The following is a 57,671-nucleotide window of genomic DNA, read 5'->3' as shown; positions in this document are numbered from 1 at the left end:
GTCCCAGCGATGGTACACTTCGATCCCGGCCGGATTCTCGGTCAACAACCGGAAACGCCATGTAGCGTCCCACGGGAACACGGCAAGTCCCGTCGCGCTGGCTTCCCAAGCGGAAAGCACATCCGCGGCAGCCGTTCCGAACGGCTCGGCCAACTCCGCCAACGCCTGTTCGTTCGGCACAGCCAAGTCATGCAGTTTGATCCCGGCCATCAACTGATTCGGATCGTAACGGTCGGGAGTAAGTCCGAAATACTCTTTTACGCCCTGGATATTCGGGACATTTCCCACGGCATCCAACTCTTCGGCGACCAGACGCGGCGCGGCGATATGCGTCAGCGGCTGCAACTCCTCGTTAGCGCTGGCCATAAAAATTTCACCGACTACCGGAATGCCGCGTTCGGCGCAAAGCTGCACCGTATTTTTAAACCAGACATCCACCGGCCGGCTCAGTTGTACTTCCGCTATGTTGGAATGCAGAAACATCCCGAAGTTCCGAGTCGGAAGCGACGGAATGCAGGCATAGATCTGTCCCGCGGAAATTTCCCACGGTTCCCACCAGACCATCCCGTCCGGACTCACTTCGGCCCAGGCTCCGGTCAAAGCTTGTAGAAAGGCGGGAATACGTTCGTGCAACGGGATATCCCGGTCGGTCGGGCCGTTTCCGAACTCGTTGGCGACCCATGCGTCCTGATCGAACGTATAAACTTCGATATCGTCCAGCTCGGGAACCTCTTGCTTCAGCCTTTTCAACAACGAAACGTATTTGTCGACGATCTCTTTTTTCTGAATGCTGTTTTTTTCGGTGGCGATGTCAATCAGATCCGGCGTCAGGATCTTATACAGCGAATCGACTCTCGGGGCGCCGAAATGGAACAACGTCCGGAATCCCCATTTTTTGGCGATCCGAGCCCGTTCTTTGATAGCCTGCAAACGCTGATCGGCTTTTTCCCGGCTGCCGATTCCGTCGACATAAAGGATATCCTCCAGATTCAGCGGTTCGTCGGCCGGACGGGCTCCCCAGGCGATGTTCAACTGCAACGTATTATACCCCAAATTCTTGAGAGCCTGCATCTGGGACTCGTCGTACCGGATATCGGGATTCGACGGATTGCCGATGATCGCGACCTTGTACCGAAACGGGTCCTTTTGCTGTTGTTTACAGCAGGACACGCCCAGCAGACACAAAACCGACAATACCGCCCAATACAGCCAAGGTCGAGGTTTATTCATAGAGTCGCGTTAATCGTTAAATCAATAGTTTTCAGGTTATTCCGTTCCGTTCACCAAATGCCGCATATCCCTCGCGGCCAATACGTAATCCCACGGGTTTCCAAAATCGCCAAGGAAAATATCCGTCTCCGCCCCGCTTTCTCCATCGCCTCTTCTTCACCGGAAGACGCACTTCACCCATCCTATTTTCCAGTCCTCTACACCTTAATTTATAGATAACTGGCTGTAAAACGCGTGTAGATACGTAACAAAGATAATAATTCAGTCATAAATAAAAAATTTTTTCCGAGTTTATTTTTACAATTTCAAACATTATTTTTCACGACCATTTTACCAGTCCCGTTAAAAAACGATAGTTTTGACACCGCGCGCGATTGAAAGTTTGCTTTTTCGAAAACAAAAAATCGACTTATAATGTCAAAAATAGCACCTTCGACCCGTTTTTATCCGTTTATTTTGCATTATCCTAAAAATACGATCTTATGAGAACCTTTCGTCTGAGCCTATTGTGCCTGTTTTTTTGCGTTACGGCCGTGGCGCAGGAGCCGTCCGAATTCAAAACTCCCCCTACGAAATTCCGTCCCGATCCGCTATGGTTCTGGAACAATACCGACATTACCAAAGAAGGTATCGACGCCCAAATGCCCGGCTTTCTGGAAAAATGCGGCTACGGAGGATTGGCGATTTTGCCGTTCGGCCCCAATCTGACGCCCAAGTACCTGACCGAAGAGTATTTCGAACGTTATAAATACGCCGTCGAAAAGGCCGCCGAACTGGGGCTGACTCTCTCGCTGTACGACGAATACGGATTCCCGAGCGGCAGCGGCGGAGCGATCAACGCGGACGGAGTTCCCCGGTTTCGGAACCGCTTCCCGAACCTCACGATGAAGCGGCTCGACAAAATCGAAGAAGAAACCCGGGGCGGGGCCACCTACGTCAGCCCGGTCAGTAAAACGGGTCAACTGATGGCCGCCGTGGCCATGAACGCCGACACGAAAGAACGGATCGACCTGTCAGGCAACATCACCGAGGAAACCATCGTCTGGAAAGTACCCGAAGGGAACTGGAAAATCATGCAGTTCGTCTGCGTCGCGGACGACGATCCGAACATGGATTATCTGAGCGAAGAGGCGGCCAAAGCCTACATTTCGATGACGCACGAGGCTTACTACAAACGGATGCCCGAATATTTCGGAAAGACGATCACTTCGACCTTTTTCGACGAACCGACGCTGTACCGCGCGCAGGCCCGTTGCTGGACGCCGACATTCAACGAGACCTACATAAAAAAATACGGCTCCAGCCCGGCGCTGTACTATCCGGCACTCTGGTACGACATCGGCCCGGAAACGCAGGCCGCGCGGAACGCCCTGTTCGGTCTGCGGGCCGAGCTTTACGCAGCGGCTTATCCGAAAGCGGTCAGCGAGTGGAGCAAAGCGCACGGCATCGTTGCGACCGGACATCAGGATAACGAAGAGATCGAAAACCCGGTCGGAACTTCCGCCGACCTGATGAAATGCTTCAAATACCAGGATGTTCCGGGAATCGACAAAATCGGAGGCGACCGGCCGGCCGAGAAATTCTACAAAATAGTCAGCTCGGCGGCCTACAACTGGGATCATTCGCTGGTCATGTCGGAAACCTACGGAGCGATGGGTAACATCCCGTGGGACACCCTCTACAACGTAGCGATGGATCAATACTCAAAGGGGATCAACATGCTGATCCCGCACGCGGTATGGTTCAACGACCGGGACGTTACGTTCGAGCCCGAGCTGTCCCACCGAAACAGGCTGTACAACCAGGGACTGTACGAATTCAACACTTTCCTGGCGCGGCTGAACATGCTGCTGCGCAACGACGACCGCTTCGTCACCGACGTCGCGATGCTGTATCCGATCGAAACGATGCAGGGGGAGCACTACTTCGACGGACCGCTGGGAGCTTACGCGGGAGGCGTGAAGATCCCCGACATGGATTACGTGCAGATCAGCCAGCGGCTGACCAACGAACTCGGCCGCGATTTCCAGTTTCTGCACCCGGAAGTGCTGCAGGACGCCTGCCGAGTCGACAAGAACGGTCTGACACTGGCCAACACGAAACAATACAACACGTTCCGCACGCTGATCGTTCCGTCGTCGAAGACGATCAGCGTCGCGAATCTAGCCAAAATATTGACCTTCTTCGAAGCCGGCGGCCAGGTGATCTTCACAACGCAATTGCCGGTCAAGTCGACCGAGCCGAATGCAGACGCGCAGGTCGTAGCCCTGATGGACAAACTGCTGCCGGAAAAGCTGCGCAGCAGCGGCGAGCCCCATACGAATCCGGCGGGAGGCCGCGTCGTTTTCCTCGCCAAGCCCGGTGCCGATGCATTGCGCAACGCGCTGGCCCGTCCGTCGGAAACGTTCGACGTGGAATTTCCCGAAGGCATCGTACCGATGCGCTACATCCATAAAGAGCGCGCCGGAAAAGACATTTATTATTTTGCGAACCTCAACGGGAAAGCGTTCGATTCCGCCGTCGCGCTGCGCGGCAAAAAACGCTACGAACTCTGGAATCCGCATACCGGCGAAGTCACCGCTTTACAGCCGGAATACGCCAAAAAAGGAAAAGACCGGGTCAGCCTGGTAAGACTCCGCGTGGAGCCTTCGCAATCGGTATTCCTGGTCGAAACGAAATAAACCCAACTTCACTTAACCCAAACTTAACCTTTTTCGGGGAACCGCAGGGATCGTTTACAGCGATCCCTGCGGCCTTTTACGGACACGAGAAAAATCCTGATTCCACCCAGGTACAAAAAAAGGAAGCCCTGAAAAGAGCTTCCTTTCTGTTGACCCACCTGGATTCGAACCAAGAAAGGCAGAACCAGAATCTGCAGTGTTACCATTACACCATGGGTCAATGATTATTTTTACGGTGCAAATGTAATCAAAATATTTTTTTCGACGAACAATTTACGACAAAATTTTTCAGATAAAATGGTTCGAAGTAGGCCGTATCTTCGAATTTCTTCGCCGCAAAGGCCTTGAAAGCCGGTTTGACCAGTCCGCGAGCCGAAGGAGTGACCTCCGCAAAATGTACGCCCGGCTCGGTAAACAGCTCCCGGCTCTTCGCCGCGCCATTCCCGAACACCAGCAATCCGCCCTTTTCGGTACGTTGTTCCAGAAAACTTTCGGGCGTGACGATATGCGCCGTCACTTCCGAGAGCGGCTTCGCCGCCGCATCGAACAACTGGCAGTACACCTCCATCCGGCGGGCGTCGATCATCGGCAGCAACTTCATGTTCCGCATATCGTCCACGCCGAGAATCCCCGCATCGAAATCTTCCAGAGCAACGTGAACCAGCGCCTCGAGGCTGTTCACGGCGATCAGCGGAATCCCGGCGCCGTAACAGATTCCCTTAGCCAGCGAGACGGCGATCCGCAGCCCCGTATACGAACCCGGCCCCTTGCCGACCGCCACCGCATCCAGATCTCCCGCATCCAGGTCATGTTCCTGCAATACTTCCTGCACGTAAACGGCCAGGTTCTGCGCATGCTGTCTTCCTTCGAGATTCTCAAGCAGCGAAAGCAATTCGCCGTTTTTGGCCAGCGCCACCGAACCTACGTCCGTCCCCGCTTCTATACATAAAATAAGTGCCATTTTTCTGCCGTTTGGAAATGCAAAGTAAATGAATTTCGATCAAAAGCGCACCGCTCTTCCGTAAATAAAAACATGCGTTGCGCACCGGACTCCTACGGATTCGGCCGTTTATCGAAAAAGCCGTGACTGCGGAAACTGTAACAAGGCCCCGCCGTAACGATGATATGATCGAGCAGCGTAATGTCGAACAGCGAAGCCGCCAGATCGACCCGACCGGTCAGGGCTTTGTCTTCGTCGCTCGGCAGTTCGTTTCCCGACGGATGATTGTGCACCAGCACCAGCGCATTCGCCAGTTTTTCGACGGCCCGCTTGACGATCAGCCGGTGATCCACGACGGTAGCAGAAACGCCCCCCTGGCTGACCCGCATCCGGTCGATCACCCGGTTCGAAGCATTGAGATAAACCGCCCAGAACTCTTCGTAAGGCAACGCGCCGAGCTGCGGCTGGAACATCGCGACGATATCCTGATCGGTACGCACCGAATCGATCTGTTGTCCCTCTTCGATCCGAAGCCTGCGCCCCAGTTCCAGCGCGGCGGCAACCGTGGCGGCTCTGCGGATACCGAGCCCTCCCACCATGCGCAGGGCCGGCAAATCGCAACGTTCCATCCGGGCAAGGCTTCCGCCGAAGTGCGCCAGCAATCGCTCCGCCAGCCCGACGGCCGAATCCCCGGCATCGCCGTCCCGAAGCAGAATGCTCAGCAATTCGGCATCCGACAGCGCAGACGGTCCTTGCGCAACCAGTTTTTCGCGCACCTGTTTGTCCGTAACCGATGAAATATCCCGCATCATTCCGTTTATAACGTCATTCGCCGTCCGAACCTCCGGCTGCCTCGGAAAGCACCGATTCCCCCAGCCGTTCCAGCCGACGGATCGCCTCCTGACACGCCCGCTGTTCAGACTCCTTTTTACTGTCTCCCTCCCCGTCGCCGGACGGTCGGCCGTCTACCAGAACGGTCGTCCGGAAATGAGGCGATTTGGCCGTATACGACGCGCTGGGCGCCGAATCGAACTGCAAGCGTTTCCGGTTTTTCTGGCTCCATTCGATCAAACGGCTCTTAAAATCGGTCTCCTGCTCGGACATATCGTCCAGATCGACGTATTTCCGCAGAATCCCGTTGATAAAAAGCCGGTTCGAAAAATCGTATCCCTTGTCGAGGTAAACCGCTCCCATCATTGCTTCGAGCGTATCCCCGTACAGGTGTTTCTGGGCAAAGCCGTTGCCGCCCTGGGCGATCACGTACCGGTCGAGCCCGATCTCGATCGCCAGCCGGTTCAGCGACGAACGCCGGACGATCCGCGAACGCAACCGGGACAGAAACCCCTCATCCGCCTCGGGAAACTCGATGAACAGGAAATCCGATACGATCGACTCGATCACCGCGTCGCCGAGGAATTCGAGCCGTTCGTTATTGATCGGGGCCCCGTCGTCCAGAAACAAGGAAGCTGACCTGTGAATCAAGGCCAGCTTATAGAGTTCTATATTATTCGGACGAAGCCCGAAAATAGTTTTCAGCATTCGATAATACGCCTTATCCCTGCCGTAACGCAGCCTGAAATAAGACTGTATCGTTCCAAACATTACATCTTTTTGAGTACGACCGTCGAGTTGTGTCCGCCGAAACCGAACGTGTTGCTCAGCGCGCACTTCACATCGCGTTTCTGGGCGACGTTGAGCGTCAGGTTGAGCTTCGGATCGATATTCGGATCGAGGTTTTCGTTGTTGATCGTCGGAGGCACGATCCCTTTGGTCAGGGCCATCACGCAAGCCAGCGCTTCGATCGAACCGGCGGCGCCCAGCAGGTGCCCGGTCATCGACTTCGTGGAGCTGATGTTCAGGTTGTAAATGTGGTCTCCGAACGCGGCGAACAATCCTTTGATCTCGGCTATGTCGCCTACCGGAGTGGACGTTCCGTGCACATTCACGTAATCGATGTCCTCAACTTTCAGCCCCGCATCCGCAACGGCGTCGAGCATGGACTTTTTCGCGCCTTTCCCTTCCGGATCGGGAGCGGTCAGGTGGTAAGCATCGGCGCTCATGCCGCCGCCGGCTACCTCGGCATAGATTTTGGCCCCGCGGGCAACGGCATGCTCGTACTCTTCGAGCAGCAACGCTCCGGCGCCTTCTCCGATCACGAACCCGTCGCGATCGGCATCGAACGGCCGCGAAGCTTTCTGCGGGTCGTCGTTGCGGGTCGAGAGGGCCTGCATCGAATTGAAACCTCCGACTCCCGGAGGGTTGATCGCGGCCTCGGAACCTCCCGTGAGAATCATGTCCGCCTTGCCCCAGCGAATGTAATTCAACGAATCGATCATCGCATGGTTCGACGAAGCGCAGGCCGAAACCGTACAATAGTTCGGGCCCCGGAAACCGTATTTCATCGAAATGTGGCCGGCAGCCAGATCCGCAATCATCTTAGGTATGAAGAAAGGGCTATATCGCGGAATGAAACCTCCCTCGACATAGCTCTTTACCTCTTGGTAGAATGTTTCCAATCCACCTATACCCGATCCCCAGATAACTCCCACGCGTTCGAGGTCGAGCTTTTCGGGCTCGATCCCCGAGTCCTGCACCGCCTGTTCGGCGGCGATCAACGCATACTGCGAATAGAGGTCGTATTTACGCACCTCCTTGCGATCGAAGAAGTTATTCGGTTCGTAACCTTTGAGTTCGCAGGCAAATTTTGTCTTGAAGTTAGAAGGGTCAAAATGAGTAATAGGTCCTGCTCCGCTTACACCTTTTTCAAGATTAGTGAAGTACTCCTCAATGCTGTTACCTAAGGGGTTAATGGTACCTATCCCCGTAATCACAACTCTTCTCTGTTTCATAAAATACAACAAATTCGTTTGACAAACGCCCTGTCTCAAAGGCTCTTAATTATTTCTTGGCAGAAATGTAGTTAATAGCATCACCTACGGTGGTGATCTTTTCAGCATCTTCGTCCGGAATCGAAATCTCGAATTCCTTTTCGAATTCCATGATCAATTCCACGGTGTCCAGCGAATCCGCGCCCAGGTCATTGGTAAAGCTTGCGGCGGGAACAACTTCAGCAGCATCAACGCCGAGCTTGTCAACGATGATCTCAACCACTTTTGATGAAACGTCTGACATAATCAAATTAGTTTAAGTTTAACAATTGTGTTTATTCCAAAAATAACTTTATATTTCAAAGCCAAATTTTTGCAAAAGTAACACTTTTTCGATTATTTTTGATAATTCTTTCTTTTTTTTACGGATACGACACGTTAACTATCGCATAAAAATCTAAAAATGAAGAAAATAGCCATTTTCGCATCCGGGTCGGGTTCCAACGCGGAAAACATCGCCGGCTACTTCGCCGCCGGAAATACGGCCCGCGTCGAACTGATATTGACCAACAGACCGGATGCCAAAGTGCTCCGCCGCGCCGAGAAACTGCAGATCGAATCGGTCGTATTCGACCGGGACACCTTCTATAATAGCGACCGGATCGTCGTGCTGATGCGCCGGCGGCAGATCGATTACGTCGTATTGGCCGGATTCTTGTGGCTGGTACCCGAAAACCTGCTGACCGCTTACCCGAACCGGATCGTGAACATCCATCCGGCCCTGCTGCCGCGCCACGGCGGCAAGGGTATGTACGGAGACCGGGTGCACCGCGCGGTCGTGGAGGCCGGAGACCGGGAAACAGGAATCACGATCCACCGCGTCAACGAGCGCTACGACAGCGGCGACATCCTGGCTCAGTACCGCGTGCCGGTAACCGAAACCGATACGCCGGAGACGGTAGCGGCCAAAGTCCACGCGCTGGAATACGAGCACTTTCCGGCAGAAATAGAAAAAGAGATCGCCCGATTGTAAAGGCGTCTCGTAAAACACAGTATATCATGCGTCTACTGCTTATCAGTAATTCGACCAATGCCGGCGAAGGGTTTCTCGAATATCCGGTCGGACAGATCCGGGAGTTCCTGGGCCCTGTCCGGGAAGTGCTGTTCATCCCTTACGCCGCCGTTACGTTCTCTTACGACGACTACCAGAGCAAAGTACAGGCACGATTTTCGGAACTGGGCGTCGAGGTGCGTTCCGTACACCGCGAAAGCAACCCGGCCCGCGCCGTGCGTGCGGCCGAAGCGGTCGTCGTCGGCGGCGGTAACACGTTCGCGCTGATCCGGGCCATGCAGCAACAGGGTCTCGTGCAGGCGATCCGCGAACGGGCCTTCGACGGTATGCCCTATATCGGATGGAGCGCCGGCAGCAACGTGGCCTGTCCGACAATCTGCACCACGAACGACATGCCGATCGTCGAACCGGCGTCGTTCATCGCCGCCGGACTAGTGAAATTCCAGATCAATCCGCATTATACGGACGCCCATCCCGACGGTCATGCCGGCGAAACCCGCGAACAGCGCATTCTGGAATACATCGCTGCGAATCCGGAAACTTACGTCGCCGGACTGCGCGAAGGGTGCATGTTGCGGGTCGAAGGCGACCGGCTGTCGTTGATCGGCAACCGCCCGATGCGGATCTTCCGTTGCGGGACGCAGCCGTTCGAGGTGCATCCGGACGAAGACCTGAGTTTTCTGATGTAACTTCGCGGCATGTCGTCGATACGTATCGGACAACGCGGCGAGGAGATCGCCGCCCGCTTTCTCCTTTCGGAAGGTTTCGACCTGCTGCACCGCAACTGGCGCAGCGGCCGCTACGAGCTGGACATCGTCGCCCGCAAAGAGGGCGTGTTGCACATCGTGGAAGTGAAATCCCGGAAGGCGGACGGACTGACCGCGCCCGAAGAGGCCATGACCCGGAAAAAATTCAACGCGCTGTTCCGGGCCGCACAGCAATACGTCGCCCTGTACCGGATCGACGCGGATACGCAGTTCGACCTAATCGCCGTCGACCTGCTGCCCGATTCCACGCACCGGCTGCGCTACATTCCGAACGCGATGGTTCCGCGCTGGTAACCGCCGATCTGCCGAAACCGCTTGGCGGAATGAAGAAAAAGTAGTAACTTCACGCATTATTAGAGAACCTTTTAAATCTGTGAAGGATATGTATGCGATATTGGCTCAGTGCCCGCTGTTCAGAGGTCTGACGGCGGAACAGATCAGGGAAACGATCGGTGAAAGGGGCGAATTCTCCCTGACCGAATACAAGGATAAAGACTGCATCGCCCACCGGGATACCGCCTATTCGGGCCTGATGATCATCCTGAAAGGACGGGTGCACGGAGAGATGGTTTCGGGCGGCAAAACGATCGTGGTAGACCCGATCGAGGCCCCGCAGCTGATCGCCCCCGCTTTCCTGTTCGGCGGTTACAACAAACTGCCGATCGACGTGATCGCCGACGGCGACGTAACGATCATGACGCTGCACCGGGGCTATATTTTCGAATTGATGCAGGCCAACGTGCTGATTATGTCGAACTTTATCGACATCATTTCGAACCGCGCCAACGTCTGGTCGAAAAAAATCTTTTTCCTGTCGTTCCGGTCGCTGAAAGAGAAAGTCGCCACTTACCTGCTGGAACACACTTCCGAAGAATCCGGCTCGGTACCGGTACCCGACATCCGCGAAATCGCCGAATATTTCGACGCCACGCGCAGCGCGCTGCAAACCGTACTCATGGAACTGGAAAAGAAACACCTGATCCGATCCGAAGCGTCGTCGATTGCCGTACTGAACCGCAAAGGGCTGCGGGATATTCTCAAATAACGACCGATGCGGCTGCTCTACAACTCTGGCATCTATTTGACAAACGCCGCGATACGGCTTGCCGCCCTGTTCAACCCCAAAGCGCGACTCTGGGTGCGGGGACGGAAGGGCATTTTCGACAAACTGGCCCGGACGGTGGACTCCGGGGCCGACATCGCATGGTTCCATGCCGCTTCGCTCGGCGAATTCGAACAGGGACGGCCGGTGATCGAAGCGTTCCGCAAAGCATGTCCGGGTTACAAGATACTGGTCACCTTCTTTTCTCCGTCCGGCTACGAGATCCGCAAAAACTACCCCGGAGCCGACTACATCTTTTACCTGCCGCCCGACACCCCGCGCAACGTGCGCCGTTTCATGGCGATCGTGCGGCCTAAAATCGCCGTTTTCGTCAAATACGAATTCTGGGTCAACTACCTGCTGGCGATGAAACGGGCGGGCACGAAACTCTACTTGATCTCGTCGATATTCCGCGACGGACAGATTTTCTTCCGTCCTTACGGCGGACTTTTCCGCAGCGCGCTGAGAGCTTTCCGGCATATCTTCGTCCAAAACGACTCTTCGCGAAATTTGCTGAAAAGCATCGGCATCGAGCAGGTCAGTGTGGCGGGCGACACCCGCTTCGACCGGGTATACGAAATCGCGCAGCAAGCGAAACGGCTACCCGAAATCGAACGGTTCGCGGCAGACGCTCCGGTATTTATCGCCGGCAGCACATGGCCGCCCGACGAAGAATTGTTAGTGGGATTGATCGAACGGTATCCGGACGTGAAATTCATCGTCGCGCCGCACGAAATCGATCCCGCACGGATCGAAAAGTTCTGCGAGCGTATTTCCCGCCCGGCGCTGCGCTACACGCAGTTGACTCCGCAAAGCGATCTCGCCGCAGCGGGCGTCTTGTTCGTCGATACGATCGGGATCCTGTCGTCCGTCTACCGCTACGGCCGCTGGGGATACATCGGCGGAGGTTTCGGCGCCGGGATACACAATACGCTGGAAGCGGCCACCTTTGGACTGCCGCTGGCTTTCGGACCCCGTTACGGGAAATTCAGGGAGGCACGCGATCTGGTGACGCTGCGCGGTGCGGCGAGTATCGCCTCGGCGGAAGAACTGGAACGATGGTTCGCAGGCCTGCACGACGATCCGGACGCCACGGGACGCAGCGGAACGATTTGCAAGGAGTATGTATTGCAGCACAAAGGAGCTACCGCCCGGATCATGGACGAAATTTGCAGATAAAAATTTCTTGCACTATATTTGTCGCTCAAATCCGGTTCTGAAATAAGTTTGACCCATGGTGTAATGGTAACACAGCAGATTTTGGTTCTGTCGTTCCAGGTTCGAATCCTGGTGGGTCAACAAGACTATGTCGTAAACGCTTAACTTTTAACGAGTTGAGCGTTTGTTTTTTTAACGGGTACAACATAGGTAAAACATTGCTTTTTTGCGTCTTTTTAAAGATATTTATATGTATATCAACCGAATATGTTTATAAATATATAGAATTAGTTTCATAACTTCTGCCTACTATTTTATGCAAACCATGTGTCCCGTCGTACTCCGGTACCGACCGGCCGCAAGGTCAACTTCGGGCGTCCGCCCCGCGACAGGTTATCCCGTTTCTGTTTTTATTTGCCGTTTCGTATACTCGGGAATTAAAATTTTGTATCTTTGCTCTTGCGAATCATATATTTATTAATTGTTACTATGGTGCTCGATAAAGCAATCAATTTAAAAAGGTATGCGCAGAGCTGTTGGGGTTTAGCGACCCGCGAATGGCACTTTATTGAGCCTGTAACAAGGGGATATATGGTTCGCAACTGCGCATTTTTTATTTTATGCGAACCATGTATCCCGTCCGTACTCCGGTACCGACCAGCCGCAAGGCCAACTCCGGGCATCCGCCCCGTGACAGGTTATCCCGTTTCCGTTTTTATCTGTTGATCTGACAAATGCCTGTCGGTCAAAACTTTATTCGCTTTGCCGCAGTCCGTGCGCGGCAAAGCCGGAACCTTTATTCCCTAAACTTTTAAAATTGATAAAAATGGAAACGATACCGAATTTTTTACAGAAACAGGATTTTTTGCAGGAAAATTTATTCCGGGATGCGGACGAACAATCCGCCGAACAAGCGGTCGGACAACCTGCGGTCGCTGCGAGTTACGATTCCGGCGAGCTCGGCCGGATCGTCCGGGCGATCCCGAACGGGTCGTTCTGTTCGGCTCGCTGGCCGGTGCGATGCCGTTCAGCGAAATGGCGGCTTACGACCTGCTGGTCGTTACCCCGATGCATCCCACGATGGAATGGCTCGACCTGCACGGTTACCTCAAATTTAAATATCCTACCAGGAGTCGGGCGATCTCTTTTATCAACCTGCACCTGTATTCGGCAGCCGAGGCCGCCGGCAAAATGAAATGGTTTTACCGCATGGCGTTGTCCGAAGGGAAGGTGCTGTACAGCCGGGAAACGGTCGTCCGGAATCCCTGCAATTACGAGAAATTTTATTTCGCGGCGCTCGACCGTTACGAGTTGTTTTCGGGGCAGGCCGGGGGATTCCTTACGGCCGCCGGGCGGAGCCTTGTAGCCGGGGATTTCCGGCAGACGGCGTTCCTGACCGCCTGCGCGGCCGAAATGCTGCTGCATGCGCTCTACGGCGTTTATTACGCCGCAGATACCGACCTGCACACGCTGACGACGCTGCTGCTGCGTATGCGGACGATCTCGCCCGAGTTGTACCTGCTGCTCGATCCCGAACAGACCTCCAACAGCCGGATGCTGAGCCGGCTGGACGTATACCGCAGGGATGCGCTTTTCCTGTTCCGGTGCGACCCGTGCCGGGCCGAGATCGGCGGATACGTCGAACGGACGCAGAAAATGAAGGAACTGATCGAACGGCTGTGTAAAGCGCGTCTCGCGCTTTACAATGAACGCCGCTGACCGTGAAGTTTGAATAGAAGCGGGGCCTCTGGGAAATCTTCACGATTCCCGGAGGCCCCGCCCGTTAAACGGGATATGGAAATCAGAGCTCCTCTTCCTTGACGGCGGAGATCAGATCCAGATCGGCCAGCGTCGAACTTTCGATGTAGCGTGCCGCCGCGCTGTTCTGAGCCTCTGCGTATTTCACGTAGAGTTCCGCGGAGTTGCGGTAGTCTTCCACTTCGCCGGCCTGGCGCATCAGCAGGTAGCTGATGATGATGTGCGCGGCCATCTCCACCATGCGGCGGGCATGGAAGTCGATAAACTCGTTGTTCTCGGCCGAAACGACCTTCTGGACGCTCTGTTCGTACTCTTCGCGCAGGGCGACCAGCTTTTCGTGCAGGTGTTTCTGTTCGTAGGTCTGGGCCTCGTATTCCTTGATCTGGGCGAGGTAGGTGCCCGTGGTGACGTGGCGGATCGCCGCAACGACCTGCAACTGCGAAGTGCCCTCGTAAATGTTCGTGATACGCGCGTCGCGGTAAATGCGCTCGATCGGGTAGTCTTTCATGTAGCCCGAGCCGCCGAAAATCTGGATCGCATCGTAGGCTAGCGAGTTGCAGTATTCGCTGCTCATCAGCTTCAGCATCGGCGTGAAGGCGTCCGCAAGCCGGGTGTAGGCTTTCATCTCGGCGCGTTCTTCCGGCGTGAGCTTGCGGTCGTGGCTGATGTGGGTGAGGTCTTTGTAGATCTCTACGAAACGGGTCGTCTCGTACAGCATCGCGCGCGATCCCTGCAGTTTGGCCTTCATGTTCGCCAGCAGTTCGCGGATTGCCGGAAATTCGATGATCGCCTTGCCGAACTGCTGGCGTTCGCGGGCGTATTTCAACGCTTCGCGGTAAGCGGCTTCCGACAGGCCGGTCGATTGCGCGCCGATGCCCAGACGGGCTGCGTTCATCAGCGACATCACGTATTTGATCAGCCCCATCTTCCGGTCGCCGACCAGTTCGGCCGGGGCGTTCGTGAAGACCAGCTCGCAGGTCGGCGAACCTTTGATACCGAGTTTATTCTCGATGCGGCGCACCTTTACGGCCATGTGGTTGCGGTCGTAAACGAACATCGACAGTCCGCGCGCGTCGGCCGTTCCCTCTTCCGAACGGGCCAGCACCAGCGAGATGTGTCCGTCGCCGTTGGTGATGAACCGTTTCACGCCGTTCAGCAACCAAGTCCCTTTCGCTTCGTCCCAGTGGGCCTTCAGCATTACGGCCTGCAGGTCGCTGCCGGCGTCGGGCTCGGTCAGGTCCATCGCGCAGGTTTCGCCCCGCGATACGCGCGGCAGGTATTTCGCTTTGATCTCTTCCGAAGCAAACTCGTTCAGCGTTTCGGCGCAGTCCTGCAAACCCCAGATGTTTTCGAATCCGGCGTCGGCGCGGGCTACCATTTCGTTCGCCATCACGAAGTAGATCAGCGGAAAGTTCAGTCCTTCGTACTTGCGCGGCAGCGTCAGGCCGAACAGACCGGCTTTGTTCAGCGCCTCGATGTTTCGGGCCGTTCCCGGGGCATAGACCACATGGTCGTCCACCACCTTCGGGCCTTCGTGGTCGACGCCTTCGGCATTCGGGGCGATCACGTCGCCGCAGACCTCGCCGATGATCTCCATCACGCGGCGGTAGCTGTCCTGCGCGTCCTCGAAATCGGTCGGCGCATAATCGTATAAATCTTTGTCGGCATAGCCTTTCTCCTTGAGTTCCACGATCCGCTTCATCAACGGATGGTTCATGTGGTACTGGAGGTCTTTATTGTCTAAAAAGAAATTAGCCATCGTTTATTGTGAATTAGGCACGTCGTGCGTTATTTCGAGTTCTGTTTGTAGTATTTGATCATTTTCGGGATCACTTCCGTCACGTCGCCCGTGATCGCGTAATCCGCGATTTTGTTGATCGGCGCGTCCGGATCGGTATTGATCGAGATGATCATCGACGATTGATCCATACCGGCCGTATGCTGGATCTGGCCCGAGATACCGCAGGCGATGTACAGTTTCGGACGCACCGTAACGCCGGTTTGTCCGACCTGCCGGCCGTGTTCGGCCATTCCCGCGTCGACCGCCGCGCGCGAAGCGCCTACCTCGGCGCCCAGCACGTCGGCCAGTTCGAACAGCAAGTCGAAATTCTCTTTCGATCCCATGCCGTAACCGCCGGCTACGATCACCGGAGCGCCCTTGATATTGATCTTGCGCTCTTCGATCTGCCGGTCGATGATCCGTACGACGAAATCCGCGTCGTTCACGTATTTCTTCGGATCGACTTTTTTAACGATGCCTTTACCCGGCGTTTTGGCCTTTTCTTTCTTCATCACGCCTTCGCGGACGGTGGCCATCTGCGGACGATGATCCGGATTGATGATCGTCGCGATGATGTTGCCGCCGAATGCAGGACGGATCTGGTAAAGCAGGTCTTTATACTCTTTGCCGCTTTTCACGTCGGTGTGCGAGCCGATTTCGAGGCTCGTGCAGTCGGCCGTCAGGCCGCTGTGCAGCGTCGACGATACGCGCGGGCCGAGGTCGCGTCCGACCGGCGTGGCGCCGAACAGCGCGATCTGCGGTTGCTCTTCCTTGAAAATCCCGCAGACGACCGCCGCATGCGGCAGCGTGCGGTACGGGGCGAGGCATTCGCAGTCGGCAACGTGCACCCTGTCGGCGCCGTATTCGGCCAGTTCTTTTTCAATTCCGGCGAGGTTGTGTCCCAGCGCCAGCGCTTCGAGTTCGCACCCGAGCGTGTCGGCCAGCACGCGGCCTTTGGTCAGTAGTTCCAGCGACACGTCGGCCACCTTGCCGTCCTCGATTTCGCAATATACAAATATGTTGTTCATCAATATGCGTTTTATCAGTTTACGATTCGGGTTATCCTAAGGTATGACTGGCGATCAGTTCCTGCATCAGGGAGTCGATGTCCTGGTCGGAAGCGGTCAGCTTCTTGGCTTCCTTGGCGGCGAACACCACGTTCTCGATCTTTTTAACCTTGGTCGGAGAGCCGGAGAGGCCCAGTTGCCGGTCGTCGGCATCGACGTCGGCTACGTTCCATTCGGTAATATTCAGGTACGGGCGCTGTGCGCGCAGGTCGGCGTAGCAGCCCACTTCGTCCTGCTGGCATTCGCTCGGCGTAATCGCATATTTGTATTTCATCACCAGTTTGGCGTGGCGCGGACGGCATTCAGCGGCCGAGCCGTTGACCGTCATTACCAGCGGCATACGGCAAGCTACCGTTTCGATGCCGTGTTCGAGCCGGCGACGGATCACCAGTTCGTCGCCTTCCACGCCGACGATCTCTTCGGCGTAGGTTACCTGCGGCAGGTTCATCTTCTCGGCGACCTGCGGGCCTACCTGGGCGGTGTCGCCGTCGATGGCCTGACGTCCGGCGATGATGATGTCCGGGTTCATTTTGGCTGCGGCGCGGGACAGAGCGTAGGAAGTGGCCAGCGTATCCGATCCGGCGAATTTGCGGTCGGTCAGCAGTACGCCGCCGTCGGCTCCGCGGAACATGCCTTCGCGGATAATTTCCGCCGCCCGTCCGGGGCCCATCGTCAGGATGTCGACGCGGCTGCCGGGAAACATGTCCTTCAGGACGAGGGCCTGTTCGAGCGCGTTGAGGTCTTCCGGGTTGAAAATGGCCGGCAAGGCTGCGCGATTCACCGTTCCGTCGGCTTTCATGGCGTCTTTGCCGACGTTGCGGGTGTCGGGAACCTGTTTGGCCAGAACAACTATTTTCAACGTTTTTTTCATTGTTGAGTTTGTTTATTTAGTGATTAGTTTTGCTCGGAAAAATCAGTCATAGCCTTGCAAAATTAAGACTTTTTTGCGAATATCAAACCATTCGGTTTTAAAACCGCCGGAGAGCGTTCGCCGTCCATTTGCAACGGATATCCCGGCTTCGGCACGGAGCGTCGGGGAAAGGCTATTCGGCAGCTCCGTTCAGCACTTCCAGCAGAATCTCGCAGGATTCGCGGATCTCCGCGTCGGTGATTGTCAGCGGCGGGGCGATCCGCATTGCCGTGTCGTGAAACAGGAACCATTCGGTCATCAGCCCCCGGTCGATCGCCCGCAGCACGATCCGCGCGGTCAGTTCGCTGTCGCCGAATTCGACGCCCAGCAGCAGACCCGTCCGCCGGATTTCGCGGACGAGCGGATGTCCGGCGAGTAGGCTTTCGTACAACGCTCCTTTTGCGTCGGCTAGCTCCGTCAGTCGTTCGGACAGGATGTATTCCAGGGCGGCGAGCCCGGCGGCGCAGCAGACCGGGTGTCCGCCGAACGTGGTGATGTGGCCCAGTACCGGGTTGGTTTTCAGCACCGACATGATTCGATTCGACGCGATGAACGCGCCCAGCGGCATACCGCCGCCGAAAGCTTTCGCCGTGCACAAGATGTCCGGGACGATGCCGTACTGCTGGAAAAAGTAGAGGGTGCCGGTACGTCCGAGTCCGGTCTGGATTTCGTCGTAGATCAGTAGCGTTCCGGTCTGGTCGCACCGGTCGCGTAGCGCCTGCAGGTAGTCCCGGTCGGCCGGGAAAATACCGCCTTCGCCCTGTACCGGTTCGATGATGACGCAGGCCGTGCGCGGAGTGACGTATCGCAGGTCTGCGGGTTCGTTGAACCGGATTTGCCGGGTGTCCGGCAGTAGCGGGCGGTATGCGTTGCGGTACTCCTCTCCGCCCATCACGCTGAGCGAGCCGTGCGTACTGCCGTGGTAAGCGTTCTTGTAATAGATGATTTCGGTTCGTCCGGTATAGCGTTTGGCCAGTTTCAACGCCCCTTCGACCGCTTCGCTGCCCGAATTGACGAAATAAACCGTGTCGAGCGGATCGGGCAGCAGCGATGCGATGCGCTGTGCGTAGCGTACCTGAGGCGATTCGACCGCTTCGCCGTAGACCATCAGGTGCAGGTAGTCCTGCGCCTGCGAGCAGATCGCGTCGATTACCTGCCGGTTGCCGTGCCCTACGGCGCTGACCGAGACGCCGGAGATCAGGTCGATCCACCGTTTCCCGTCTCGCCCGTACAGGTAGATTCCTTCGGCGCGCTCCACTTCGAGCATCATCGGGTTATCGGATGTCTGTCCGACGTGTTCGAGGAACAGTTGTCTGAGATTTGTCGTCATGTCCGCATGATTTTACCGGCAAAGATACGAAAATCATCGGCCCGCCGGTTCGCTCCGGGGCAATCAGTCCGGCGGGATGCGTTTCCGGACGTTTTTGTTGAAAAAGCGCCAGATGTTGAATTTGGAACTTACTTCGACCGCGTCCAACGCCTAATCGGGCTGCATTCGAGCGTACATTCGGATTCGCCGGCCAATTCTTTTGTGTAGACCGCGAAAGCGGGCCGGGCTCCGACATAACTTGCCGGAATCGTATCGCCGATGTGCAATTTGCTATGGGGAATATTGAACGCGCCGTCCTGATCGGCGATCCCGCACACCCTGCCGTTGAGATAAATGTAGGCATAGCTGAGTTTCTTTTCTCCTGAAACGGCTTGAACCTGAAAGTTCTGTGCTTGCAGCGCGACCGTCCAGCCCAGTGCGACGAGCGATAGTATAAAGGCTTTCGTAATCAATATTTTCAAAGTACATGGCTGTGCGCTTCTCAAAGTTAAGAAAATATTGTTTTTAATACGAAGACTGTTCGTTTTTTGAAAATAGGGTGTGTATTGTTGAAATGTGATTGTTTGTCGCGGGGCTTGCCGGCCGGTGTACGGATGATGCTGTTTTGACCGGATATGCGGCGGATATTTAATAAAAGACTGTCGGAAAAACAGGCGGTTTCAAAATTGAGAAAGGAAGTTTCGCGCCGTTGCGTAACCGACGGATTTATTTTTTCTTCGGAGAGGACAGGTGGCTCTGCTGGTTGCTTTTACGTTCGAGGGCGTTGATCAGCGATACGGTCAGGTCGACGCCCGTCTGGTTGGCGACGTTCACCAACGCCCACAGGATATCGCCGATCTCGTCCGAAACCTCGTACCGGAAATTCGGCTCATTGGCGTGATCGTTGAAACGGCGCACCATCACGCGGGTCAGTTTGCCGATCTCTTCGGTCAGCAGCGCCATGTTGGTCAGTTCGTTGTTGCGGACGTTGTTTTTCGCCGTCCAGGTTTCGATCAGTTCCTGAGCCTCTTTGATAGTCATAGTTTTCGCGTATTAACTTATTCCCGGTTTTTGGAGTCGATCCAGATGGTTACCGGACCGTCGTTGACCAGTTCCACCTGCATATCGGCGCCGAAGACTCCCGTTTCGATCCGGTGTCCCATCGCCCGTTCGACCGATTCGACGAACCGTTCGTACAGCGGGATCGCCGTTTCGGGACGTGCAGCCCGTATGTACGACGGCCGGTTTCCTTTTTTGGTCTGTGCATACAGCGTAAACTGGCTGACGATCAGTATGTCGGCCCCGGTTGCCTCTGCCGACCGGTTCATCGCGCCGGATTCGTCGGCAAATATACGAAGTTTTGTCAATTTTCCGGTCAGCCATGCGATATCTTCGTCGTTGTCGGCCTCTTCGATGCCGACCAGGACGAGCAGCCCGTTGCCGATAGCGCAATGGGTTTGTTCCCCGATCGTTACCGAGGCGCGTCGTACTCGCTGGATCAGAATACGCATAATTTGTCGTTATTAAAAACAACCGGAAACAGGTAGGCCGGTTTGCCGAAGGCTCCCTGTTTCCGGCTGCGGTTTACGTTTTCGTGTCTTAAGCGGGAATATTGGCTTCCTGCATAAAGCCCGACCAGTCTTTCCATACCGGTTCGAACCCTTTGGCCCGGACCGCGTCGAACACCTCGGTCGGCGTGCGATCGTCGTTGATGGCCCACTGTTCGAGCTCCTGCGTCGGGTGCGCATAACCGCCCGGCGTGGTTTTCGAACCGGCGCTGATGACCGTCACGCCGAACGGCAGCACCGTGTCGCGGCAGGCGGCGCTTTCGCGCGTCGAGATCGACAGTTCGACGTCTTCGCTCAGCAACCGGTAGGCGCAGATCAGTTGCAGCAGGTTGCGTTCGGTGGTCGGGTGTTCGGGATTGAACCCGTCCTCGCCGAAATAAGGGCGCAGCCGCGGGAAGGCGATCGAGTATTTCTGCCTCCAGTAACGGTTTTCGAGGTAACGGACGTGCAATGCCGTGAAGAACGCTTCGGTGCGCCAGTCCTCGAGGCCGATCAGGTTGCCGACGCCGACCTTGTACACCCCGGCTTCGCACAACCGGTCGGGCGTTTCGAGCCGGTAGCGGTAGTCGGCTTTGCGGCCGCGCAGGTGGTAGACCGGATAGCGTTCGCGGTTGTAGGTCTCCTGATAGACGTAGACCGAATGCAGGCCGTGGTCCATCAGCATCCGGTATTCGTCCGTTTCGAGCGGCTGCACTTCGAGCGAGATCTGCTGGAAATACTGTTTGACGATCTCCATCGAATCGGCCATGTATTGTACGCTCGATGAGCGCGGCGCTTCGCCCGTCACCAGCAAGATGTGTTCGAACGGATCTTTTTTGATGGCCTGGCATTCGGCGTGGATTTCGTCCGGCGTGAGGATCGCGCGGTGGATCTTGTTCGTGCAGTTGAAACCGCAGTAAACGCAGTGGTTCTGGCAAATATTCGCGAGGTAGAGCGGGATGTACAGTTGCATCGTGTTGCCGAAACGGCGGCGAGTGATGCGGTAGCTTTTGGCGGCCATTTCGTTCAGGTACTTGTCCGCCGCGGGGGAAACGAGCGCCGCGAAGTCGTCCATCGACGGGCGGTCGTGACTCAGGGCGCGTTCTACGTCGGCCTCGGTCGAGGCGTAGATCTTACGCCGCGTGGTTTCCCAGTCGTACTGGAGAATGATGTCGTAATAACTCATTGTTGCAGACCTTTAATGCCTTCCAAAAACGGGTTTAACGGGCTGGTGGCCGATGCGGCGGTCGTTTGCGGCGCGAGCTGCGCCTCGTATGCCATGCGTCCGGCTTCGACGGCCATTTTGAAAGCGACGGCCATTTGTACCGGGTCCTGCGCTACGGCGATTGCGGTGTTGACCAGTACGGCCGACGCGCCCATCTCCATCGCTTCGGCGGCGTGCGACGGAGCGCCGATTCCGGCGTCGACGACGACCGGGACGTTGCTCTGTTCGATGATGATTCTCAGCAGGTCGCGGGTTTTCAGTCCCCGGTTCGATCCGATCGGGGCGCCCAGAGGCATGACGCAGGCCGTGCCTACCTCTTCGAGCCGTTTGCACAGTACCGGGTCGGCGTTGATGTACGGCATCACGATGAAGCCGTCTTTTACGAGCTGTTCGGCCGCGGCCAGCGTTTCGATCGGGTCGGGCAGCAGGTAGCGAGGATCGGGATGGATTTCGAGTTTGATCCAGTTCGTCCCGAGCGCTTCGCGCGCCATCTGCGCGGCGAAAACCGCTTCTTTGGCATTGCGTACCCCCGATGTGTTCGGCAGCAGGTTGACTCCCGGCAGGTGCAGGTGACTGAGCATGTCGTCCTGCGGGTTTTCGAGTTCTACTCGTTTCAGCGCGACGGTTACCAGTTCGCTGCCGCTGGCGGCGGTGGCTTTGCCCATCAGTTCCGCGGATGAAAACTTCCCGGTTCCGACGAAGAGCCGCGAGTGAAACGTTTTGTTTCCGATAATTAAATTTTCCATTGTTTTATAATAACGTATTGTTTTGTTATCTGTCGGCCCGGCCTGCGGTTCATGCGTTCCGGATTGCGTTCAGAAAATTCGCGGTCGTCGTGGCGGGCGAGTCCGCGCGGGCGATCGCTCCGCTGAGGGCGATCCCGTCGACCCCCGTCCGCATGATCTGCGGTATATCCGGCAGTTCGATGCCGCCGATCGCCACGACCGGCAGGGGGATATTTTCCGTCCGCATACGTCCGAGGATCGTGCGGTAACCCTCCGTGCCGAGCACCGGCGACAGGTTTTTCTTGGTTGTCGTGAAACGGAAGGGTCCCAGTCCGACGTAGTCGGTTTCGCCGTCGTTGCGCGCTGCGATCTGTTCGAAGGTGTTGGCCGTCGAACCGATAACCGCTCCGTCGCCGATAATCCGCCTCGCTTCGATGGGCGGCATATCGGCTTGACCGAGGTGCACGCCGTCGGCGCCGATCGCGACCGCCAGTTGCGGCGCATCGTTGACGACGAGCACGGCCCGGCGTTTCCGGCACAGGGCGAGCATCTCTTTGCCCCGGCAGACGATAACCTCTGCGGAGGCGTCTTTCATCCGCAGTTGGATCCAGCGTCCGCCCGCGTCGAGGAATTGCGCGGCGACGGAGAGGTCGCCGTCCGAGATCAGTTGTAGCGTTCCTCCGGCCGCTTTCCATTTGCGGTTTAGGATATGGTAATTTTTCAGGGTGCGTTCGGTATTGACAGCCTTTTCGTCCGCGCTCCATGCGGCCCCGAGTACGGCGGCCCCGTCGAATCCGATCCGCCTTACCCGTGCGATGTTCGCCGGACGGATCCCGCCGAGCGCGACGATCCTCCCTTTGCGGCGCCGTAACCGTTCGGCGGCTTCCGCCGGGTCAATCGCGCTGTGGTAGCCCGGCTTCGAGATCGAATCGAACAGCGGGCTCAGAAATACGTAGTCCGCGTCTGTCGCCGCGCGTTCCGCTTCCGTCCAGCCGTGCGCCGAACAGCTCCGCCGCAGCCCTTCGCCGGCTCCGGCAAGCAGTTCTTCGATGCGCAGGTGCACGCCTCCGAGCCCGTATTTGCGGGCCAGCGGTTCGTTGTAGTGAATCGTCAGCCGCGACATGTCCGCGCCGAGGGCCTGCAACGTTTTCAGCAACTCTTCGATTTCCGGTTCGGACGCCTCCGGCTTGCGGATATGGATGACGGAAACTCCTGCGCCGCACAGTGCGGCCAGCGTCTCCGCCTCGTTTTTCAGAATACGGGGCAGCGTGATCAGGATCGGAGATTCCGGGAAAATATCTGCAACCATTGTTCTATCCTCCCTGTGTGGCGCGGATCAGCGTGATTTCGGCCTGGTCGGCGACCGGCGTAGCATCCCACTCGTCGCGGCGGATTACGCGGAGCCCGATGGCGACGGCCAGCCCGGCGGTAGCGATCGACTGTTCTGCGATCAATTCCGAAAGGGTCGACGCCTGCGTCGGGGTTTTCACTCCGTTCAGAAATATTTCCATACGAAAAACGATTTGCAGAAAGAGAGGCGGCGAATGCGCTATCCTTTGGAAAAACTCCCTCCGACGGTATTAACCGTATCAGGTGTTGGGGTTTGATCTCAGCCGCCGGTTCTGCGGCACCCCCGTCTTCCTTCCTTGATTTGTCCTGCAAAGTAATAAAAAATAATTCGTATATTGTGGAAAATAAATAAATTTGTGCGATGTTCGAATGTTAAAACGCTGATAATGAAATTTAAAATTGGTTTGCTCGGGATTGTTGCGCTGGCTGTGGCCGCATGCGGCGGAGTGAAGAAAGACAATCAGGTAACCGTAATCGACGGTTTCGCACAGGGGGGAACTTATCATATCGTGATAAAAAGCGACCGGCCGGTAGATTTGAAAGGTCAGGTGGACAGTCTGTTGCGTGAGATCGACAATTCGATGTCGCTGTTCAATCCCGATTCGCGGCTCAGCCGCCTGAACCGCAACGAGACCGATTCGGTGGATGCGTTCATTGCGGATTGCATCGCCGAAGCCGAGCGGCTGAGCCGCGAGACGGACGGCGCATACGACATCACGGTCAAACCGCTTACGGCGGCTTACGGGTTTGCAGGCGATTCGGTCGTGCAGCAGCCGAACGTCGATTCGCTGTTGCGATTCGTCGGGTATCGGAAAATCGCGGTCGATGGCGGCCGGTTGCGGAAAGAAGATCCGCGGATGCAGCTCGACCTGAATTCGATTGCGCAAGGAGCGACTTCGGACTATATCGCCGCCTATTTCGACAGCCTCGGTCTGACGGATTATATCGTCGAAGTGGGGGGAGAGATTTTCTGTCGGGGGTCGAATGCCGAAGGGAAACCCTGGCGCGTCGGAATCGACCGTCCGGCCGAAGGGAACGTGCTGCCGGGGGCCGACCTGGAGACGGTGATCGGACTCAGCGGGCAGGGACTCGCCACTTCGGGCAATTACCGGAAATTCTATACCGACGACAAAGGCCGTAAGATCGTGCATACGATCAATGCCCGAACCGGCGAGCCGATCATCAGCAACCTGCTGTCGGTAACGGTCGTGGGGCCTACCGCGACGTTGGCCGACGCTTACGGCACGGTTTGTATGATCCTCGGCCTCGAAAAAAGCAAGGAGTTCCTGGCCGGGCATCCGGAGTTGCACGCTTACCTGATCTATTCGGACGACCGGGGAAACTATCAGACCTATCTTACTCCCGGAATGGAGGCGATGATCGCCCGGCAGGCGTCGACCCGGCAATGACGATATCATTATGGTTCAGAAACGTGAAAAAAGATGCAGAAAGTCAGATTCATTTATAATCCCAAGTCCGGAGAAACCGTGATTTCGGAGTGGCTCGACCACATCATCGAGATTTACCAGGGGCACGGTTATACGGTCGTGCCGTACCGGCTTTGTTTCGGGGATACCGAGGAGACCGACATGTTCGACGGGGTCGATCAGAGCTACCACCACGCGCTGATCGCCGGCGGCGACGGAACGGTCAATTACGTGGTGAACGTGATGAAGCGGCGCGGGCTCGACGTTCCGGTGGCGGTGCTTCCGACCGGGACGGCCAACGATTTCGCCCATGTGCTCGGAGTGCCGTCCGATCTGGCGAAAGCCTGTCGCCGGATCCTGAACGGGGAGATCAGAACCATGGATCTGGGGCGCGCCAACGACGAATACTTCGTCAACGTGTTTAGTTGTGGGCTGTTTACCGACGTTTCGCAGAAAACGCCGACGATCCTGAAAAACACGTTCGGGAAACTGGCCTACTATTTCGGCGGGCTGGGCGAACTGCCGAATTTCCGTAAAATGCATATTTCGATCGAGTCGGCGCACGGGAATTACGAAGGTTCTTCGCTGATCTTTTTCGTATTCAACGGACGCACCGCCGGGCAGATGCGTTTCGCTTACTTGTCCGAGCCGGACGACGGCCTGCTCGACGTGATCGTTATCAAGGGCGACAGCCCGATCGAGACGATCCGGACGATTTTTCATTTCATCAAGCGCAACAATGGCAGCTACCCTCCGGGCGTGGTGTATTTCAAGAGCGACGACGTGACGTTGTATTCGTACAGCGAGGAGTCGACCGACATCGACGGACAGCCCGGGCCGCGCTTCCCGGTGCATATTACCTGCGAGGCCGGGGCGCTGCGTGTGATATGTCCCGTTGCGGATCGCCGGAAAAAACGGTCAGGGAAGTAATGCCGGAGCGAGGTTGTAAAAAACGATGCTGCCGATCAGCGCGAAATAGATCAGGCCGGGAATCCAGCCCCGGTAGCGGATGAAATAGGGCGGGATGATGATTGCCAAAGGGACGGCGATCATCGGGAAATCCTGTACCGACCGGCCCGGAAAAGCGAACGGTACCGCCGAGAAGAGCAGAATCCACAGAAAGTAGATGTAGGATTTATAGGCCCGTGTGCGGATCGTGTCCGAGCGCCGGATAAACGAGATCAGCGAAAGCACGACGGTCGTCAGGCACATTCCCCAGAAGACCGGCAGTTCCGGATGGCGCAGGACGTCGGGGAAATCTCCGCCGGCAAGCAGGTTCCCGAGGTTCCCGGCGAGCAGGCCGGTTACGTGGCCGAATGGATACCCCATTCCCCAGTAGACGTACGAGCAGATCGCCCACGGCAACAAAAAGCCGACCCATGCCACGATCCATTCGCGGCCGCCTTTTTTGAACAGGATCAACGAAACGGGCAGCAGAAACGCATAAACGACGGCGTGCGACCAGACCAGGGGTGCAAGACCGGCCAGCAGCGCCGCATTGAATAGCTTTCCGTATTGGACGGCTCTCCGGAACGAACCCAACATCTGATCGAACGAGCAGACTGCCAGCAGCGAAACGGTTATGGCGCCGAGCGCCGAGCTGCCGAAACCGCAACCGGCAGCGACGAGCAGGTAGACGATGATCGGCATGTAGCTCCGGTCGGTCAGGATCATGTTGCGGGAGACGATCCGCAGCAACAGGATGCTGTTCAGGAAAAGCAGTACGGCAGCCAGCGTTTTCGCCGCAATCGGATATGTCGCGGAGAACCGGTTCAGCAACGATCCCAGCGGCATATCGGCGCCGCCCGCCGCTGTCGGTAGCAACTCCGACCGTCCCCAAAAAAGCCCCAGGAACAGTCCGAAGAACAGCAGCGTCCAACTCAGGTTCAGGCGGGTGATCTCTCCCATGGCCTTCCCCTGCCGTTACAGCAGGTCTTTTCCGATGTCCGTGCGGTAGTATTTCCCTTCGTAGCCGATTCCTTCGATCGTTTTGTAGGATTTGCCGACGGCGTCCGTAATGTTGTCGCCGAACGACGTGACGGCCAGCACGCGCCCGCCTGCCGTAAACGTTTTGCCGCCTTTGGCCGTGGTTCCCGCATGGAAGACGATGCTGTCTGCCGTGTTGCCGAGTCCTTTGATTTCCATGCCTTTGGCATAGTCGCCCGGGTAGCCGCCGGATACGCAGACCACTGTGGCGGCGGTCGCCGGGGTGATTTTCAGTTCGTATTGGTCGAGTCCGCCGTAAGCGATGCCCTGGAACAGTTCGACGATGTCCGATTCGATGCGCGGCAGCACCGCTTCGGTTTCGGGATCGCCCATGCGGACGTTGTATTCGATCACATAAGGATCGCCTTGCACGTTCATCAATCCGATGAAAATAAATCCTTTGTAGTCGATCTTATCGGCAGAGAGCCCTTTGACGGTCGGTTCGACGATGGTCGATACGACCTTGTCCATAAATTTTGCGTCGGCGAACGGAACCGGCGATACGGCCCCCATGCCGCCGGTGTTCGGGCCGGTGTCCCCGACGCCGATCCGCTTGTAATCTTTTGCGACGGGCAGCACGCTGAAATTCTTGCCGTCGGTGGCTACGAAAACCGAACATTCGATTCCCGACAGGAACTCTTCGATCACGACCGTGTCGCCGGCGTGCCCGAAACGCCCGTTGAGCATCGTATCCAGCTCGGCTTTCGCCGTTTCGAGCGAATCGACGATCAGCACTCCTTTTCCGGCGGCCAGTCCGTCGGCTTTCAGCACGTAAGGCGCTTTCAGCGTTTCGAGAAAGGCTTTGGCTTCGTCGGCGTTTTTCTTTGTGAAACTACGGTAGGCGGCCGTCGGAATACGGTGGCGGATCATGAAATCCTTGGCGAAATCCTTACTCCCTTCGAGCCGCGCCCCGACCGTCGACGGGCCGATCACGGGGATGTTGCTGATCTGATGGTCTTCCTTGAAAAAATCGTAAATCCCTTTTACCAGCGGTTCTTCCGGGCCGACGACGACCATGTTGATGTTGTTCGACAGCACGAACTGTTTGACGGCCGCGAAATTGACCGGATTGATGTCCACGTTCGTCCCGCATACGGCGGTGCCTGCGTTCCCCGGAGCGATATACAGCCGCGCCAGCCGCTTGCTTTGAGCGATTTTCCATGCAAAGGCATGTTCACGGCCCCCTGAGCCCAATAAAAGGATATTTACTGATTCGGGATATTTCATCGGTTTTATCGTTTTATGACTGTTTTTCGAATCCGGTTGCGGACCCGTCCGCTTCGGGATGCGTCTTTCGCCGGTTCCGGTCTTTTCAAAATGAATACAAAAGTAACCCTCTTCCCGGCAATTTCACCATATTTCCTGCCAAAAAAATAAACAAAATACTAAAAAACGGTCGAAACGTTTGATATTTTGTTTTTTGCGGCCCGTTTTTTCAAAAGGACATGCCGGCCGAAATCATTCGACGCAAGGGGCGGTAAGATCGTCTCCGCTTTTCACGGTTTTACTGATAAAGCCGACGGCAGACCGTGACGGATAGACCGTTTTACCAGCCGGTTTTATATTTCGAATCTGCTCCGTCGGCTTTCAGCCGTTGGATACATGGGGTAATTCTGCGGTATTGTGGAAAATGCGGTTAAATTTAAAGCGCTGCGCGGAAGATTTTCATGATATTTGTTATGATTCACCATAATCGTGAAAAGTAGAACGACTGTTTTGTCAAAACCGATACATTAAAAAAATACAAATGAAAATAACATTTTTCGGAACACAGCCTTACGACCGGGATTCGTTCGACCGGGCCAATGCCGCCTTCGGATTCGAGTTCAACTACCACCGGAGCCATTTGAATCTCAATAATGTGGCTCTGGCGCAGGATACCGACGTCGTGTGTATTTTCGTGAACGATACGGCCGATGCCGAAACCATCGGCCGGCTTGCCGCCATGGGAGTGAAGCTGATCGCATTGCGTTGCGCGGGTTTCAACAACGTGGATTTGAATGCCGCGGCAAGGCACCGCATTCCGGTGGTGCGCGTGCCGGCCTATTCGCCTTATGCCGTGGCCGAATATGCCGTAGCGTTGATGCTGGCGCTCAACCGCAAGATCCACCGCGCCTACTGGCGTACGCGCGACGGTAATTTCTCATTGCACGGCCTGTTGGGGTTCGATATGCACGGAAAAACGGCCGGAATCGTCGGAACGGGCCAAATAGCGAAGGTGTTGATCCGCATATTAAAGGGTTTCGGGTTGAATATACTGGCGTACGACCTTTATCCCGACCGGGAGTTCGCGGCGAACGAAGGAGTGGAGTACGTGCCGCTCGAACAGTTGTTCCGGCAATCGGACATCATTTCGCTGCATTGTCCCCTGACCGAGCAGACCCGGTATATGATCAATGAAAAAGCCATCGATCAGATGAAAGAAGGGATGATGCTCATTAATACGGGGCGGGGACAACTGATCCATACGGAGGCTTTGATCGAGGGGCTGAAAAAGAAAAAGATCGGTTCGGCCGGTCTCGACGTTTACGAGGAGGAAGCGGCTTACTTTTACGAGGATACTTCCGACCGGATCATGGGCGACGATATGCTGGCGCGCCTGTTGTCGTTCAACAATGTGATCGTGACCTCGCACCAGGGATTTTTCACCCGTGAGGCGCTGGATAACATTGCGCATACGACCCTGCAAAATGTCCGCGATTTCTCGGACGGGCGGAGACTGACGAACGAAGTGCGTCCGGGAGCATAGGCCTGACTGCCGCCCGGCGAAATTTCCGGATTGTCAGATTTCCGGAATGAATACGAATCAGGCGACGGAATTTCAGAGTTTCCCGTCGCCTGATTCGTTTCCGTATGTCGTCCGGACAGACTGGAGCGTCTTGCCGGGAGGATCGTGCGTTCGATTGGAAAACACATGAACGCGTTCGTCCGTGTATCTCCGCTTTTTGGATGAATCCGGCCGTCTATTCCGTTTTTACCGGCAGCCAGGTGCATATTTTGGCTCCCTCCCATCCGTTGACCGAGGCGTAGTCGGTCATCCGGATCTCGCCGTCGGCGGTCGGAACCGCAAACTCTATTCGTGTGGTCGGCAGGGTCGGGTTCACTTTTTTGATTTTGACGATTCCGTTTTCGTCGGCGATTATCCGTACCGGCTTGTCGTAATCGGGATCGATGTTCTGGTCGCGGGCCAGTACGATCGGGCCCCAGACGACCGCCTGGAAATTATCTCCTTTGCGGTTGCTGCCGTGCGGCGCGTCGATGACGCGGCAGGTCATGTCGAAAGCGACCTCGATGCGGTCGCCGGCCTGCCATTTGCGCGTCAATTCGGCGTAGGTGCCCGGCGCGACTTCCTGCGTCTTTCCGTTCACTTTGACGACGGTATTCGCGCTCCAGGAAGGAATGCGCAATTTTAGGGTGAATTCTTCTTTCTTTTCGGGCGTGACTTCGATGATCACGTTGCCGGTCAGCGGGAAATCCGTTTCGAGGGAGAGTTTCAGCGGGCGTTTACGGGGCGTCGTCATGTCGATTTCGCTCGCATTGTACAGATTGACGATCGGCCCCCGATCGTCTTCCATGACGGCTACGTACGGAATGTAGGCCAGTCCCATCGGACCGTTGAGGTTGCAACAGGTGACGTAAAAATCGCCGAAATGCCAGCCCCAGCCGTAATTGACGACCTTGTTGCCGTTCAGCAGATTCACGTAACTGAACCCGTCGCCCGAAGGTTTCATCGCCCCGAGCAGGCCGTTATAGACGTATTTTTCGATCTCGTCCACGGGCGAGGGATCGCCGGTCAGGCGCATGATCTGGGAGCAGAATTTCAGCCAGGTTACCCCCACGCAGGTCTCCATCATGCGGGTGATGTCGGGGTTGGTTTGTTCGAAAGCGGTGTTGCCCCACGCCTCCCCGGCGACGTAGGGGTGGTAGGGCTGATCGGCCCCGGCGTTGCCGATGATGGTGAGTTCGTTTTTCCGGATGTTGTCGTACAGGTTCATGAATGCTTGTTTGCAGCGCTCGTCGCCCGTTGCCCGGTAGTATTCTACGACCCCTTCGAACATCGACATCATTTCGTACGCCTTGGGGTAATGGCCGCTCATCTTGTAAGGGAGAGTGTTGTCGCAGGCTTGCTGGATCAGATCGAAATGCTTGGTTCCGCCCGATTCGACGATGTACGAGGCGAAGTCCAGGTACCGTTGCTCGCCGGTCCAGTTGTACAGCCGCATGAAGGGTTCCAGCAGCGTGCTGGATTCGATGTGGCACGCTTCGTGGCCGATGTTGGTGGCGCTCCAGCCCAGATCGACGATTTCCGTCTTGGGCGCATGTCCTATTTGCGCGATGAGGCAGTCGGCGTGTTTTTTCAACGCCTCCAGTACGGCGGGGTTCTGTTCGACCCAGCGATAGTATTCATCCAGTCCGAGCATGACGTACTTGCGCTCCCACAGGTCGCCGTTCTCCCCGCCGGGCTGCTGCTCTTCGGGCGTACAGCTGATACTGCCGTTGGGATTCTGTACCGAAAGCAGGTCTTCGACCGTCGCCTTCAGGATGCTTTTGAGTTCCGGGTCCTGGGTGTATCGGTAAAACATGCAGCCCGAGCGCACCGCTTTGCCCCACATTTCGCCGAGGGCGAATTGGGGCGCAGCCTGGGAACGGAAAAATTCCACGAATTCGCGGTAGGGCAGTTCGCCTTTGTTCCAATGTTCGATCGAGTTCCGGATGTCGTTTTCGAGAAAATTGGTCAGCCGGACGGCGCCTGCCGGAAGCGGCGCGAACCGGTCCGTAACGGTTTGCGCCGATACGAAAAGTCCCGTTCCCAGTAGTACGGAGAGGGTGCAGATGCCTGTTTTCGCAATGCGGCGGGCCGGAATCCGGCAAAAAGTAGAAAGTTTCATATCAGTTTGGTTAAATATTTTAGGTATTCCGATTTGATCCGGGTTGCGGCAATATCGAAAAAAAAATGCCGAAAAGCAACATTCCCGGTGAAAATAACGGGATGTTACCGGGCCGTCGGCGTACCGATGAACGGTTTGAGCAGCGCGTTCAGCTTGTCGTATTCGACCAGGAACCCGTCGTGGCCGAACGGCGAGTCGATCAGCCGTAGCTGGCATTGCGGGATGTGACGGTACAGGAAGACCTGTTCCGAGACGGGAAAGATCATGTCCGACGAAATTCCCACGACCATCGTCGGGCTCGCGACCGATCCGAGCGCGCTTTCGATGCCGCCGCGGTAGCGTCCGACGTTGTGCGAGTCGAAAGCCTGCGTCAGGCGGTAGTAGGAGTAGGCGTCGAAACGGCGGCACAGTTTGTCACCCTGGTATTGCTGGTAGGTCGTCGCCCGGAATCCGGCTATTTTGTACAGGTTGTCGTTTTCCTGCTGCGTGGCGTTGTAAGCCGACGAACCGCGGTAGCTGAGCAGACCGATCGACCGGGAAACCCGCATACCCTTTTTCCCGGCTTCAGGGTCTTCCTGTCCGAAACTGGCGTCCGTTTCGATGGCCATGCGCTGCGATTCGTTGAAAGCGATGGCCCACGGCTGGCTGCGGGCCGCCGTTGCGATCAATACCAGTTTTCGGGCGAAGTTCGGTCGCGTCAGCGCCATTTCGAGGGCCTGGAATCCGCCGATCGAACTGCCGACGACGGCGTGAGCCGATGCGATGCCGAGGTGGTCGGCCAGCAGAAAATGGGCGTTGACCATGTCGCGTACCGTGATGAAGGGGAATGTGCCGTAGTACGGCTTCCCGGTCGCGGGATCGATGCTCAACGGACCGGTCGATCCGTAATGCGAGCCGATGATGTTCGCGCAGACGATGAAATAACGCTTCGGGTCGAGAAACCGGCCCTGTTCGACCGTATGCGGCCACCAGTCGGCTACGTCCGAGTTGGCTGTCAGCGCGTGGCAGACCCAGACCGCGTTGTTCCCTTTGAACGTTCCGAACGTGTGGTAGGCGATGGTCAGCTCGGGAAGCTTCTCTCCGTTTTCGAGCGCGAAAGGTTGGTCGTATTTGAAGTAGCGTACCGGCATCTGTCGTCGGGTTTAGTTTTCTGAATAAAATCGAATATTCTGCAAATTTACTTGATTTTCCATGAGATTCATGTGCGCCCGCGAAAAAAATCGCCTAAAAAGTAATTTTATACATTTTTGTCCGGGTTGTTTGGTATGTCGATATTCTGAATCGGATACAGTGCCCGGGAAGCGGATTTTGGAAGACGGGAGAAACCGAAAAGCCGGCGAAAATCCTTTCGAATTTTGCCGGTTTTACCGACGGATCGACCGTCCAGGAAAAATAATGCTTCCCGGAGGGCTTTATTGTTTTCGGAAAATATTCAAGCGGCTCAGGATACGGCTTTTCCGTTCGAGCATGACGAATTCGATCAGTAGCAGCAGCAGTCCGATTCCGATCAGGTATTGGTATTGTTCGTTGAAATCTTCGAAAACGCTGGACGATAGTTGTTTTTTCTCGACTTCGTTGATCTTCTTGACGATTTCGTCGAGTCCGAGGCTGCGGTTCGTGGCGCGGATGTAAGCGCCTCCGGTCGACAGGGCGATCTGTTCGAGCGTCGCTTCGTCGAGTTTCGATACGACCATGTTTCCTTTTTCGTCCTTGATGAAATTCCCGTCGATCGGGATCGGGGCGCCTTCCGGACTTCCGATGCCGATCGTATAGATCTTGATCCCCTTTTCGGCGGCGGCCTTTGCTGCGGCAATGGCGTCGTCTTCGTGGTTCTCGCCGTCCGAGATGATGACGATGACGCGGCTGCCGTCGCTACCCGACGAAAACGATTGGGACGCCAGGTCGATGGCCGCGCCGATGGCCGTTCCCTGTCTCGAAACCATGGTCGGGGAGATGTTGTTCGCAAACGTGCGGGCGATGACGTAATCGGAGGTGATCGGAAGCTGCATATAGGCATCGCCGGCGAATACGATCAGTCCGATTTTATCCTGATGAAGCTGTTCGATCAGCCGGTCGATCGCGAATTTGGTGCGTTCGAGTCGATTCGGTTCGAAATCCTGCGCCAACATGCTGTTCGATACGTCGACCGCCAGCATCATTTCGATCCCCGTGCGCGTGACCTCTTTCAGCTTGGAACCGAACTGCGGTCGCGCCAGGCCGATGACGATGAAGACCAGCGCCAGCGCGAAGATCGTGAACTTGGTGCGTACCCGTTTCGGAGAGGCCTCCGGCATCAGTCCCCGGATGGTTTCCGGGTCGCCGAAGCGTTCCAACGCCCGTCGCCGGACGCGTACTGAGTACCAGTAGACGCCGATCAGCACGGGGACGAGGATCAGCAGGTAGAAATATTCGGGTGTTGCAAATCTGAACATAGTCGTACGGTTTTACGGAATCTGGCGCAGCCACAGTTTACGGATCAACATTTCGCAAACCAGCAACGCGAGCGCGGCCAGCGCGAAAAGGGCGAACCGTTCGTAATAACGGGTGACGTTTTCCACCTCCACGCGGCTTTTTTCCATTTGGTTGATCTCTTCGTAGATGTCGCGCAGTTTGTTGTTGTCGGTCGCCCGGAAATATTTGCCGCCCGTTTTTTCGGCGATTTGGGTCAGCATTTTTTCGTCGATCTCGACTTTCATCGGTACGTAGCTGATGTTGCCCCACATGTCGAGCGCCGGGTATGGAGCCGTCCCTTCGCTGCCGACGCCGATCGTGTAGACACGGATGCCGAGCGTTTGGGCGATATCGGCCGCGGTCAGCGGAGCGATCTGCCCGCTGTTGTTGACGCCGTCCGTGAGCAGGATCACCACCTTGCTTTTGGCCGAGCTCTCGCGCAGCCGGTTGACCGCTGTGCCGAGCCCGTTGCCGATTGCCGTGCCGTCTTCGATGATGCCGCTTTTGACGGTGCCGAGGATATTGACCAGCGAGGCTTTGTCGGTGGTCAGCGGACTCTGCGTAAAGCTTTCGCCGGCGAATACCACCAGGCCGATCCGGTCGTTCGGACGGTCCATGATGAAATTGGCGGCCATCTCTTTCGCGGCCGAGATCCGGTCGGGCTGGAAATCCCTTGCCAGCATACTGCCGGAGATGTCGAGCGCCAGCACGATGTCGATCCCCTCGGTCGAGCTGCTGGTGTTTTTCGATGTGCTTTGCGGGCGGGCCAGCGCCACGATCAGCAGCGCCGTCGCCAGGCATCTCAGAACGAACGGCAGGTGCTGCAGGTAGTATTTGGGCCCGTGCGGAAGCCGCCGTACGCCGGCTACGGTCGATATCCGCATCGTAGCCTTCCCCTGCCGCATCCGGTAGATGTAATAGGCGACCATCGGCAGCAGCAGCAGCAACAGCCATAATAATTTGGGATTCGCGAATTTTGTTATGTCCACCACGTCGATTGCTGATTTAAACAGATTTTTTCACCGGACGGCCCTACCAGTTTTTTCCCGAGTTTCCGACGGTCACCGCCTTCTTTTCGTCCACTTTCTTCTTTGTCTTGTCCTCGCTACCCTGGACGGCGTCGAGCATCCGCTCGGCTTCTTCGCGGCTCATGCTCCCCTGCGGCGGTTGCTGTCCGCCGGACGGAGGCTGCTGATCCTGTTTGTCGGGATCGTTGCCGTTTTGATTATTATCCGGATTGTCTTTGTTTTGGTCTTTATCCGGATTTTGGTTCGGATCGTTTTTATCGTTTTTATTTTGGTCGTTCCGGTTGTCCTTGTTCTGGTCCTTGTTTTGATCGTTCTTGTTCTGATCGTTTTTGTCTTTGTCGAGCAGTTTTTTTGTGTAGGCGTAGTTGAACTTTGCTTCCATATCGGCCGGATTCAACCGCAGCGAGTTTTTGTACGCTTCGAGGGCTTCCTGCAGTTTGCGCTGCTGGAACAGGGCGTTTCCCTGGTTGAAATAGGCCGAAGCCGCGTTGTCCAGACGGGCCGAGTCGGCAGCCAGTTGTTCGTTCAGTCCGGCCGCTTCGTCGTAACGTTTCTGTTTGTACAGCGCGTCGGCCAGGTTGAAGTTCGCTTCGTAGGAATCGGGCTGTTTTTCCAGCGCTTTGCGGTAGGAGATCTCGGCTTCGGAGTACTCCGCTTTCCCGTAAAATTTGTTGCCCGAACGGATGTCGCGGCGTTCGGGGTATTTCTGTCCCGCCGCCATCCCGGCCGCCAATAGCAGCAGACAGGTTATGATCGTATGGCGTATCATGCGTCGTCCTCCTTCTTTTCCTCGGTTTTGATCGGTTCGATCTCGGCGGCGGGCTGTTCCACCTCGACCGCTTTGGTCTCTTCGATGAAATAGTAAGCGTCCGTGTAGACCGTTTCGTTCTGATCCGCATCCGGTGTGAATTTGGCGAATTTTACGAAATCGGCGGTGATCAGGATGTCTTTGAGCCGCTTGATCGATTTCTCCGGTAAGGATTCGCGGATCATCCTGTCCAAGATCTCTTGCGAAGTCATTTCCAGCGCTTTGACCGGGTAACGGGTGCTCAGGTATTCGCGCAGGATGTCGGTGATGCCGGTGTAATAGGCTTTTTGTTTCCCGCTTTGCCATAGTTTCTGCGAGTGCAGTTTTTCGAGCTGCCGGATCGCCGTTACGTGCGGCGGTTCGGCCGGGACGCGTTTGCCGCCGGACTGCCGTTTGCCGCGGAACCGTTTGACGAGCAGGAAGACGACCAGGGCGATCAGCGCGGCCCCGAGCAGACCCGTCAGCAAGTAGCCGCCGTATTCGCCGAACCGGACGGGAACTTCGAGCGGGAGCTTGACGTCGTGGATCGTCTGCGTGGCCGTGTCGACCGACAGCGTATTGACGAAAATCCGCAGCGAATCCATCGACCACAACGTGTCGATTATGTTTTTATTGATGTAAAGCACCGGGAACTTTCCGATACGGTAGTCGGCCTCTTCGAAACAGGTCAGCAAGTAGGATTTTTTCAGCGTAATCCGGCGTCCGTCGGTTTTCAACGTATCGACGGGTCCTTCGGCGAGTATTTCGATGTCGGTCGAATCGCCGCCCAGATGTCCTCTGTCGAAAACGGGGAATTCGACGACCTCCATCACGTCCTTGTCGACCTCGATGTCGAGCCGGAACTGGTCGCCGATCAACACCGAGTCGGCCGAGAACCGCGCCTCGACGGACGGCGTTTTCGGTTGTGCGGACAGCGAACCTGCGATCAGCAGCAGAGCTACGGTGAATATTTTTTTAACGTAAAACATACGGTTTGTCAGCTTGGCGCCGGTTACCGGCGTTTAAAGAGTTTCATCAATGACGTGACATAGTCTTCTCCCGTCGCGATCTTCACGTTGTCGACCCGGCAGCGTTTCAACGACGAATCGATCAGCGCGCTGGTCTGTTCCCAGTTACGGGCGTAGGCGTCGCGGACGGCGCGCGAAGCCGTGTCGACCCACACTTTTTCGCCCGTCTCGGCGTCTTTCAGTTCGAGGATTCCCACATCCGGAAGCTGCTGTTCGCGGCGGTCGTAAACCCGGATTCCGACCATGTCGTGTTTGCCGGAGGCGATTTTCAGCGCGTCTTCGAACCGGGCGCGACCGTCGGCCGTGTCCATGAAGTCGGACAGTACGAAGGCCGTCGAACGTTTTTTCAGGATATTGGTCAGGTAGCGCAGCCCTTCGGAAATGTCCGTGCCGTTATTCTCGGGCATGAAGCTGATCAACTCCTTGATGATCATCAATACGTGCGCGCGGCCCTTTTTCGGCGGGATGAACTTTTCGACGCGGTCGCTGAAGAAGATGCAGCCCACCTTGTCGTTGTTCTGCGCGGCGGAAAAGGCCAGCACGGCGGCGATCTCGGTGATCGTGTTTTTCTTGAGCTTTTCGGTCGTGCCGAACATGCGCGAACCGCTGACGTCGATCAACAGCATCATCGTCAGCTCGCGCTCTTCCTCGTAGATCTTGATGTGCGGCTGGCGGCTGCGGGCGGTGACGTTCCAGTCGATATCGCGGACGTCGTCGCCCACGCGGTATTCGCGCACTTCGCTGAAGGCCATACCGCGCCCTTTGAAAGCGCTGTGGTATTTGCCGGCGAAGATATCGTTGCTCAGCCCCCGCGTCTTGATCTCGATCCTGCGGACCTGTTTGAGAATATCGCTGCTGCTCTCCATGACGGTTTACGGACTAAGGTACTTCGACGTTGTTGAGGATTTCGGTGACGATCTCTTCGGTGGAGACGTTTTCGGCCTCAGCTTCGTAGGTCAGTCCGATACGGTGCCGCAGCACGTCGTGGCATACGGCGCGCACGTCCTCGGGGATCACGTAGCCGCGCCGCTTGATGAAGGCGTAGCTTTTGGCCGCCTTCGCCAGCGAAATGCTCGCGCGCGGCGAGCCGCCGTAGCTGATCAGCGAAGCGAGCCTCGCCATGTTGTATTCAGACGGTTCGCGCGTGGCGAAGATGATGTCTACGATGTATTTCTCGATTTTTTCGTCCATATAGACGTCGCTGACCACCTCGCGGGCTTTCAGAATGTCTTCCGGCGCGATGACCCGGTTCGGTTTGGGCAGCCCGCCGCCCAGCATGTTCAGTCGCATGATGTCGCGTTCTTCTTGTTTCTTCGGATAGGTGATCCGCGCTTTCAGCATGAAACGGTCGACCTGCGCTTCGGGCAACGGGTAGGTGCCTTCCTGTTCGAGCGGGTTCTGCGTGGCCAGTACGAGGAACGGTTCCGGCAGTTTGTAGGTCGTGTCCCCGATGGTAACCTGACGCTCCTGCATTGCTTCGAGCAGCGCGCTCTGCACTTTGGCCGGGGAGCGGTTGATTTCGTCGGCCAGGATGAAGTTGGCGAAGATCGGCCCCTTCTTCACCGAAAACTCTTCGGTCTTCTGGCTGTATATCAGCGTACCGATCAGGTCGGCCGGCAACAGGTCGGGGGTGAACTGGATGCGGCTGAAGTGGGCGTTCACGGCCTGCGCCAGCGTCGTGATGGCCAGCGTCTTGGCCAGTCCCGGGACGCCTTCCAACAGGATGTGGCCGTTCGACAGCAGGCCGATCAGCAGCGTGTCAACCAGGTGTTTCTGGCCGACGATCACCTTGCTCATCTCCAGGTTCAGCGTATCGACGAAGACGCTTTCGCGCTCGATCCGCTCGTTGAGTTCCTTGATATTGATTACTTCACTCATATCTTGAAAAATTACGTATAATCCGTATGCCGTTCTCTGTTTCGGGCATTGATTTAAACGATTGACACGCAAATTTATTGTAAAATTTTTAATTTATGCCCTCTTGTGCCAAATTTCAGACCGTTATCCGTTTCGGCGGTCGTTTGCGCGCCGTCCGCCGGAGGGATTTGCTCTCCGAAGGGACGTTTTTGCGAAAATTTCCGGATTCTAATGCTTACCTTTGCGGCGTTAATAATGTCGATCGTTGTGTCTGAATATATCCAAAAACTGAACGATGCGCAGCGCGAGGCCGTCGTCAACTTCCGGTGTCCGTCGCTGATCGTGGCCGGGGCCGGTTCCGGCAAAACCCGCGTGTTGACCTGCCGCATCGCCTATATGCTCGAACAGGGCGTAGCCCCCGATACGATCCTCGCGCTGACTTTCACGAACAAAGCGGCGGCCGAGATGCGCGAACGGATCGGGCAGTTGCTGTCGCCGCAGGCCACTCGCCGGATCTGGATGGGAACGTTCCACTCGCTGTTCTCGCGCATCCTGCGCGCCGAGGCCGACAAGCTGGGCTATCCCTCTTCCTACACGATCTACGACGCGTCGGACGCCCGCAACCTGGTCAAGCAGATCATCCGCGAGATGAATCTCAGCGACGAGACTTACAAGCCCGGCGATATCGCCGCCCGGATCTCGCTGGCGAAGAACAACCTGATCACGCCGGGCGCTTACGAGGCGAACGCTTCGTTGCAGGCCGAAGACCGGGAACGCCGCCGACCGCAGTTCGTCGATATTTATAAACTCTACGTGCAGAAATGCAGGCAGAACGGGGCGATGGATTTCGACGACCTGCTGCTCAATACGAATATCCTGTTCAAAGATTTTCCGGACGTGCTGGCCCGCTACCAGGCGCAGTTCCGCTACATTCTGGTCGATGAGTATCAGGATACCAATTTCGCGCAGTACGTGATTATCCGGCGGTTGGCCGAGCAGCATTCGAACGTCTGCGTCGTCGGCGACGATGCGCAGAGCATCTACTCGTTTCGCGGAGCGAAGATCGAAAACATCCTGCGGTTCCGCAACGACTTTCCGGATGCGCGGATTTTCAAGCTCGAACAGAATTACCGTTCGACGCAGACGATCGTCGATGCGGCGAACAGTATCATCGAAAAAAATACGAAGCAGATCCGCAAACGCTCCTTCTCGACTGCCGAGCAGGGCGAAAAAATCAAGGTGATCAAGGCCTATACCGATAAGGAGGAGGCGATCCTGATTGCCGGCGACATCGCTTCGACGGTGCGAGAAAAGGATCTTTCTTACAGCGAGATAGCGATTCTGTACCGTACCAATGCGCAGTCGCGCTCGCTCGAGGAGTCGCTCCGCGGGCGAAACATTCCCTATAAAATCTACGGCGGCGTGTCGTTCTACCAACGCAAGGAGATCAAGGATTTGCTGGCTTACGTGCGCTTGGTCGTGAACCCGAAAGACGACGAGGCGTTCCGCCGGGTAATCAACACCCCGGCGCGCGGGATCGGCGACGTGACGGTGAACCGGATTGCGGCAGCCGCGGCGGAACGGAATCTGAGCCTGTGGGAAGCGGTCAGCACGCTTTCGTCGGACGATATGGAGATGAAAGGGGCCGCCGGTAAAAAAGTGACCGCTTTTGCGGGGATGATCGGCGAGTTGTCCGGTATGCGGGCCACGGCCGAAGCTTACGAGCTCGGTCTGGAAATCGCCGTCCGTTCCGGAATTATCGGAACCTACAAAATGCAGCAGACCCCGGAAGCGGTCAGCGCGCTGGAAAATATCGAAGAGCTGATCAACTCGGTCAGGGCCTATACCGACGAACAAAAGCGGATCGCGGCCGAATCGGGCGACGACGCGCAGGCGCGCGTGACGCTCGACGAATGGCTGCAAAACGTTGCGCTGCTGACCGATATGGACAACGAGAAGCCCGAAGAGCGCAACAAAGTGACGATGATGACGGTGCATGGCGCCAAAGGGCTTGAGTTCGAATACGTGTACGTGGCGGGACTGGAAGAGAACTTGTTCCCGAGCATGATGAGCCTCGGCAACGAGGAGGGGCTCGAAGAGGAGCGCCGGCTGTTTTACGTGGCGTTGACGCGGGCCAAACGGGGAGCGGTGCTCTCGTTCGCCGAGTCGCGTTTTAAATGGGGCGAAATGACTTTTTGCCGGCCCAGCCGTTTTCTCGGCGAGATCGACCCGAAGTTTCTCGACATCCAGTTCGACGCCGACGACCTGTCGGCGCCGGAAGGAGGGAACGACGCTCCGGTGCGGACGGCATACGGCGGCCGGGGCGGTTACCGGAAACAGGAAGCCGGGCGCAAGGATTATACGGGGAACGCCCGGACGTATTATTCCGGCCGGGAGCAGTCCCGCGGGGAACGTTCGTCCGAACGTCCTGCGCAGGGAGGGTTTCGACATGCGGCGGCTCCTGTCCGGGAGATGTCGCCGGTCGTGCCCGACAGCCGTTTCCGCAGCGTGGGCAGCCGCCCGCAGGTCGAACCGGAGCAGCGGATTCCGTCCGCTCCCCGTCCGGCGGAAAGTGCCGGCGCGGGAGACGAGTTCGAGGTCGGAATGTTGGTGCGGCACGACAAATTCGGAACGGGACGCGTGACGCAGGTCGAGGAGTGGTCGGGCGACGTGAAAATTACGGTCGAGTTCGACGGAGCGGGACGGAAAACGCTGCTCCGGCGGTTCGCGAAGTTGACCCCGTTGCGGCGGGGGTGACGGGTCGCGTCCGGCCTGTGCCGGCCGTCGGACGGTATGGAATGGGTAAGGCGGATGAAAGTCGACCGAAAGGTTTCTGCGTATTGTATTTTTATTTAGACTAGTTCCTGAAAATGTACGGTATATTTCTGATTTTGTTGTTTTATCTGCTGGGATGCTTCGTCGCGGCCCTGATCGGGAATTTCGTTCCGGGCAGCGTGATCGGGATGATCCTGCTTTTCTGTGCGCTGTCGCTGAAGTGGGTGCGTCCGGGGCATGTGAAAAAGGTGTCGATGTTCCTGCTCGACAACATGATGTTGTTCTTTATTCCGGTCGGCGTCGGACTGATCACGTCCTACACGTTGCTGAGCCGCTACATGCTGGCCATCATCGTGGCTTCGTTGGTCAGCACGGTGCTGGTGATCGCGGTGGTCGGGCTGGTGGAGCAGAAACTGGAGTCGAAAAAACGGTCTAAAAAAGAAGATGATGATAAAGGAGATCGCTGATTCGCAGGTGTTCTTGCTGACGCTGACCGTCGGCGTTTACATCGGCGCGATGTGGTTGCGCCGCAAGGTCAACTGGGCGCTGTTGCATCCGATTTTCGTTTCGATCGTCGTGCTGATCGCCTTTTTGCGGCTGAGCGGGATCGAATACGAGCATTACATGCGGCAGACGCAGGTGATCGATTTTCTGTTGGGATTGTCGGTCGTCGCGCTCGGGTATATCCTGCACGATCAGATTTACAACATCCGGGGGAACGTGATTTCGATCGTCGTGGCGATCCTGGTCGGCAGCGCCGTGGGGATCGTCAGCGTCGCGTTGATCGCCCGTTGGATGGGGGCCGAGCCAGCCGTAGTCGCTTCGCTCGAACCGAAGTCGGTTACGACGGCGATCGCGCTGTCGGTGTCGGCCAACTCGGGCGGGATTCCGGCCCTGACGTCCGTGGCGGTAATCGTGGTCGGCGTGTTCGGCGGCATCGTCGGGCCGTGGGTGCTCCGCCGGGTCGGCGTCGAAAGCCGGATCGCCAAAGGACTGGCGATGGGCGCGGCGGCTCATGCGCTCGGAACGGCCCGCGCGATGGAACTGGGGGCCGTCGAGGGGGCTATCAGCGGGTTGGCCATCGGGTTGATGGGGCTGGCTACGGCGATCCTCGTTCCGATCCTTGGAAAAATATTGTAACTTTGTCATTGTCATAGAATAATCTATCCGGTTTCGAATTATTTAAAATCGATTTGCCATGAGACTGACTGAACGATACGCCCGAATCCTGGAATGGTTTCAGCAGAATATGCCCGTCGCCGAGAGCGAATTGCGCTACAAAGACCCGTACCAATTGCTGGTGGCGGTCATCCTGTCGGCGCAGTGCACCGACAAACGGGTCAACATGACTACTCCGGCGCTGTTCGAGCGTTTCCCGACCCCGCAACGCATGGCCGAAGCGACGCCCGAGGAGATCTATCCTTATATCAAAAGTATTTCTTATCCGAACAACAAGGCGAAAAACCTGGCCGGCATGGCGCGGATGCTGGTGTCGGAGTTCGGCGGAGAGGTGCCGTCCGACCTCGATCAGTTGCAGCGATTGCCGGGCGTGGGGCGCAAGACGGCCAACGTGATCGGGATCGTCGTTTTCAACGAGGCCGTGATGCCGGTGGACACGCACGTGTTCCGGGTGTCCGACCGGTTGGGGCTGACCACGGGGGCCAAAACGCCGTTGCAGACCGAGCATCAGCTGACGGCACATATTCCCCCCGAATTGCTCCCGATCGCGCACCACTGGCTGATCCTGCACGGGCGTTACGTATGCCAGGCCCGTAGACCCAAATGCGATCAGTGCGGCCTGACTCCGTGGTGTCGTTATTACGGGCGAAAGGAAAAGTGATTTTTTGCGACGATCTGCCGATAATTTACTATTTTTGTAAAATGCCGGATCAGGCTGCCTTCGGGCGGTCGGCGTCCGGGGACGGAATTGTCGGATTAAAACCGGAGTTATGAACGGACTGAAAGGGTGGTTTGCCGTGCTGGCGGGTTTGGCGCTGATATCCTGTGCCAAAGGCCCTTCGGAAGGGGGAGCGTCCGATCCTGCTACGGATGCCGCCGCCAACCGCTGGATCTATTCGCAGATGATCCGGCAGTACCTCTATAACGATTATACGAAGACGATAACTCCCGATTACAACCAGTCGTGCGAAAACTTTTTCACCGGACTGTTGTCCTCGCGTCCGACCGACAACGACGGGAAACATACCGGGACGGATAACTATTTTTACTCGTCTATGGAGCGTAGCGGAACGTCGAAAACGGCCGTTTCGGGCAAGGTCGCCACTTACGGGATCGAATACAAGTGCTATTATACCGACTATTCCAGAACGTATGTGGCGGCCCGGGTGCAGTTCGTGGTGAAGGGATCGCCCGCCGATAGAGCCGGAATACGGCGCGGGGACTGGATCTGTCTGGTCGACGGAAAACCGATCGGGTCGAACAACACGTCGGTACTGCGGCGGGGCGGAGCGGTCACGCTGTGGGTGGAGCGGATGGAAAAAACGATGCAGGGCGGGTTCGAAATTTATCAAACCGTTTACGAGAAATCCGTTTCGATGGACGCCGCCGAAACGCTGGACGTCTCTCCGGTACTGACCGATACGCTGATCGTACGCGGTTCCCGGCGGATCGGTTATCTCGTATACAACGAATTCCTGTCGGAGCCTGCCGGGGCGTCGGACGGGCGGTACGACGAACAACTCAAAGCGGTATTCACCGATTTCAAACGACAGCATATCAACGAACTGGTGCTGGATCTTCGTTATAACGGCGGCGGTTACGTCAATACTTGTCGGTTGCTGTGCAGCATGATCGCGCCGCAGAGCGCGCTGGGACAGGTTTTCTGCATCGAACGTTTCAACGACGACCTGCATGCGCTGTACGGCGAGACGGTGCTGCGGTTCCTGCCGGAAGGCGAGGTGGGCGGCTGCAACCTGAATCTCGCCCGGCTTTATGTGCTGACCGGCCCGTGGACGGCTTCGTCGAGCGAGTTGGTGATCAACAACCTGCGGCCGTATATGCCGGTGAAGGTGGTGGGAACGACGACGGAAGGAAAAAACGTAGGATCGTCGGAGATCCGGTCGAACGTTTACGGGATCGTTTTACGTCCGATTACCGGCCGGGCTTTCAACCGCGATTACGAATCGGATTACGCGGACGGTTTCGATCCCGATTATCCGGCGGACGACGACGATAATCAGGATCAGATGCTCGAATTGGGCGATCCGGACGAGTTCGTATTGCAGTATGCCTTGGCGGACATAGCCGGGTCGCCGGTCGCCGCGACGTCGAAGGCGGACGACCTGCTGCGCGGGCCTTATACGCCGGCGGGCGAACCGCAGCCGGAAGGAAGGATACGGGGGATGATATTTACGGCTCCGGGAGGAACGGACGGGCCGTTCGATTAAAAAAAGAAAAATTTTTATGGTAATTACGGAACAGAAACTGGATCAACTGCGGGAGATATTGGGCGGCGCTCCCAAAAAAATGGCGCTTCTTTCACATACCAATCCGGACGGCGATACGATCGGCGCCGCGCTGGCGTGGCGCGCGTATCTCGAACGTCTGGGGCATACGACGCGCTGCATCGCGCCGAACCGGTACCCTTATTTTCTCGAATGGATGACCGATATCGGGTATATCGGGGTTTTCAAGGAGGATGCGGACGGGGAGATGGCGAAGTTCATCGGCGAGGCGGACGTGATCTTTTGCATGGATTTCAATCAGATCAACCGGCTCGACCGGGTGACCGATACGGCGACGGCCAATACGACGGCCCAGCGCGTACTGATCGACCATCACCTGCATCCGCCGGTGGACGGTTATACGGTGCAGTTTTCCGATACGCACTCCTGTTCGACTTCCTATATCGTCTATCAGCTGATCGAGGCGCTGGCCGGAACCGATGCGATCGACCAGGCGATGGCCGAGGCGCTGTATGTCGGCATCATGACCGATACCGGCAATTTCAGTTTCAGCAACCTGACTTCCGATCTGTTCCGGACCGTAGCGGTGCTGATCGACCGCGGAGTGAACGTGCCGTACGTCAACAGCAGCGTGTACGACAATTTTTCGGAGGGACGGATGCGGCTGCTCGGGTACATGCTGAACGACAAGATGGTGACCGACTATCGGTACGGCGTGGCGTACGTGTCCCTGACCGAGGAGGAGATGCGGCGCTTCAACTTCATACAGGGCGACAGCGAGGGATTCGTCAATTATCCGCTGTCGATCCGGGGTATCCGCATGTCGGCGATGTTTATCCAGACGAAGCACAGCATCCGGGTGTCGCTCCGTTCGCGGGGCAGCGACGTGGACGTCAACGTGTTCGCGCGCCGTTATTTCGACGGCGGGGGACACCGTAACGCCGCCGGCGGCAAATCGTACGTGTCGATGGACGAAACGCTGAAAAATTTCCATACGTATCTTAAGGAGTATTTCGGGGCGTAGTTTTTTCGTCGGAAAATCGTTTTTTCACATTTGATGTAAAATAAGATCGTCGCCGGAAACGTTCGTAAAACGTATTGGATCGATGACCGAAATAGGTGATTCGTTATGAAAGTGGTTCTGAATTTTCTTTTGTACGCCGCGCTTTTTTTCGTCGTGATTTTCGCGATTACGTACGGGGCGGAAACATGGGCGTTCCACAGCGGCAAAAACATGCAGTCGATGCTGGTCGAATCCGGCGTGGCTGCGGCCGTTTTCGCCGTTTTCCTATGTATGGTAGCCGGCCGGGCCGAACGGGAGAAAGAGCGCAACGACAAAAAAAGGGAGGAACGCAGAAACGCGGCCGGGAAAGGATAATCGCCAGCCGTCTTAGGGAGGAAGTACCGATGGAAAAAAAATATAAATACCGCTACGACCGGCGCTGCCGGCGGATTACGGCGGCCCTGTTGTTGATTCTCGCCGGGCTGTTCGTTTGGTTTCATTTCGTCCTGGGAGGCGATTACCTGCCGGCCTGGGGACTCTTTTTCGTCGTCTGCATCATCACGCTGTACATCCTGTCCATTCCGCGTTACATCCTGCTGGACGACGCGGCGCTCGAGATCCATTGCATCGTCGACCTGACGCGGATTCACATCGAGGATATCGAACTGATCCGGCGGATCGAACGCAGCGAATTCCGCCGGCTGTGGCCGTTGCTCGGCAGCTACGGGTTCTGGGGATATTACGGCTACTATTTCAGCTTCCGGGAGTGGACGCTGTACAAGGTCTATGCGGCGGAGCGGAACAACCTGGTGCTGATCGAGGATATTTACGAGGATACCTACATCGTCAGTTGCGACGACCCGGATGGGCTGATCGCTTTCGTTTCGGAAGCCCGCGACCGGAAACGGGCCGAGATACTCAGGCACACGGCCGGGCAGATCGCGAAATGACCGTTCCGCAGAGCCGATAAATCCGTCGGGAGCGGGGACTCTTTTTGATAAATTGATTATCTTTGCAAAACGGGAGAATTTCCGTTTTGCGTTTTTATGCCCGTATCGAAAAGCAGGGTAATTTAATAAATATAGAGAAAATGGTATTTGACATTGAGTTGATTCGGAAAGTTTACGGCTCGTTCGCCGCCAGGGTGGAGCAGGCCCGGAAAGTGAAAGGAACGTCGCTGACGCTGGCGGAGAAAATCCTCTATGCGCACCTGTACGATGCGTCGGATGCGAAAGCGTTCCGCAGAGGGGTCGATTACGTGAATTTCCGTCCGGATCGCGTGGCGATGCAGGATGCCACGGCGCAGATGGCGCTGTTGCAGTTTATGAACGCCGGCCGCGACCGTTCGGCCGTTCCGGCGTCGGTGCACTGCGACCACCTGATTCAGGCCGACCGGGGGGCCGCTTCCGATGTGTCTACCGCCAACGATTCGAACCGCGAGGTGTACGATTTTCTCAAAAGCGTGGCCAATCGCTACGGGCTCGGTTTCTGGAAAGCCGGGGCCGGTATCATTCATCAGGTCGTGTTGGAAAACTACGCTTTTCCGGGCGGCATGATGATCGGGACGGATTCGCATACGCCGAACGCCGGCGGGCTCGGCATGGTAGCTATCGGCGTCGGCGGGGCCGATGCGGTGGACGTGATGGCAGGGATGCCGTGGGAGCTGAAAATGCCGAAGATCATCGGCGTGAAACTGACCGGGCGGCTCAGCGGCTGGGCTTCGCCGAAAGACGTGATCCTGAAACTGGCCGGGATACTGACCGTCAAGGGCGGAACCAATGCGATTCTGGAATATTTCGGCGACGGGGCGGCTTCGCTGTCTGCGACCGGCAAGGCGACGATCTGCAATATGGGCGCCGAGGTGGGGGCCACCACTTCGCTGTTCGCCTATGACGAGTCGATGGCGCGCTACCTGCGCGCTACCGGACGCGAAGAAGTGGCCGCGCTGGCCGACGGCATAGCCGGTTCGCTGCGCGCCGACGCCGAAACGGCCGCCGAGCCGGAAAAATATTACGACCGGGTGATCGAAATCGACCTGTCGTCGTTGGAACCCTATATCAACGGGCCTTTTACGCCCGATGCCGCGCATACGATCTCCGAATTCGGCGCCTGGGTGCGCGAAAAAGGGATCCCGCAGCGGATGGAAGTCGGCTTGATCGGATCGTGTACGAACTCTTCGTACCAGGATCTGAGCCGCGCCGCTTCGGTGGCGCGTCAAGCGGCCGCCAAAAAGCTGGAGACGAAAGCGAAGCTGCTGATCAATCCGGGTTCGGAGCAGGTGCGCTATACGGCCGAACGCGACGGAATCTTGCAGTCGCTGCTTGAGGCGGGCGGCACCGTGATGGCCAATGCTTGCGGTCCGTGCATCGGGCAGTGGGCGCGGCACGAGCCGGACAACACGCGTCCGAACTCGATCGTGACGTCGTTCAACCGGAACTTTGCGAAGCGGGCCGACGGCAATCCGAATACGCACGCTTTCGTGGCTTCGCCCGAACTGGTGATGGCGCTGACCATCGCCGGCGACCTGACGTTCAATCCGATGAAGGACACGCTGCAAAATGCTGCCGGACAGTCCGTGATGCTCGACGAACCGAAAGGGGACGAGTTGCCCGCCTCCGGGTTCGACGTGAAAGACAACGGGTACGTCGCGCCCGATCCGCACGCTTCCGGCGAGGTGGCGATCGCCGCCGGTTCGAATCGCCTGCAACGGCTGGAGCCTTTTGCCGCGTGGGACGGGAACGACTTTACCGATTTGCGGCTGCTGATCAAGGCGTCCGGCAAGTGCACGACCGACCATATCTCGATGGCGGGGCCGTGGCTGCGCTTCCGGGGACACCTCGAAAACATTTCGGACAACCTGCTGATGGGAGCCGTCAATAAATTCAACGGACAGACCAATTCGGTGCTCAATACGCTGGACGGCAGTTACGACGGCGTGTCGTCTGTGGCCAAAAAGTATAAGGCGAAGGGGATCGGTTCGATCGTCGTGGCCGAGGAGAACTACGGCGAGGGATCGTCGCGCGAACATGCCGCGCTCGAACCGCGCTTCCTGAATGTGAAGGTCGTGCTTGTCAAGTCGTTCGCGCGAATCCATGAAACGAACCTGAAAAAACAGGGTATGCTGGCGCTGACGTTCGCCGATCCGGCCGATTACGACCGCATCCGCGAGGACGACCGGATCGAAGTGACCGGCCTGAAAACGTTTGCGCCGGGCAGCCGGATGACCGTTACGCTGCGCCACAGCGACGGAACGTCCGAGTCGTTCGAAGCCAATCATACTTACAACGAACAGCAAATCAAGTGGTTCAAGGCGGGAGCCGCATTGAACTGCTAACGAATTGCAGCGGTATTTTCCGGCCGGACGGCGCGGATCGTCCGTCCGGAATTCCCTGAAAGTTCGAAAATATCACGGGTTTCGAGTGCAAAATATTGTTTTTTCAACGGAAAGCGTTATCTTTGCCCTCCCAAAGTGCAGGAATCTCTTGCGAGGACGTAGGGGCCCGCAATATTCCCACTATAAATTTAATTGAAAAGAGATGGATAATTTAATCAAGATCGCCCAGGATTCGATGTGGGTGAAGCCGGAAGTTCCCTCGTTCAAAAGCGGCGACACGATTACCGTGACCTACAAGATTGTCGAGGGTAACAAGGAACGTCTCCAGAGTTTCCGCGGCACGGTCATTCAGATCAAGGGCAGCGGTATTACGAAGATGTTCACGATTCGTAAAATTTCGGACGGTATTGGCGTGGAACGTATTTTCCCGGTTTACTCGCCGCATATCGACCGTATCGAGGTGAATAAAGTGGGTGTCGTTCGCCGTGCGCGTATTTACTACCTGCGCGAACTGACCGGTAAAAAAGCCCGTATCAAAGAGAAGAAAAGAGTGGTGGCCAAATAGTCCGGATAGCTTTTCGGATACGAAAGATTCTATACGACGGGGAACCAGCAGGCTGGTTCCCCGTTTTGTCGTTCCCGTCCCCGCCGGGCGGATAGTTGTTTTCGGCAGCCGGGACAGGACGCTTCGCCAGCGGCGGGGACGGTTAATCTGAAAATTTTGTATATTTACAAAATATTCGAACTCCGTTCCACTGTTAAACGGCTATTCTGCAATGGTTAAAGAGATACTGCTGATCATATCCGTCATCCTGCAAATCATTGCGGCGATCGTCGCTATCGGGCTGACGCGCCGTACCAAATACAACCTGTCGTGGATGTTGTTTACGGTCGCGCTGACCTGCATGGCGTTTCTGCGTCTCGGGGAGTACGTTCAGATCACCGATCTGAAGGAGTGGCGGTTGCCGTCGGAGTTCTTTATCTGGACAGGGATCGTTACTTCGCTCTGTTTCGCGGTCGGGATGCTCCTGGTGCAGAAAATTTTCAATTACATCGCCCGTGCCGAGCGTCAGCGGCGGATCAGCGAACGGCGGATACTGAACACCGTGTTGCGTACCGAGGAAAAAGAACGGCAGCGTTTTTCGAAAGATCTGCACGACGGATTGGGGCCGTTGCTTTCGTCCGCAAAGATGTCTATTTCGGCGCTTTCGTCCGGCGATACGGATGAACGCAACCGCGAGATACTGCGCAATGCCAACTACGTGATCGACGAAGCGATCCGCAGCCTGCGCGAGATCTCGGTCAATCTCAGCCCGCATATCCTGAACGATTTCGGGTTATCGCGGGCGATCTCGAATTTCATCAATAGGCTGCCGCGCGGCGCGATGCGGATCAATTTTTCGACGAACCTGCGGACGGAACGTTTCGATATGGATATCGAAGTGATCCTGTACCGGATCGTGTGCGAGTTGATTAACAACAGCCTGAAACACTCCGGGGCCTCGGTCGCTACCGTTTCGCTGGTTTACGCCGACGGCGTGCTGCGGCTCGATTACCGCGATAACGGATGCGGGTTCGACGTAGCGAAGGTCGAACAGAAAGGAATGGGAATCGCTAACATTCAGTCTCGGGTCAGTTCGCTGAAAGGCGATTTCGCGTTGAAAAGCACGCCCGGCCGCGGAATGAATGCGGTGGTCGAGGTGCATGTGTAAAAAAGGACGGTTATGGAAAGAACTTGTAAAATAGTGTTGGCGGACGATCATACGCTGTTCCGCAACGGACTCAAGACGTTGTTGTCGGGCATCCGGAATTTCGAAGTGACCGGGGAGGCTTCCGACGGTTGCGAGTTGCTCGAACTGCTGGGGCGCGAAACTCCGGACGTCGTGCTGTTGGATATCGAGATGCCGAAAATGAACGGCATTGTGGCCGCCGAAGAAGCGCTGAAACGTTGGCCCGACCTGCGGATTATCACGCTCTCGATGTACGGCGACGAGGATTACTATTTCAAAATGGTGTCGCTCGGCGTGAAAGGTTTTATTCTGAAAAATTCAGAAATCAAGGACGTCGTAGCCGCGATCGAAACGGTGGTCGACGGAGGAAGTTTTTTCTCGCAGGAGCTGTTGTTCAATCTGGTAAGCAACCTCAAATCGACTCCGTCGTCGGTGCCGGAGGATAGTCCCGAACAGCTTTCGCAACGCGAGTCGGAGATCCTGCTGCACATCTGCCGCGGCGAGTCGAACAACGAGATCGCCGATGCGCTGTTTATTTCGAAACGCACTGTCGATAAGCATCGGTCGAATATCCTGGCTAAAACCGGATGCCGGAATACGGCGAACCTGGTCGTCTATGCGATCAAGCACAACCTGGTGGAGATATGAAACGAAACACTCCCGGAACGCGTTACGAACGGTTCCGGGAGTGTCGTATAACGGGGACGGCGTTTAGAACTTGAGTCCCGCCGACAGGGTGATCGTGTTGCGGTTCTGCTTGGTATCGACGGCTCCCGACTGGATGGTGTATTTATCTTTATCGTCGTAGAAGTAGAACATCTGGTAGGGAGCGTATTTGTACGCGGTGTAAATATAGGTCGCGTCCAGGTAGAAATTCTGGAAACGGAATCCCAAGCCGGCCGAATAGTTCTCGTAAGAACGGACGTTCGCCTGGTTGATGAAGGCGTCCTTCGTCCGGATGCACTCCCCGTAATTGGCATAGCCGACCCGCACGTAGAAGTTTTTCAGCGGAGTCGCCTCGACGCCCACCCGGAAGTTGTTCGCCGGCTGAAAGAACGACTTGATGTCCTGGTTGAGATCCTGTTCGAATTCCCAGTTGTTTCCGTTCATGTTTCGGATCTTCATGTTGTCGTACCATACCCGTTCGTAATCGGCCGTGATCAGCCCTACGCCCGGGAGCGTGAACGAAATACCCGTGAGCAGCCGCGTGGGGGTGTTGATGTTGTACTGGTTGGGAGCGTACGGGCTCTCCTGCCAGTTTTGCTGGGTGTTGAATTCCGCCGACATGTATTCGGTGTACTCCTCGTTCATGCTGACGTAGGTCGGCGTATGGACGGCCACGCCGATCCGCAGGTTGTCGACCGGACGGAGGATGGCCCCGAACTTGAAATTCACGCCGGTGCCGTCCTGACGCAGCGTCCGGATGTAATTCAGGCGATTCAGCGGCAGCGTATTGTTGCTGTAAGTTTCGCTGTAATTGTTTTCGTTCCGGAAGTAAATATCCTGAATCCCGACCGTAAATCCGAGGTAGAGGATATTCTGGAAGTTGAATCCGCCGGAGATGTCGTATTCGCCGATACTTCCCTTGTTGATGTTGTACAGCGACGGGTTGATCCGCGCGTCTTTCGAAAGGTTGTTCCACGGGGCGTAATAGTTGTCGCCTACCGGGTCGAGCACATAGGTGTTGTAGGCCAGAATTCCACCCCATTGTCCGATAGCGAGGCTCTGGAACGGACTGATCGGGTCTTCGGGAGTCATTCGCAGCGTCGATTCGCTGACTCCGCGGATATCTTCCGCGAATACTTCGGTCATCGACTGTCCGATCCCTTGTCCGTAAGCTGCCGACGTGGTATTGAAATCGGCCAGTTTCGTATAACCTACGCCCAGCGTGAAGCTGGTCAGCGCGCCTGTTCCCTGGTAGAGGTTCAGCGCTGCCCCGACATTGCCCAGCGAAAACCGGGTGCGCGAATAGTCGTTGCTCCGTCCCTGAAAGCCGCTTTCCATGTTACTCCAGGTCAGCGACGGCGATATGCCGACTTCCGATCCCCGGTAGATTCCCAGACCTGCCGGATTGATGTTCATCGAAGAGAGATCCGCGCCGAGCGATGTGAAAGCTCCGCCGAGCGCCGCGCTGCGTGCCGTTCCGAATGAATAGTTGTACTGGGATAGATTCAGTAGGTCGCCCGGAGTCTGGGCGGTCGCCGTTGCGAACGGAAGCGCCGCGATGACGCATAGCGTGACGAATTTGTTTTTTTTCATAATTCGTTCTTTGATTAATTCGATGTTGAGTTTCGTGTTCGAGGTTTGTCGTTGCCGGAAGCCGGCCGAAGATTATCTCCGATAGCTTGCGCCGCCGCCCGACGATTGTCCGCCGCCGGTGTATCCTCCTCCTCCGCCCCGGTAGCCGGACCCGGTGCTCGGCGAGTAGCTGCTGCCCGAAGAGGGAGCGGTGCTTCCGCGCCGGTACGACGATCCCGAATTGTTGTTAACCGACGGGCTTACGGTGGTAGTCGGCCCCGATGCGGTTCCGCCGCGCCGGTAGGACGAACTGCCCGAAGACGTTCCCGAACCGGTGCTGCCGATCGAACTGCCGCTCGAGGTCGTACCGCCCCGGCGGTACGACGAGCCGCCGTTCAGCGACGAGCCGGTAGTCGTTCCGGGCCGGTAGGTCGATGAAGTGGTTCCTCCCCGGCGGTAGCTGGGTCCCGACGACCCCCGCCCTGCGGAAGATACCGTGCCGCCCGTTCCGGTTCTCGGACGGTTCCAAACCGTGTTCTTATTATTGTATTTAGGGTAATAATCGTATCCCCAGTGATGATGCGGGCCGTACCATCCTCCGTAATAGGGCGGATACCAGCCGCCGTACCATCCTCCGTACCAGCCGTTCCAACTGTTCCATCCCCAATTCCATCCCCAGTTCCAACTGTTATAAGGGTAGTATCCCGAATACCAACTCCACGACGGGCTCCATCCCCACCACCACGGGCTGCTCCAGTTCCATGCGGGGGAGCTCCATCCCCACAGTCCGAGATTGATGTTTACGTTGGCTGTTCCCCAGTCGCCGTACAAGGAGGGGGCGTATTTGGGTTCTACGAGCACCTGGTCGCCGAGTACCGTCACGTCGTAATAGGCCGGATCGTAGGCGGAGGCATAGCGTCCCGAGGTGTTGGCATTTTCGTTTTGGACGTCGCTCTGCCTGTCGTCGCTCAGCGAACCGAGACTTTTCAGACGGCTTGCGTAAGAATCTCCGCCGTAACCGCCCGCGATCAAGCTGCTGCGCGATTCGTCCTCTTGTCGGTCGTTCAGTTCGGATACGGCCCGGGCCACTTCCTCGCGGCGGGCCCGTTCGGCCTCTTCCGCGGCGCGCTGCGCTTCCTGCTGCCGGATGAGACGCTGCTGCTTCTCGGCGGCGATCGCTTTCCGGTTGTGCGTTACGTATAAATCGTCGGTGGCAGCGGATGAAGTGCTCGAATAGACGGTTGCACTGCATCCTCCCAGCAGCGTGGCAACGACCACGCTGCCCAATACGGTTATTAATTTTCGGCTTTTCATGGCACTCTATTTTTTCTGTTTCGCGGAATGGCGGCCTTTTCGCCGCCGCCGCATTCCATCATATATAGGTATAACGAAAATTATACCCGAAAGTTATTGCTCCGGAAATAAATTTCACGGTTCCGGAGGGCGCGCGCGCCGTTTTTAAAAGATGCATCTGCGCCCTCCGAACGTTGCGTGGCGCGGGTCGAATGTTTTTCCTTTTTCCAGGGAAAAACCGATCCGGCCTCGTTGCCAAAGATATTCAATTTTTACGATTTTTGGAAAAATACTATACCTTTGTAAATTCACAAACCGAAGTATTTTAAGACTGAAAAGTAGTTTGATATGGCAAAAGAGCTGAAAGAGTTGACATCACGGGACGAAAACTATTCGCAGTGGTATAACGATCTGGTGGTAAAAGCGGGACTGGCCGAGAATTCGGCAGTTCGCGGATGTATGGTGATCAAACCGTATGGTTATGCGATCTGGGAAAAGATGCAGCGTGCGCTGGATCAGATGTTCAAAGATACTGGGCATGAAAACGCTTATTTCCCGCTGTTTATCCCGAAGTCGTTTTTCAGCAAGGAGGCGCATCATGTCGAGGGGTTTGCCAAGGAGTGCGCCGTGGTGACCCATTACCGGCTGAAAAACGATCCCGACGGCAAGGGCGTGATCGTCGATCCCGATGCCAGGCTCGAGGAGGAGCTGATCGTCCGCCCGACCTCCGAGACCATTATCTGGAATACCTATAAAAATTGGATTCAGTCGTACCGCGACCTGCCGATTCTTTGCAACCAGTGGGCTAACGTGGTGCGTTGGGAGATGCGTACGCGCCTGTTCCTGCGGACGGCCGAGTTCCTGTGGCAGGAGGGGCATACGGCGCACGAAACCCGGGAGGAAGCGATGGCCGAAGCGAAAAAAATGATCGGCGTCTACAAGGAATTTGCCGAAAAGTGGATGGGGCTGCCGGTGATCGTGGGGCACAAGAGCGACAGCGAACGTTTCGCCGGGGCCGACGACACGCTGACGATCGAGGCGCTGATGCAGGACGGGAAAGCGCTGCAAAGCGGAACGTCGCACTTCCTCGGACAGAATTTCGCAAAAGCGTTCGACGTGCAGTTTACCAATAAGGAGGGTAAGCTCGATTATGTGTGGGCGACCTCGTGGGGCGTTTCGACCCGTTTGATGGGGGCCCTGATCATGGCGCACTCCGACAATAACGGGCTCGTGCTGCCGCCGAAGCTGGCTCCGATACAGGTCGTGATGATCCCTATTTACAAAGGCTCCGAAGAGCTGGCGCAGATATTGGCCCGGCTGGACGAGATTGCCGCCGAACTGAAAAAACGGGGAATCAGCGTTAAAATCGATGCGCGGGACAATGTCCGCACCGGTTTCAAATTCGCGGAATACGAGTTGAAAGGCGTACCCGTTCGCCTGGCGATGGGGCCGCGCGACTTTGCCGGCGGTACGATCGAACTGGTTCGCCGCGATACGCTCGAAAAAGCGACCGTTCCGCAACAAGGGCTGGAAGATGCCGTCGAACGGCTTCTCGGCGAGATACAGCAGAATATTTATGATAAAGCGCTGAAATTCCGCGACGGTATGATTACGCGGGTCGACACGTACGACGAGTTCAAACGGGTGCTCGACGACAAAGGCGGCTTTATCCTGGCCCATTGGGACGGCTCGCCCGAAACGGAAGAGCGCATCAAGAACGAGACGAAAGCGACGATCCGGTGCATTCCGGTCGACGCCCCCGCCGAAGAGGGAGTCTGCATCGTCAGCGGAAAGCCTTCGCACCGCCGCGTCCTTTTTGCCAGGAGTTATTGATGTTTCTCTCTTTTAGATGAATAAGGCCTCTGTAAAAACAGAGGCCTTATTCATGGATGAGGGAATAATTGTTGTTTCAATGAAGATTCCTTAAATGTTCTTTTGGGTGCAGTGCAACGGTTTGTCAATTGTTTTGGTCAACTGTAAAGAAACGGTCGAGAATTCCCTGCAAGTAAAGACTGGTGACCGATGGAAGTGCTTTTTCTGGAATGAAAACAGCACTCATTGTCATATCCGGATTAAGAACAAAACAATAGGGTGTATTTAATTCGTCTAATTTGGATACTTCCGTTATGCTGTAACAAGGCCATCTTTCGATATTGTAGGATCTGCTGTTTTTCTTGAACAAGTGAAAATCCGGATATTCAGTCATGATAACGGGTGTTATACCGTATTTCTTTGCAAAACTTATCATTCGACTAAATGCAAATGTTATAAATATTGTAAAGGTAATAGTTCGATTAATATAATGTCTATATATACCTTAAATACTAAAAGAGCGAAGTTGCCTATTTGATTTGTATTGCCAGATGTTTGATCGATTCCGATTAAGTATTTATCGGTTGGAGATTGAATATTCCAATGATCTCTATTGACGATTCGCTTTAAAAGAATGCAGACCTTTGAGAAAGAATGAAATTTAAAAAAGATGAATATTTGAAGGATTGATAATTGTAGTTAATATACAATAATACAGATTTTTATATGTATTGAAATGGACGGATGAGATGAATGCATGAATAAAAAAAACAAAAAAAGATCGGATAAAATTTGCAGGATAAAAAAAAGTCTCTACATTTGCACCCGCTAAACGAAAGTAAAGCAGTTCTTTCAAAAGGTTGTCGAAAATAAAATTTGCAAATTTTGCAAAGAAACATTTGGAAATTTAAAAATCCGCCGTATCTTTGCAGTCCGATTCGCTCTTAAAATCAGAGCGATTTTTTTAGCGGTCTTTGCGAACTTTTCGCAACATGAAACAGGTTCTTTGAATTATTGGTAATATTTGAGAAAAACAAGTAAATGTAGTATTTATCAATTCCTAAATTATTTCAGGAAATTCAAGTAGTCAGGACTCTAATGATTTAAATTTTTTACAATGGAGAGTTTGATCCTGGCTCAGGATAAACGCTAGCGGCAG

At 56.0% G+C, this 57,671-nt stretch carries 52 protein-coding genes, 2 tRNA genes and 1 riboswitch (1 of these 55 running past the window's edge); of the genes, 24 read left to right on the top strand and 30 right to left on the bottom strand.

The window, feature by feature from the left end; genetic code table 11:
• Nucleotides 1-1,230: the 5' portion of a hypothetical protein gene (locus tag PGR91_RS12360; protein ID WP_147387418.1), read on the bottom strand. It extends 504 nt beyond the left edge of the window; the window shows 1,230 of its 1,734 coding nt (coding positions 1-1,230); its start codon is at nt 1,228-1,230; the stop codon falls past the left edge of the window.
• Nucleotides 1,231-1,712: 482 nt separating this feature from the next.
• Here PGR91_RS12360 and PGR91_RS12355 point away from each other — a divergent pair, with 482 nt between their 5' ends.
• Entirely contained in the window at nt 1,713-3,911 is a 2,199-nt protein-coding gene (locus PGR91_RS12355; RefSeq protein WP_055203129.1) for a glycosyl hydrolase, read from the top strand.
• A 149-nt stretch (nt 3,912-4,060) separates the two neighbouring features.
• Here the strand turns inward: PGR91_RS12355 and PGR91_RS12350 are convergent.
• The 6 genes from PGR91_RS12350 to PGR91_RS12325 form a co-directional block, all read right to left on the bottom strand.
• A tRNA-Gln gene (locus tag PGR91_RS12350) sits at nt 4,061-4,131 on the bottom strand.
• A 27-nt stretch (nt 4,132-4,158) separates the two neighbouring features.
• Complete coding sequence (gene tsaB, locus PGR91_RS12345) at nt 4,159-4,872, bottom strand: tRNA (adenosine(37)-N6)-threonylcarbamoyltransferase complex dimerization subunit type 1 TsaB (RefSeq protein ID WP_118457903.1); 714 nt, start codon at nt 4,870-4,872, stop codon at nt 4,159-4,161.
• A gap of 92 nt (nt 4,873-4,964) precedes the next feature.
• Complete coding sequence (radC, locus tag PGR91_RS12340; protein WP_310648306.1) at nt 4,965-5,663, bottom strand: RadC family protein; 699 nt, start codon at nt 5,661-5,663, stop codon at nt 4,965-4,967.
• 13 nt (nt 5,664-5,676) lie between these two features.
• Entirely contained in the window at nt 5,677-6,453 is a 777-nt protein-coding gene (gene rnc / locus PGR91_RS12335; protein WP_055203126.1) for a ribonuclease III, read from the bottom strand.
• The gene (fabF, locus tag PGR91_RS12330) at nt 6,453-7,700 is read right to left on the bottom strand and encodes a beta-ketoacyl-ACP synthase II (RefSeq protein ID WP_055203586.1); all 1,248 of its coding nucleotides are present in this window, start codon (nt 7,698-7,700) and stop codon (nt 6,453-6,455) included. Before fabF ends, rnc begins: the two co-directional genes overlap by 1 nt.
• Nucleotides 7,701-7,749: 49 nt before the next feature.
• Nucleotides 7,750-7,983 carry an acyl carrier protein gene (locus PGR91_RS12325; protein ID WP_055203124.1) on the bottom strand — a complete coding sequence of 78 codons (234 nt, stop codon included), beginning with the start codon at nt 7,981-7,983 and terminating at the stop codon, nt 7,750-7,752.
• A gap of 159 nt (nt 7,984-8,142) precedes the next feature.
• Here PGR91_RS12325 and PGR91_RS12320 point away from each other — a divergent pair, with 159 nt between their 5' ends.
• The 7 genes from PGR91_RS12320 (at nt 8,143) to PGR91_RS12290 (ending at nt 13,497) form a co-directional block, all read left to right on the top strand.
• Entirely contained in the window at nt 8,143-8,712 is a 570-nt protein-coding gene (locus PGR91_RS12320; protein WP_101573503.1) for a phosphoribosylglycinamide formyltransferase, read from the top strand.
• 26 nt (nt 8,713-8,738) lie between these two features.
• Nucleotides 8,739-9,440: a dipeptidase PepE gene (pepE, locus tag PGR91_RS12315; RefSeq protein ID WP_101573501.1), complete on the top strand. Its 702-nt coding sequence runs from the start codon at nt 8,739-8,741 to the stop codon at nt 9,438-9,440.
• A gap of 9 nt (nt 9,441-9,449) precedes the next feature.
• Nucleotides 9,450-9,812 carry a YraN family protein gene (locus tag PGR91_RS12310; protein WP_055203118.1) on the top strand — a complete coding sequence of 121 codons (363 nt, stop codon included), beginning with the start codon at nt 9,450-9,452 and terminating at the stop codon, nt 9,810-9,812.
• Nucleotides 9,813-9,900: 88 nt separating this feature from the next.
• Nucleotides 9,901-10,563: a Crp/Fnr family transcriptional regulator gene (locus PGR91_RS12305; protein ID WP_055203116.1), complete on the top strand. Its 663-nt coding sequence runs from the start codon at nt 9,901-9,903 to the stop codon at nt 10,561-10,563.
• Between the two features lie 6 nt (nt 10,564-10,569).
• Nucleotides 10,570-11,799, top strand: a complete 1,230-nt coding sequence (locus tag PGR91_RS12300) for a 3-deoxy-D-manno-octulosonic acid transferase (RefSeq protein WP_101573497.1) — start codon at nt 10,570-10,572, stop codon at nt 11,797-11,799.
• Nucleotides 11,800-11,848: 49 nt separating this feature from the next.
• Nucleotides 11,849-11,919: transfer RNA gene (locus PGR91_RS12295), tRNA-Gln, on the top strand.
• 879 nt (nt 11,920-12,798) lie between these two features.
• Nucleotides 12,799-13,497 carry a hypothetical protein gene (locus PGR91_RS12290; RefSeq protein ID WP_118657189.1) on the top strand — a complete coding sequence of 233 codons (699 nt, stop codon included), beginning with the start codon at nt 12,799-12,801 and terminating at the stop codon, nt 13,495-13,497.
• A gap of 82 nt (nt 13,498-13,579) precedes the next feature.
• On the opposite strand, the gene PGR91_RS12285 is transcribed toward PGR91_RS12290, so the two are convergent.
• The 11 genes from PGR91_RS12285 to thiS form a co-directional block, all read right to left on the bottom strand.
• Nucleotides 13,580-15,295, bottom strand: a complete 1,716-nt coding sequence (locus PGR91_RS12285) for an acyl-CoA dehydrogenase family protein (RefSeq protein WP_101573493.1) — start codon at nt 15,293-15,295, stop codon at nt 13,580-13,582.
• Between the two features lie 29 nt (nt 15,296-15,324).
• The gene (locus PGR91_RS12280; RefSeq protein ID WP_055203162.1) at nt 15,325-16,344 is read right to left on the bottom strand and encodes an electron transfer flavoprotein subunit alpha/FixB family protein; all 1,020 of its coding nucleotides are present in this window, start codon (nt 16,342-16,344) and stop codon (nt 15,325-15,327) included.
• Between the two features lie 31 nt (nt 16,345-16,375).
• Nucleotides 16,376-17,254 (bottom strand): electron transfer flavoprotein subunit beta/FixA family protein, encoded by an 879-nt coding sequence (locus PGR91_RS12275; protein WP_101573489.1) that lies wholly within the window; start codon nt 17,252-17,254, stop codon nt 16,376-16,378.
• Between the two features lie 172 nt (nt 17,255-17,426).
• Entirely contained in the window at nt 17,427-18,623 is a 1,197-nt protein-coding gene (locus PGR91_RS12270; RefSeq protein WP_118657188.1) for an aspartate aminotransferase family protein, read from the bottom strand.
• A 128-nt stretch (nt 18,624-18,751) separates the two neighbouring features.
• Entirely contained in the window at nt 18,752-19,084 is a 333-nt protein-coding gene (locus PGR91_RS12265; protein ID WP_101573487.1) for a hypothetical protein, read from the bottom strand.
• A gap of 244 nt (nt 19,085-19,328) precedes the next feature.
• Complete coding sequence (locus PGR91_RS12260) at nt 19,329-19,643, bottom strand: MazG nucleotide pyrophosphohydrolase domain-containing protein (protein ID WP_055203169.1); 315 nt, start codon at nt 19,641-19,643, stop codon at nt 19,329-19,331.
• Between the two features lie 17 nt (nt 19,644-19,660).
• Complete coding sequence (dtd, locus tag PGR91_RS12255) at nt 19,661-20,113, bottom strand: D-aminoacyl-tRNA deacylase (protein WP_118657187.1); 453 nt, start codon at nt 20,111-20,113, stop codon at nt 19,661-19,663.
• A gap of 88 nt (nt 20,114-20,201) precedes the next feature.
• On the bottom strand, nt 20,202-21,335 hold the full coding sequence (gene thiH, locus PGR91_RS12250) for a 2-iminoacetate synthase ThiH (RefSeq protein WP_101573482.1): 1,134 nt from the start codon (nt 21,333-21,335) through the stop codon (nt 20,202-20,204).
• Nucleotides 21,332-22,120: a thiazole synthase gene (locus PGR91_RS12245; RefSeq protein ID WP_055203174.1), complete on the bottom strand. Its 789-nt coding sequence runs from the start codon at nt 22,118-22,120 to the stop codon at nt 21,332-21,334. The genes thiH and PGR91_RS12245 overlap by 4 nt, the downstream gene beginning before the upstream one ends.
• A gap of 49 nt (nt 22,121-22,169) precedes the next feature.
• A complete protein-coding gene (locus PGR91_RS12240; protein ID WP_118657186.1) occupies nt 22,170-23,408 on the bottom strand; it encodes a thiamine phosphate synthase in 1,239 nt (412 codons plus the stop codon).
• 4 nt (nt 23,409-23,412) lie between these two features.
• Nucleotides 23,413-23,610: a sulfur carrier protein ThiS gene (thiS, locus tag PGR91_RS12235; protein WP_055203176.1), complete on the bottom strand. Its 198-nt coding sequence runs from the start codon at nt 23,608-23,610 to the stop codon at nt 23,413-23,415.
• Nucleotides 23,611-23,648: 38 nt separating this feature from the next.
• A riboswitch (TPP riboswitch) is annotated at nt 23,649-23,744 on the bottom strand.
• Nucleotides 23,745-23,835: 91 nt separating this feature from the next.
• Here thiS and PGR91_RS12230 point away from each other — a divergent pair.
• Complete coding sequence (locus tag PGR91_RS12230) at nt 23,836-24,858, top strand: FAD:protein FMN transferase (protein WP_118657185.1); 1,023 nt, start codon at nt 23,836-23,838, stop codon at nt 24,856-24,858.
• Between the two features lie 33 nt (nt 24,859-24,891).
• Nucleotides 24,892-25,806, top strand: coding sequence for a YegS/Rv2252/BmrU family lipid kinase (locus PGR91_RS12225; RefSeq protein ID WP_055203180.1), 915 nt, complete (start codon nt 24,892-24,894; stop codon nt 25,804-25,806).
• On the opposite strand, the gene PGR91_RS12220 is transcribed toward PGR91_RS12225, so the two are convergent.
• Together PGR91_RS12220 and purD are read right to left on the bottom strand one after the other, a co-directional pair.
• On the bottom strand, nt 25,795-26,784 hold the full coding sequence (locus PGR91_RS12220) for a hypothetical protein (RefSeq protein ID WP_055203182.1): 990 nt from the start codon (nt 26,782-26,784) through the stop codon (nt 25,795-25,797). The genes PGR91_RS12225 and PGR91_RS12220 overlap by 12 nt on opposite strands.
• Before the next feature lie 15 nt (nt 26,785-26,799).
• Entirely contained in the window at nt 26,800-28,089 is a 1,290-nt protein-coding gene (gene purD, locus PGR91_RS12215) for a phosphoribosylamine--glycine ligase (protein ID WP_101573475.1), read from the bottom strand.
• Nucleotides 28,090-28,609: 520 nt separating this feature from the next.
• Here purD and PGR91_RS12210 point away from each other — a divergent pair.
• A complete protein-coding gene (locus tag PGR91_RS12210; RefSeq protein WP_118657184.1) occupies nt 28,610-29,611 on the top strand; it encodes a 2-hydroxyacid dehydrogenase in 1,002 nt (333 codons plus the stop codon).
• Between the two features lie 214 nt (nt 29,612-29,825).
• Here the strand turns inward: PGR91_RS12210 and PGR91_RS12205 are convergent, their stop codons facing one another.
• The 8 genes from PGR91_RS12205 to PGR91_RS12170 all read right to left on the bottom strand — a co-directional run bounded on the left by PGR91_RS12205 (nt 29,826) and on the right by PGR91_RS12170 (nt 38,923).
• Entirely contained in the window at nt 29,826-31,751 is a 1,926-nt protein-coding gene (locus PGR91_RS12205) for a glycoside hydrolase family 127 protein (protein ID WP_182424269.1), read from the bottom strand.
• A 104-nt stretch (nt 31,752-31,855) separates the two neighbouring features.
• Nucleotides 31,856-32,881, bottom strand: coding sequence for a homoserine O-acetyltransferase family protein (locus tag PGR91_RS12200; RefSeq protein WP_101573471.1), 1,026 nt, complete (start codon nt 32,879-32,881; stop codon nt 31,856-31,858).
• Nucleotides 32,882-33,163: 282 nt separating this feature from the next.
• Nucleotides 33,164-34,183: a vWA domain-containing protein gene (locus PGR91_RS12195; protein ID WP_118457883.1), complete on the bottom strand. Its 1,020-nt coding sequence runs from the start codon at nt 34,181-34,183 to the stop codon at nt 33,164-33,166.
• A 12-nt stretch (nt 34,184-34,195) separates the two neighbouring features.
• Nucleotides 34,196-35,191, bottom strand: a complete 996-nt coding sequence (locus PGR91_RS12190; protein ID WP_101573469.1) for a vWA domain-containing protein — start codon at nt 35,189-35,191, stop codon at nt 34,196-34,198.
• Between the two features lie 43 nt (nt 35,192-35,234).
• Entirely contained in the window at nt 35,235-35,999 is a 765-nt protein-coding gene (locus tag PGR91_RS12185; protein ID WP_118657182.1) for a tetratricopeptide repeat protein, read from the bottom strand.
• Nucleotides 35,996-37,006 (bottom strand): hypothetical protein, encoded by a 1,011-nt coding sequence (locus PGR91_RS12180; protein WP_101573467.1) that lies wholly within the window; start codon nt 37,004-37,006, stop codon nt 35,996-35,998. The genes PGR91_RS12185 and PGR91_RS12180 overlap by 4 nt, the downstream gene beginning before the upstream one ends.
• Nucleotides 37,007-37,029: 23 nt before the next feature.
• On the bottom strand, nt 37,030-37,911 hold the full coding sequence (locus PGR91_RS12175) for a DUF58 domain-containing protein (protein ID WP_118657181.1): 882 nt from the start codon (nt 37,909-37,911) through the stop codon (nt 37,030-37,032).
• A gap of 13 nt (nt 37,912-37,924) precedes the next feature.
• Complete coding sequence (locus PGR91_RS12170) at nt 37,925-38,923, bottom strand: AAA family ATPase (protein ID WP_055203198.1); 999 nt, start codon at nt 38,921-38,923, stop codon at nt 37,925-37,927.
• Nucleotides 38,924-39,169: 246 nt separating this feature from the next.
• Here PGR91_RS12170 and PGR91_RS12165 point away from each other — a divergent pair, with 246 nt between their 5' ends.
• The 12 genes from PGR91_RS12165 to PGR91_RS12110 all read left to right on the top strand — a co-directional run bounded on the left by PGR91_RS12165 (nt 39,170) and on the right by PGR91_RS12110 (nt 51,817).
• The gene (locus PGR91_RS12165; protein ID WP_118657233.1) at nt 39,170-41,659 is read left to right on the top strand and encodes an ATP-dependent helicase; all 2,490 of its coding nucleotides are present in this window, start codon (nt 39,170-39,172) and stop codon (nt 41,657-41,659) included.
• Between the two features lie 113 nt (nt 41,660-41,772).
• Nucleotides 41,773-42,144: a CidA/LrgA family protein gene (locus PGR91_RS12160; RefSeq protein ID WP_055203200.1), complete on the top strand. Its 372-nt coding sequence runs from the start codon at nt 41,773-41,775 to the stop codon at nt 42,142-42,144.
• Nucleotides 42,128-42,817, top strand: a complete 690-nt coding sequence (locus PGR91_RS12155) for an LrgB family protein (protein WP_101573660.1) — start codon at nt 42,128-42,130, stop codon at nt 42,815-42,817. The genes PGR91_RS12160 and PGR91_RS12155 overlap by 17 nt, the downstream gene beginning before the upstream one ends.
• Nucleotides 42,818-42,875: 58 nt before the next feature.
• Entirely contained in the window at nt 42,876-43,517 is a 642-nt protein-coding gene (nth, locus tag PGR91_RS12150) for an endonuclease III (RefSeq protein ID WP_118657180.1), read from the top strand.
• Nucleotides 43,518-43,626: 109 nt separating this feature from the next.
• The gene (locus PGR91_RS12145) at nt 43,627-45,084 is read left to right on the top strand and encodes a S41 family peptidase (protein ID WP_118657179.1); all 1,458 of its coding nucleotides are present in this window, start codon (nt 43,627-43,629) and stop codon (nt 45,082-45,084) included.
• 16 nt (nt 45,085-45,100) lie between these two features.
• On the top strand, nt 45,101-46,126 hold the full coding sequence (locus PGR91_RS12140) for a DHH family phosphoesterase (RefSeq protein WP_118657178.1): 1,026 nt from the start codon (nt 45,101-45,103) through the stop codon (nt 46,124-46,126).
• A gap of 105 nt (nt 46,127-46,231) precedes the next feature.
• Nucleotides 46,232-46,480 (top strand): hypothetical protein, encoded by a 249-nt coding sequence (locus tag PGR91_RS12135; RefSeq protein WP_055203208.1) that lies wholly within the window; start codon nt 46,232-46,234, stop codon nt 46,478-46,480.
• Nucleotides 46,481-46,509: 29 nt separating this feature from the next.
• Complete coding sequence (locus PGR91_RS12130) at nt 46,510-47,055, top strand: PH domain-containing protein (RefSeq protein WP_055203209.1); 546 nt, start codon at nt 46,510-46,512, stop codon at nt 47,053-47,055.
• 140 nt (nt 47,056-47,195) lie between these two features.
• A complete protein-coding gene (locus PGR91_RS12125) occupies nt 47,196-49,439 on the top strand; it encodes an aconitate hydratase (RefSeq protein ID WP_101573459.1) in 2,244 nt (747 codons plus the stop codon).
• Nucleotides 49,440-49,641: 202 nt separating this feature from the next.
• A complete protein-coding gene (gene rplS / locus PGR91_RS12120; protein ID WP_055203213.1) occupies nt 49,642-50,004 on the top strand; it encodes a 50S ribosomal protein L19 in 363 nt (120 codons plus the stop codon).
• Nucleotides 50,005-50,215: 211 nt separating this feature from the next.
• Nucleotides 50,216-51,151: a sensor histidine kinase gene (locus PGR91_RS12115; RefSeq protein ID WP_055203215.1), complete on the top strand. Its 936-nt coding sequence runs from the start codon at nt 50,216-50,218 to the stop codon at nt 51,149-51,151.
• Between the two features lie 12 nt (nt 51,152-51,163).
• Nucleotides 51,164-51,817 (top strand): response regulator, encoded by a 654-nt coding sequence (locus PGR91_RS12110; protein WP_101573658.1) that lies wholly within the window; start codon nt 51,164-51,166, stop codon nt 51,815-51,817.
• Nucleotides 51,818-51,880: 63 nt separating this feature from the next.
• Here PGR91_RS12110 and PGR91_RS12105 read toward each other — a convergent pair whose 3' ends face one another.
• Both PGR91_RS12105 and PGR91_RS12100 read right to left on the bottom strand, forming a co-directional pair.
• Nucleotides 51,881-53,428 (bottom strand): hypothetical protein, encoded by a 1,548-nt coding sequence (locus PGR91_RS12105; RefSeq protein ID WP_055203218.1) that lies wholly within the window; start codon nt 53,426-53,428, stop codon nt 51,881-51,883.
• A gap of 72 nt (nt 53,429-53,500) precedes the next feature.
• Complete coding sequence (locus PGR91_RS12100; protein ID WP_125147128.1) at nt 53,501-54,721, bottom strand: hypothetical protein; 1,221 nt, start codon at nt 54,719-54,721, stop codon at nt 53,501-53,503.
• A gap of 327 nt (nt 54,722-55,048) precedes the next feature.
• Between PGR91_RS12100 and proS the strand changes: the two genes are divergently transcribed.
• Nucleotides 55,049-56,533: a proline--tRNA ligase gene (gene proS / locus PGR91_RS12095; RefSeq protein ID WP_055203223.1), complete on the top strand. Its 1,485-nt coding sequence runs from the start codon at nt 55,049-55,051 to the stop codon at nt 56,531-56,533.
• The last annotated feature ends 1,138 nt before the right edge of the window (nt 56,534-57,671 follow it).

It is taken from the genome of Candidatus Alistipes pullistercoris, assembly GCF_027665465.1.
Lineage (GTDB): Bacteria > Bacteroidota > Bacteroidia > Bacteroidales > Rikenellaceae > Alistipes_A > Alistipes_A hominis.
The sequence above is the reverse complement of the archived record's forward strand: the minus strand, read 5'-3'. Positions and strand labels throughout refer to the sequence as shown.

Bases quoted from the DNA above. Each gene is read 5' to 3' on its own strand.
- PGR91_RS12210 (WP_118657184.1), top strand. From the start codon at position 28,610: ATGAAAATAACATTTTTCGGAACACAGCCTTACGACCGGGATTCGTTC.
- rplS (WP_055203213.1), top strand. From the start codon at position 49,642: ATGGATAATTTAATCAAGATCGCCCAGGATTCGATGTGGGTGAAGCCG.
- PGR91_RS12230 (WP_118657185.1), top strand. From the start codon at position 23,836: ATGAAATTTAAAATTGGTTTGCTCGGGATTGTTGCGCTGGCTGTGGCC.
- PGR91_RS12130 (WP_055203209.1), top strand. From the start codon at position 46,510: ATGGAAAAAAAATATAAATACCGCTACGACCGGCGCTGCCGGCGGATT.
- dtd (WP_118657187.1), bottom strand. From the start codon at position 20,113: ATGCGTATTCTGATCCAGCGAGTACGACGCGCCTCGGTAACGATCGGG.
- PGR91_RS12305 (WP_055203116.1), top strand. From the start codon at position 9,901: ATGTATGCGATATTGGCTCAGTGCCCGCTGTTCAGAGGTCTGACGGCG.
- fabF (WP_055203586.1), bottom strand. From the start codon at position 7,700: ATGAAACAGAGAAGAGTTGTGATTACGGGGATAGGTACCATTAACCCC.
- PGR91_RS12240 (WP_118657186.1), bottom strand. From the start codon at position 23,408: ATGGTTGCAGATATTTTCCCGGAATCTCCGATCCTGATCACGCTGCCC.
- PGR91_RS12225 (WP_055203180.1), top strand. From the start codon at position 24,892: ATGCAGAAAGTCAGATTCATTTATAATCCCAAGTCCGGAGAAACCGTG.
- PGR91_RS12145 (WP_118657179.1), top strand. From the start codon at position 43,627: ATGAACGGACTGAAAGGGTGGTTTGCCGTGCTGGCGGGTTTGGCGCTG.
- PGR91_RS12270 (WP_118657188.1), bottom strand. From the start codon at position 18,623: ATGACGACAAATCTCAGACAACTGTTCCTCGAACACGTCGGACAGACA.
- PGR91_RS12245 (WP_055203174.1), bottom strand. From the start codon at position 22,120: ATGGAAAATTTAATTATCGGAAACAAAACGTTTCACTCGCGGCTCTTC.
- tsaB (WP_118457903.1), bottom strand. From the start codon at position 4,872: ATGGCACTTATTTTATGTATAGAAGCGGGGACGGACGTAGGTTCGGTG.
- PGR91_RS12320 (WP_101573503.1), top strand. From the start codon at position 8,143: ATGAAGAAAATAGCCATTTTCGCATCCGGGTCGGGTTCCAACGCGGAA.
- PGR91_RS12260 (WP_055203169.1), bottom strand. From the start codon at position 19,643: ATGACTATCAAAGAGGCTCAGGAACTGATCGAAACCTGGACGGCGAAA.
- PGR91_RS12355 (WP_055203129.1), top strand. From the start codon at position 1,713: ATGAGAACCTTTCGTCTGAGCCTATTGTGCCTGTTTTTTTGCGTTACG.
- PGR91_RS12195 (WP_118457883.1), bottom strand. From the start codon at position 34,183: ATGTTCAGATTTGCAACACCCGAATATTTCTACCTGCTGATCCTCGTC.
- PGR91_RS12290 (WP_118657189.1), top strand. From the start codon at position 12,799: ATGCCGTTCAGCGAAATGGCGGCTTACGACCTGCTGGTCGTTACCCCG.
- PGR91_RS12220 (WP_055203182.1), bottom strand. From the start codon at position 26,784: ATGGGAGAGATCACCCGCCTGAACCTGAGTTGGACGCTGCTGTTCTTC.
- PGR91_RS12285 (WP_101573493.1), bottom strand. From the start codon at position 15,295: ATGGCTAATTTCTTTTTAGACAATAAAGACCTCCAGTACCACATGAAC.
- PGR91_RS12170 (WP_055203198.1), bottom strand. From the start codon at position 38,923: ATGAGTGAAGTAATCAATATCAAGGAACTCAACGAGCGGATCGAGCGC.
- PGR91_RS12205 (WP_182424269.1), bottom strand. From the start codon at position 31,751: ATGAAACTTTCTACTTTTTGCCGGATTCCGGCCCGCCGCATTGCGAAA.
- proS (WP_055203223.1), top strand. From the start codon at position 55,049: ATGGCAAAAGAGCTGAAAGAGTTGACATCACGGGACGAAAACTATTCG.
- thiS (WP_055203176.1), bottom strand. From the start codon at position 23,610: ATGGAAATATTTCTGAACGGAGTGAAAACCCCGACGCAGGCGTCGACC.
- PGR91_RS12325 (WP_055203124.1), bottom strand. From the start codon at position 7,983: ATGTCAGACGTTTCATCAAAAGTGGTTGAGATCATCGTTGACAAGCTC.
- PGR91_RS12300 (WP_101573497.1), top strand. From the start codon at position 10,570: ATGCGGCTGCTCTACAACTCTGGCATCTATTTGACAAACGCCGCGATA.
- PGR91_RS12180 (WP_101573467.1), bottom strand. From the start codon at position 37,006: ATGTTTTACGTTAAAAAAATATTCACCGTAGCTCTGCTGCTGATCGCA.
- PGR91_RS12100 (WP_125147128.1), bottom strand. From the start codon at position 54,721: ATGAAAAGCCGAAAATTAATAACCGTATTGGGCAGCGTGGTCGTTGCC.
- PGR91_RS12200 (WP_101573471.1), bottom strand. From the start codon at position 32,881: ATGCCGGTACGCTACTTCAAATACGACCAACCTTTCGCGCTCGAAAAC.
- pepE (WP_101573501.1), top strand. From the start codon at position 8,739: ATGCGTCTACTGCTTATCAGTAATTCGACCAATGCCGGCGAAGGGTTT.
- nth (WP_118657180.1), top strand. From the start codon at position 42,876: ATGAGACTGACTGAACGATACGCCCGAATCCTGGAATGGTTTCAGCAG.
- rnc (WP_055203126.1), bottom strand. From the start codon at position 6,453: ATGTTTGGAACGATACAGTCTTATTTCAGGCTGCGTTACGGCAGGGAT.
- PGR91_RS12280 (WP_055203162.1), bottom strand. From the start codon at position 16,344: ATGAACAACATATTTGTATATTGCGAAATCGAGGACGGCAAGGTGGCC.
- PGR91_RS12310 (WP_055203118.1), top strand. From the start codon at position 9,450: ATGTCGTCGATACGTATCGGACAACGCGGCGAGGAGATCGCCGCCCGC.
- PGR91_RS12160 (WP_055203200.1), top strand. From the start codon at position 41,773: ATGTACGGTATATTTCTGATTTTGTTGTTTTATCTGCTGGGATGCTTC.
- PGR91_RS12110 (WP_101573658.1), top strand. From the start codon at position 51,164: ATGGAAAGAACTTGTAAAATAGTGTTGGCGGACGATCATACGCTGTTC.
- PGR91_RS12105 (WP_055203218.1), bottom strand. From the start codon at position 53,428: ATGAAAAAAAACAAATTCGTCACGCTATGCGTCATCGCGGCGCTTCCG.
- PGR91_RS12135 (WP_055203208.1), top strand. From the start codon at position 46,232: ATGAAAGTGGTTCTGAATTTTCTTTTGTACGCCGCGCTTTTTTTCGTC.
- purD (WP_101573475.1), bottom strand. From the start codon at position 28,089: ATGAAATATCCCGAATCAGTAAATATCCTTTTATTGGGCTCAGGGGGC.
- PGR91_RS12140 (WP_118657178.1), top strand. From the start codon at position 45,101: ATGGTAATTACGGAACAGAAACTGGATCAACTGCGGGAGATATTGGGC.
- radC (WP_310648306.1), bottom strand. From the start codon at position 5,663: ATGATGCGGGATATTTCATCGGTTACGGACAAACAGGTGCGCGAAAAA.
- PGR91_RS12185 (WP_118657182.1), bottom strand. From the start codon at position 35,999: ATGATACGCCATACGATCATAACCTGTCTGCTGCTATTGGCGGCCGGG.
- PGR91_RS12275 (WP_101573489.1), bottom strand. From the start codon at position 17,254: ATGAAAAAAACGTTGAAAATAGTTGTTCTGGCCAAACAGGTTCCCGAC.
- thiH (WP_101573482.1), bottom strand. From the start codon at position 21,335: ATGAGTTATTACGACATCATTCTCCAGTACGACTGGGAAACCACGCGG.
- PGR91_RS12125 (WP_101573459.1), top strand. From the start codon at position 47,196: ATGGTATTTGACATTGAGTTGATTCGGAAAGTTTACGGCTCGTTCGCC.
- PGR91_RS12115 (WP_055203215.1), top strand. From the start codon at position 50,216: ATGGTTAAAGAGATACTGCTGATCATATCCGTCATCCTGCAAATCATT.
- PGR91_RS12175 (WP_118657181.1), bottom strand. From the start codon at position 37,911: ATGGAGAGCAGCAGCGATATTCTCAAACAGGTCCGCAGGATCGAGATC.